Consider the following 55,555-nt stretch of genomic DNA (forward strand, 5'->3'; position numbering starts at 1 on the left):
GCCTCCTACGGGGAAGTGGTTGCAAGCATCGCCAGCCAACATTTTGAAGAGGCCACCAGCGCATTGTTCGGCACCCGTGACGAACGTGAGTTGGACTTTGCCGAACTACGCACCCTTACGCTGCGTTTCTTAGAAGTCTATCAACAAGCAACGGGGCGAGTATTTCCGCAAGACCCTAAACAGCAGCTTTCCGGCGCAATCAATGCTGTATTCGCTTCTTGGCAATCGAACAAAGCCGTTGAATATCGGCGCATGAACCATATTGCTGACAGCTTAGGCACAGCGGTAACGATACAAAGCATGGTGTTCGGCAATTCCGGTGGGCAGTCGGGTTCTGGCGTTGGCTTTACGCGCAATCCGGTCACGGGCGAAGCAGTGCCTTGGGTAGATTTTTTATTCAATGCCCAAGGCGAAGATGTGGTGTCAGGCCGCCGCAACGCCCACGGTCATGAAGAACTAGCGGCAATTCTTCCCACTGTCTGGCAAGCCTTGCTAAATGCTACCCAAGAATTGGAACAGCATTTTGCCGATATGCAAGACTTCGAGTTTACCGTGCAAGAAGGCCGTTTGTTCATGCTGCAAACCCGCGCCGGAAAACGTACACCTTACGCCACGGCCCGCATCGCCTTGGATATGCTGGACGAAGGTTTGATTGATCGTGGCGTAGCCCGCGAACGCACGGCTGGATTGACCCGCGAAGTGCTGGCACAACCGCGCATCGTTGCCGCCAGTGGCAAAACCTTAGTGCCGCTAGCAAGCGCCGCATCAGCAAGCAATGGCGTTGCCACAGGTGAAATCGCCCTAGACGAAGCCCGCGCCGCAGCACGTCATTCCGCCGGAGTAGCGGTTGTGCTGGTACGCCGTGATGCGGAAACCAGCGATATAGCTGCCTTGGAATTAGCGACCGGATTACTGACGCAACGCGAAGCGCGTACCTCCCACGCTGCCGTCGTCGCGCGACAATTGGGCAAAGTCTGTTTGGTCAGTTGTGCTGAGCTACAAATTGATGAGAACAGCCGTAGCATCAAAATTGGCGGTATGACTTTAAAGGAAGGTGATTTGGTGACCTTAGATGGTAACGAAGGCAAGCTTTATGCTGGAGCGGTGAAGATTGAAATTGATTATCCGGTTGAGTTATTGAAGCGTCTTAAAGCTTTAGTGCCATAAGTAGCCGCGCATATACTTCAAACAATCAAATTCTTGGTTTTATCCTTATCAGGCTAGAACTGTAGAGACGTTGCAATGCAACGTCTCTACCAATAAAAAACCGAAAACCTGACCGCTCAGAAATGTAGAAATGTAGGCTGGTTTCGCGAAGCAAACCGCCATGCCACAACCCTAAGGGGAAACCGATACACTGTTTATAGGATGTGCCGACGAAAGGAGGCGCATCATTCGCGTTTGCACACTCGACAGATGCACTTCGTACCTTTTATGCCCTTTGGGTACAGCACATCCTATGTGCTGTCATAGTCCAGTACAAGCAGCTTCAGGGTTGTTAGAAATAATACGCCAAGTATTTTCATCTATATCGAGATCAATCCTCTGTAGACAACTGTACATAAAACCAGGTCGTGAACGGTCGCAATAAATCAAAAGGTCTTTAGGTTTTGGCTTCATCTTAAAAGAGGCTTTAGTAGAACAGTCATAGCCTTTTTCATTCAAAAGAGTTATAGCATGAACCAACTCTGTTCCAGGAGGCACCAATTTTAAAGCAAACATTTTGTATTCATTGTGACTTAAAGGAATACACCCAGTTAACAAAATTACTAAAATTCCAAAAGCAAATAGGCGCATTATTGTCCTCTGATAGATTTAGTTTATAGGATGTGCCGACGATAGGAGGCGCATCATTCGCGTTTGTACACTCGAAAGATGCGCTTCGTACCTTTTATGCCCTTTGGGTACAGCACATCCTATGTGGCGCATCTTATCGAGTTGCTCGTCCTGCTTCCATCAGGTGGGATGTAAGCAAGAGTAGCGCTTCTTCATAGTTTTTCGCTCTGCTCCTGTGAGCCGAAATGCGGCAGAATATTCCTGTTGGCTTGTGCATCAACCTTACACAACTCGTTGTTGGCAAATACATCCGACCTCGCCTTGAGAACTCTTTCAGAAAATACTCAACCGCCAGCTCATGCAGGGGGATCGTCGCCGCTTTTTCCCAATTCGCGGCCTGTACCACATGAAAACTAATGTTTCTCGGAAGGTTACGCTGAAGGCTCTCTGATAAGGCCTTGTTAGCTTCTCTAGCAAGCGGGCAAGGCAGCTTCAGAACAGCAGATGAAATGTCACCGTTATCGTTGCGATATTCGTTATCCACAATTTGAACTGCATTTACATCAACCATTGCGGCGCTGCAGGCCTTAATGGCTTCACCAAGCCAATTCTCGCAATCGCTTAGCTCCCTCAGAACAACATAGCACTCTGGCGCCGTGATTTCTTTTTGCAAGGATTCAAATGGAATAGGCTCGCCAGCTATAGGATCTGCATAAATGACCTCATTCTGGAAACCAACGCCAACCCTGATTTGTCGATTGGCCTTTGCCGCTTCGGCTATTTGCTGTGACAACGGGTGTTCCGGATGTTGCAAAAGATAGGCATCAATGACCAACTTTGCTTCGTACAGACCTAGCCCGCTACTATTTTGAAGAGCGCGAATGCCTGACACAGCGCTGATCTCAAGGGCTTTAACAACTTCCGGATCAAGTTTCACCGTATCAGTCATCTTCGTTTGCTCGTCTGGTGTCTTTAAGAAAACCAACGTTAGTTTATAGGATGTGCCGATGATAGGAGGCGCATCATTCGCGTTTTGCACACTCGACTTCGCTTATACACCCTACGAGCTTATCGAATTCATGGACGTTCCGTCCATACCGTACGGAGTGCCTGTTTGCGAAGGGTATCACTAGTAACACTAATCCCTATATTTTTTCCCACAACTTTAGCAAAACCAAAAAGGCCATCAGGATGCTCTGGAAACATTTCCATATAGTCATAAACGCTTATTTGGCGAATCAAATTGGCATCTTCATCGTACCCTTGACCTGATGGCGCGCCATATTGCAATGCTGTAGCATTCTTCGTGAATAGATCATAACTACGAAAGACTGGTGGAAAAGCAATTCCTCTAATAAGGGTGTTTGAGATTGCGGCATCATAAATTTCCCCATCTACTTCAACCCACGAATGATCGAAGTAAATGTTTCCAGACGAAACCTCTCCAAGACAGAGAGTAGATTTTATCCCTTGACTTGATAATAGCACCGACAATACAGCAGATGAGCCATGACAAGCTCCTTGCCAATCCTTTGTATGAATGAATTCAAGAAGACCACGAAAGGCAGTAAGTACTTTAAATCCATTTGGATTTTTCACCATAAGCGCTTTAGCTGAAGAGTTCCATTTCACAATATTATTTGACGCCATAGAAGCCCCACATTAAGTAAACACAATTTCAGGTGCCATTGAAAACTCAAAAAACGGCTTATATTTTTCACCTACAATTTTTTGAAAAAAGAAAATAACACCTTAGTTTTCTGTTAACAACCTTTTTACCCAAAATGTTATACACCTAAAAAGTGCTGCGCTAACAATACGGTCATAATCTCCAAAAAATTCAATGCGCCTAATCCCAATTCCCACCAACATTCAACACCCAAATTAATCAATTCATCTACTCGCGTTAACAGGCGTGACTGGAGTAATCGGAAGAAAAAACCATTTCCATCATAAAGCCCACAAACTTGAGTGCGTTAACGTACGGTGTTTGGGCGGTATATCAGGCATGCTGCTGGCGAATACCTAAGGTGACTGAGGTTTTCTGCGAGATGAAATCCAGTACCGCCCACCCAAACGAGTACTTTATGGAAACCAAACGCATTGTTCTTATTCAAGGCCACCCCGATCCTTCAGGCGATCGATTTTGCCACGCCTTGGCAGCTGAGTATCTAAAAGGTGCGCAAGCGGCTGGGCATCATATTCAAGTCATCGACATTGCCAAAATCCAATTCCCAATACTACGCACCCAAGCTGATTTTTACGAAGGTGCAGCCACCGAAAGTCTGCAACAGGTCCAACAAACCATTCAAGCCGCACAGCATTTGGTGATTATCTACCCGTTGTGGTTAGGCTCTATGCCCGCGTATTTAAAAGCCTTTATCGAACAAGTGTTTTGCCCTAGTTTTGCCTTCGACAAAGGTGGCGACGGACACAGATGGATAAAATTGCTAGCCGGAAAAACCGCGCATATTGTGGTGACGATGGGAATGCCTGCATTTATTTTCCGTTGGTATTACTTGGCACATAGCCTGAAAAGTCTGGAGCGGAATATCCTGCATTTTTGCGGCATAAAGACGACGCATGAAACGTTGATAGGCAAGGTCGATACGATGGATGCCAGCAAAAGGCAACAATGGTTGGGAAAAATGGAATTGATGGGGCGTGACGGTAAATAGGTTTTTATCGTTATGTTTGGAGTCAATAGGCTCTCCAGAGCTATTTTGAAAACGCGATAAGCGGTGCTTTGACGAATTCACTTAAGTCTTTGCACCTGAATCGGCAAGGTTAAAAAATTGCCCCACCAAGCACTGGTTTCCTTGCTTTTAGCAGAAGCAAGCCATTTTTGCCCCAAGCATTCAGCTTTGGGATAAAAGCACTTTTAAAAGGATTGAGTAATGAAAATTTCCATAATCGCATCTGCCTTCTTTCTGATGGTGTTGAGTTCGCACAGCGGGGTCAGTTGGGCGCGCGGTAATGAAGGCGGCGGACATGGCGGAGGTGGTCAGGGCGGTGGACCGGTTGGCGGAGGGGATCATGGTGGTGGCAGATCAGGAGGAGATCGTGGTGGTGGTGATCATGGCGGCGGACCAGGAGGAGATCGCGGCGGCGGGGATCGTGGCGGCGGGCATGAAGGTAACTTTGGCGGCAGAGGCGATAACGGCGGTTGGCGTGGCGGTGATCGGGATGATGGTTACAGGGGCGGTGGCGGATACGGATATGGTGGCGGTGGTTACCGCAATCCCGGCGGCTATGGCGGAACCTCCCGATTTGGCATTTATTTCGGGTCACCTTATTACTCAACCCCCTATTACAATTATCGGTATCAAACACCGTATTACCCACCAACGGTCATCACCATCCCGTCTCCGCCCGTTTACATCCAACAACCGTACAATCAGCAGTTTCCGCCAGGCTACTGGTATTACTGCTATAACCCGCCTGGCTACCATCCTTACGTCAAACAATGTCGGAGTGCTTGGCAACAAGTTGAACCCAACCCCGCCCTCATCCGTTAAGGAACACAGCCATGCCTTCCCTTTTTAAAACATTGCCAAGCTTGGCAGCACTGGCATTGTCAGGCTGTGCAACCCTGCCCAACGGCCCTAGTGTGATGGTATTACCTGGCAACCACCAATCTTTTGCCCAATTCCGAAACGATGATTCAGTCTGCCAGCAATTTGCTGCTGCCCAAGTAGGCAATACAACGGCTAATGAAGCGGCGGTGAATAGCGGGGTTGGCAATGCAATCGTCGGCACCGCTGTTGGTGCGGCAGCCGGTGCTGCCATTGGCGGAGGTGGTGGTGCGGCGATAGGTGCAGGCACCGGTTTGGTGGCGGGTAGTTTAATCGGCTCCAGTACCGCCAATGGCTCTATGTATGAATTACAACAGCGTTTTGATGCCGCTTACATTCAATGTATGTATGCCAAGGGCCACCAAGTGCCTGTTTCCGGGCATTTTTCCGACAATACGCCCACGTTTGATGAAAGAAGTTATGCACCCAATAGCCTGGACAATCAGAATAACCCCAACCAATATCCCCTCCCCCCTACACCGCCCCCCGGCTTACCTCCCGAACCACCGCTAAATTGATTTTTCGGACAAGCCAGCAATCATGCGATGGCTTGGCCTCTGTCTCCGATCCATCCACTCTGATTATGTACGATAGCGTACAGACTGAATTCCTACCTTGCCGGTATGCTTTAACTGGGGTTCAAACCGCTGGGTTTGAACCGACGAATGGGATATGCACAGTCCTCTGACAACATCCCATCGTATCAACAACACATCACTTAGGGCTGTATTTTTCACATCAAAAACCCAACATCGCAAGGAACCACTCATGAACAGAATCAGTGACATTCAACGCAAGAGATTGACCGATAATTTTCTTATCATAGCCTCTATTTCTGCTGGTTTAGGATTGGCAGCTTGCCAACCCGAAGGTTCCGCCGAAAAAGCCGGACAAAAAATTGATAAGGCTGCCCATAAAATAGGTGAAGACATGGAAAACACCGCGGGAAAAGCTGCCAATACAATGGATAACGCGAAACAAGCCGTAAAAGATAAGGCCGATGTTGCCGAAGAATATATTGATGATGCAATGATTACGCTGAAAGTAAAAAATGCATTGGCAGGCGATCAAATCCTCAGCGCTTCCCATATTGAAACCACGACCATCAACGGTGTCGTCACGCTCTCCGGCACGGTGGATTCCGAGCAAAGCTTGGGCAGAGCGATGGAATTGGCAAATGGGCAAGAACATGTGAAATCCGTAATCACCCAACTGCTTGTCAAACCCACCACAGGGGTTCAGTAATGATAAACAAACGACCCTGTTTAACAATAATGGCTTTGGCATTATTGCCGGTGGCTTTGACGCAGGCTGACGAAACGGCAAGCTTATACCAAAAATCGGTTGATACCCGACCCGACATATCGGAAACAGCAATACTGCCGACGGGAATATTGCCTACCGGTCATTTGTTCAAACCATTACTTGCTGATCCGCGTTGGGCGCATTTTTCGGCTTCTTACCGCAGTTACCAGAACGATAATTTTGATGGCAAAAACGTGGCGTCTGTCAGCTTTGGCGAAACCATACCGTTTTACCGCAGCGCGTTCGGGCATTCTAACGTGCAATGGGAAACCGGGATTCAAGGTGGCGTGTTTAGTGATTTCAATCTGGATTCGGCATCGAAAGACTTGGTCAACACCGACTTTATCGCTTCCCTTTACTCCAGCATCCGGGCGGGCCGGTTTTCCGCCTTTACCCGTTTGTTTCACCAAAGCTCACACTTGGGTGACGAGTTTCTGCTCAGCAAAGTACACACAAAATTTCAACGGGTGAACTTAAGCTACGAGGGTGTGGATTCAAGGCTTTCTTATGATTTGCCGTTTGGTTTACGCATTTATGGCGGTGGAGGTGGGATGTTTGACCGCGAACCTTCAACACTGAAACCGTGGATGGCGCAATATGGCATGGAATTCCGCAGCCCTTGGCGGCTCGATTTTGCCGCCCTAAGACCCGTCGTTGCCGCCGACATCAAAAACTTCGAAGAAAATAATTGGAATACCGATTTGTCGGCACGCGCCGGCGTGGAGTTTGAAAATTTACAAGTGTTAGGCCGTAAATTACAAGTCCTAGCCGAATACTATAACGGCTACACACCGAGCGGACAGTTTTATAAAAACAAAATTGAATATTTCGGCGTAGGCTTGCATTATCATTTTTAGCAGCACCGCAGGCTACCCTGCGTCAGACTAATTGTCGTCTCAAATTTTAAAACTAAGATAATTTGAGATAAGAGATGAAACCATATACAAGGTTGGGGCGGACTTATAAACCCCAACATTGAATGTTTGGCGATCGGTTGGGGTTTGTTTCACGCCCAACCTAGCGCGCTAAGCGAATATCAATTTCACGTTCAACAAATTGCCATTCTTTTGTTGCCCGTAACTTCTCAAGTAAGTTATTAAATAGTTCCGTATGTTCTGGTGCAAATTCAAACCATGTTATGAAATCAAACGGTTCGCCAAGGTCACGCGAATGGTGAAGTTGACGGGCAATTTCGGGAAGATAACCTAAACCGATTTCAGTATGATGCGATTGTTCTTCAAAAATAGCCCTTCGTTCATCCTGAGACATAGACCACCATGCTGCATTTTTCTTGATGGGAATAAGAGCGGCGCACACAGATTCCTTTCTATTTAAACCCTCTTGTACTGATTGGAGCTTAATAATTTCATTTCGATTGGCATAACGCACATTACTTGTAAAACCTTGTAATGCCCAGATACCTCGCTCATCCAAATTATTAAGTGGCGCGTTAACTACTTCAATTCTTTGCACTCGTTCAAGAGGGGATCCAATCCTTGTATTTTGGTCGGTCACACTCCATGAGCCAACATCACCTCCAACAAATGAATAATAATTTTTCATCACTCCATTTCCATGTATGCCTAACTTAAATATAAAAGCCTAGTGTGACTTTACGTTGCTAGGACGGGTATCGTGTACCCAAGCTTTTGCTTGGCATTTGAGTTCGCTAAGCCCAGCCACAACCCGATAGGGCGCAATAACCAGCAGGCATTGCGCCACATGTTCGGGGTTTCTATGCGGAGGAATACGCTGCGCTATTTTGGCTCACTTCGCTACTTCGTTTATTTTTTCTCGCCGCCGCAGCTGCCTTCTTTCATTTTGTCCGCGCCTTTGCTGGCACCACAACTGGCTTCTTTCATTTTTTCTTCGCCTTTCGCGCCACATTTGCCTTCGGCTGCTTTTTCGGTGGCAGCTTTGGCTTTTTCTGCACCGCATTTGCCTTCACCACATTTGCCTTCTTTGGCTTTATCGGCTTCGGCAACCACAGTGGCTTGGCTGATTTCTTTCATGCCAAACGGATTGCTGTCGGAATGGGCAATACTGGCAGTGGTTAAAGCGGTTGCGAAAATGCTGCCGATAGTAAATGTCAAAGATTTTTTGTTCATGGTTTTGATCTCAAAATTTATATTAAAAAGAAGGTTTAGGAGCAGCGTTTTGGTTAAATCGCTTTCCTGAATAATGAGTCGCAGAAAAAAAGGATTTCTTACAGCGCGTATGAAGTTTTTTTTAACATTTTTCCGTTCAATCGAAATTTCATGGCAAGCTTATTCTGGCAATAGCTATCTGACTTATAATTTTAAGATGGGGTTCGCTAGCTTTTGAAGGCAGAGCCGTAGTTTGGGGTAAAGTTAGGAATCCCAACGATTGATGCGTCCGGATGTGTTGGGGTTCGTTCCTCACCCCAACCTACGATTTTTTGGGTGTTTTGCCGGATAAGATGTCTATCTGCTCAACTCGGTAAGGCGGATTCGCCAACAGGCAACCACCATAACTTTAAAAAGTCTCTGCTATAAATCGTACAGACCATTCCGCAAGGTTGCGGCAATTTCCTGTGCCAGTTTGCTTAAGCATAGGCTTTGCGCCTTGACCATTAGGTCATAATCGGTCGTTGAAGCGGGAGCTTGGTAGAGCGAATGTTTTTCGATAAGCGTCTGATCTTTGTGTTTGATGGTCCATTGGGCCATCAGGCGGCTTTGCCCGTTAGCATCGATATGAAATTCCAAAATATCGATACCGATTTGGTAGTCGGTGGTTTGCCCCTTAGGCCAAGGATGGCGGGCTATCCGCTGACTGCCTAAATAGCCTGACAAAGCCTTGAGCAAGGCATTGGTAATGTTTTGATCCAAATGCTCAGCCCAACGGTGCTGTTCGTCCAGCTTAAACTCATTGTCACCCACACCGATCATCATTTGCGGACGCTTTAAATACTCGGCTACGTGTACAGGCCCCAAGCCCACCCTACCATTAAAGGCGGGTGCAGAAAGCTGGCGTGGTGGGTTTACCGCATCGGCATTCAACCGATAAAAGTGGATGGGGCGGCTTTCGTTGTGCATACAGGCACTGAATAACAGTGGCAAAAGCAACGTTGGCAGACATTTCATGAGGGGTTATTCCTTGCCATACACGATCGAGTCGGGATGGCGCTGGAGGTAATCGGTCAGCTCTTGAGTCGATTGTGCTGCATCGCGAAGCGATTCCAGCGACTGCCACAGCGGAGCATCGGGGGCGGCGAGCGTTTCCACGGCACCGAGGGATTTTTTCGACTCCAGTAAGACATTATTGGCGGTGTCCAAGGTTGTTTGGGTGGCCGCCAACACCGGTTTCATATCACGGGTAAATTGCCGCACCAAGGTTTGTGTGTCGGTCATCGTGGTGTTCATATTATTGAGCAAGGGCGTAATATTGCGGTTCATCGTGGCGACGAGCTTTTCGGTTTCATTCAACGACCGGGTCAGTGCTTGCCGGTTTTGTTTCAATTCGTCCGAGGTGGCCATTTCACGTACTGCTTTTAAGGTCGATGACAAGTCGTTGACCATTGCTTCCAACGGCAATTTGCGGATTTTCGCCAATATTTCTTCGGCAGTATTTTTGATTTGGTCTTCCGTAGAAGGCACTGCCGGTAACTCCGCCAAGTTTTTGTAATGCAGACCGGTTAAATTTAATGGCGAGGACAGATGAAAATTAAATTCCACATACAGCAACCCGGTCAGTAAGCTTTGGGTTTGCAACTGGGCTTTGATGCCCGCATCAATCAGACGTTTAGCGTTTTCCTGACGTTCTTGCAGCGTCGTCGCCGCTTTAAATGGATGCCCTTCCGTATTCAAAACCATTTCCGAGTCCAATTGAATGACGACGGGTTTAATAATACGTGCGGAATGTTCGTCCAATTCCAACGATATTTCTTTTACCGTACCAATTTGTACGCCTTGTAAAGTGACGGGCGCACCGATGTTAAGGCCATTTAAGGCAGAATCGAAATAAATGACATATTCGGATTTTTTCTTGAGCAGTTGCCCGCCGCCAAAAATCATGAGGGCGGCAATCAGCAAAACCAACGCCCCGATCATAAACAAGCCGATGGCGTAAGGCGATACGGGCTTACTCATGCGTGCTCCGGTGGTTTTTCTGTTTGATGTTTATCAGTTTCGCCACGCGTTAAAAAGCGGATGATTTTCGGGTCTTCCGATTCGACTAACAATTGCTGTGGCGGGCCAGTGGCGATCATGGTTTTGGTTTCGGTGTCGAGAAAAACGGAATTGTTGCCGATGGCGAAAATGCTCGCCAATTCATGCGTGACCATGACAATGGTCGCCCCTAAGTGGTCACGTAGATTGCGGATCAAATCATCCATCAGTTTGGCGCTGACGGGATCCAATCCCGCTGAAGGTTCGTCAATAAACAAAATTTTAGGATCAAGCGCCATCGCCCGTGCCAATCCGGCCCGTTTTTGCATGCCGCCACTGAGTTCGGAAGGGTAAAAATCTTCAAATCCTGCCAATCCCACCAAGGCCAATTTGTAGGCGACCAGTTGGCGGATGCGGTCGATGCCTAAGCCTGTGTGTTCAGTTAATGGTAGGGCAACGTTTTCAAACAGCGTCATTGAACTCAACAACGCTCCGGTTTGGAAAAGCACACCGGAATACTGCAAAATTTTTTGCCGCGCTTCCGGGTCGGCTTGCCACAGGCTTTGTTCGCCAAACAGCACGTCACCTTGGCGGGGCTTCAGCAAACCGACCAAAGTCATCAACAACGTGCTTTTACCACAGCCACTGCTGCCCATGATGATGAAAATATCGCCTTCATTGATGGTGAAATTCAGGTTTTGCTGAATGATGAATTCGCCATAGGCCAAGGTTAAATCTTTAATCGTCAAGCAGGGCGTTGCCATCGTCAAATACCCAAGCGCTGGCAGATCATGGTCATAATGGCGTCGGCAACCACGATAAAGACAATGCCAGTGACGACAGCCGAGGTGGTGGCATCGCCTACCGCCGAGGCGCTCCGTCCGCATTGCATTCCGCGCAGACAACCCGCCAGAGCGATGAGTACGCCGTAAACCGCGCATTTGGTGATACCCATACCAATATCTTTCATATGAATGGCAGATGCCGTGCGCTCCAAATATTGGATCAGGGAAATATCGAAAAAATTGGTCGTCACCAACGCGCCACCCAAAATACCCATCAGATCGGCATACAGGCATAACATCGGCATGATGCAAATTAAGGCCAAAAGACGCGGTAACACTAAAAAGACCATGGGGTCAAACCCCATGGTTTTCAGTGCATCAATTTCGCTGTTGGCCTGCATGGTGCCCAGCTGGGCAGCAAACGTCGCGCCCGTGCGGCCTGTCATGATGACTGCCGCCATCAATCCGCCCATATCGCGGGTCATACCCAAACCCACCATGTCAGCAATGTAAACTTGCGCCCCAAACAAGGCCAATTGCACGGCGCCTACAAAGGCCAAAATCAAACCGACCAATACGCTAATCAAGGTGATAATAGGCAAAGCCGATGGCCCGCAATCTTGGATATTGCGCCAAAAATCCTCAGGACGCATCCTCGCCTTACCGCGTAGCGAAGTAACGGCACTCAACGCCAGTTCGCCGATAAAAACAATGACCGCTTGGCTATCTTTATAGAGCAACAAGCCGAAATTGCCGAACTTTGCCAACCAGCTGTCCAGCACTGCTGCGCGCCTTGCACCGCTAGGTTCTGGAACGGCATAAACCAAATTAAGCAAACCCTGGATGCCTTCAGGCAAGGTGCTGGTATCGACTTGTACGCCTTGCTTTTTGCCTTCATCAATCAACTGGATCAGCTCGATCATCAGCACGCTGTCCCACCGACCAAGTTCCTGCGTGGAAAACACCAATTGTTTAACAGCCTTGCTTTTGTCGAGTTGGCTGAGTATCGGCGTTAACGGAGGGATACTGGCAGTCAAAAGCCAGTCACCCAAAAACGCCGCTTCCAGGGTGGAATCGTGTTGGCTCGTCTGAATGGAGCAAGGCTTGGTGGCGACCATATCAGCTGTGCTGTGTTTAAATGGACTTTAAATCACCATTACTTATTATTCTTTCTGCATTAATTGATGGCGTATTTTCAGCAATTCCTGCTGGCGCGCCGAATCCGCCTCGGGATAATGCAAATCCATAGCCTTCAGCGTATCGACAATAATCTGGGCAATAATCAAGCGGGTGTTTTTTTTATCATCAGCCGGGACGATATACCAAGGTGCGTTGTCGCTGCTGGTTGCGCCCAAACACGCTTCATAAACTTCCATGTATTGATGCCAAAATTGCCGTTCCTGTAAATCGGCAAGACTGAATTTCCAGAATTTTTCCGGTTTGTCGATACGCGCCAGAAAACGTTCGCGCTGTTCTTCCTTGGATAAGTGCAAGAAAAATTTGATGATCCGCGTGCCATTGCGGTGGAGATGCCTTTCCAAATCATTAATGGATTGGTAACGTTCCTGCCAGATTGTCCTTTCATCCAGCAATTCATCCGGCAAGCCTTGGCTGCGCAAAATTTCAGGATGCACACGGGCTATCAGCACCTCTTCATAATAGGAACGGTTAAAGATGCCGATTCTTCCGCGTTCTGGCAGGCATTGGCTGGTACGCCAGAGAAAATCATGATCCAACTCCGCCGTACTAGGATGCCTAAAGCTAAATACTTGGCAACCTTGCGGATTGACACCCGACATAACATGTTTGATCGCACTGTCTTTGCCTGCCGCATCCATGGCTTGAAAGATCACCAACAAGGCATACCTGTTTGAAGCGTACTGCAGCTGTTGCAAGGCGCTCAAGGTATCCACCTGCCCATCAAGTTGTGTTTGATAATCTTTATTGGATTGATAAACAGGTTCAGTCCGCGTCGGCCAATGCTTAAGGTTGACAATAGCGCCTTCTGCAACGCGGAAATCTTTCGTCTTGATGTCCATTCCCTACCCTCGTCTATTTTGAAGCGTGCCTGCGGCAGCAACAGAGCCTTTGGATTAATCTGCCGAGGAAAGCCCGCAATCTTTAATCCATCGGCTGTGCAAAAAATTGCTTTTTAAATCGTCGTACAACCTCTAGCTATTAGGACTTGTTACGATAAAACTGCTCAATTTCTTCACGCCACTGATCCCATTTGTTGCTGCTGTCAGGCCAATGTTTTTTATCAAAACCGGGGGCTTTCTTTAAGACTTCATTATCGATATTCAACACATAATTTTTCTTATCACGCTCCCAATGCAATGCACTCCAAGGCAAGGCAAACAATTTATTGCCCAAGCCAAACATGCCGCCAAAGCTTACGACAACATACACAACTTGACCGCTATCAGGGTCAACAACCAATTCATTGATGCTACCCAAGCTTTCGCCTTTAGGATTGGTCACTTTGGTACCGATGATTTTGCTGACCCGGCTGATTTGCTGCATGGTTTTATTGGCTTCGTGAACGCGTTCTTCCGTTACCTTTTCGTTTTCTTTGTTGAGTTCCTGCTTGATTTCAACAACGTCCTGCTGTTTTTCAACCAACTCTTTTTCTTTGTCTTGAATATCGTCCGCATAAGCGGTGCCAGCCAGTACTGCGCTCAAAACGGAGACAGCAACCATAGGGATTGTTTTTTTCATAATTTTTTCCAATTTCAAAAAGGTCGGCATCTTGGACATCACCAAGATTGGCTCAGTAAAGGCTTGATGTCACACAAGCCTTTATTGAGCTTAGCTAACTGATTAACCGGTGTCGGTACGCTATCGTACATAAGCACCTTGAACCTGCAGGATGTTTGAAAAAACGCAATCTTTGTGTGTTGGCGAACCGATTGGCGTTTTTTTTCGCTGTAGTGTGCTTAACCAAGCGTTGGGAATAACCATTCCCCGCTTTGATCGTGGCTATTGGGCCATGACACTACCCAAACTGGAGAGACTCATGAACAAAGACCAACTAAAAGGCCATGCTGAAGAAGTGAAAGGCAAAATCAAAGAAGCAACGGGCGTCATTCTGGATGATGAATCTTTAAAGCTAGATGGCAACCTTGAAAAAAACATGGGTAAAGTCAAATCGGGCTTTGGCGATCTGAAAGAAGACCTTAAAAAACGCATCTGATACAGACGCCCTACCCATCATTAAACTCGCAGGAAATAACGATGAAAAAAAATACGACGAAAGCTAGCGCTTTCTGGATAGGCATTACCTTAGCTTGCGTTTCATCTTTTGGTTACGCCGAAGAATGCCATCTGGCTGAAGCACTCAAACATGCCGAAGCGGCTGTCAAAGCCACTGACAGCAAATCAGCCAGCGAACATGCAGAAGCGGCAAAAACCCATGCGACAACGGCTAATGAGCATTTGACAGCGGGTATCAAAAGCCTTAACGAAGTGGTTGACCACAACAAAATGGGGCATCCCGACTTAGCGAAGAAATCCGCAGAGGAAGCTGTCACCCATTTGAAAGCGGCGCAATAAGATTCCTCTGGATGAAAAGCACCCAACGCGGCTGGCGATTAACCTGCCGTTTGGGTGCCAATTTGTACAGGATGGCGAACGTTAAAACCACACTGCCCTGTACGGGTTCGTCTATGTACGTTGCCGCACCGAACACATTTCCTATTGCCTGTACTATTGATCCAGGCAACAAGAAATGTTTTTAAAGGTGGGTTTATAGCCTTCATAAAACAGCGAAATAAAAGGAACCATTGAAGCAGATACCTTTTAAATCCGTTTATTGAGTGGAAATCTAATAAAAACGACCCGCTTTCAGCCATATTTCGTCTTTGTCTGACGCTTTGGCGTCAGGAAGCAAACTCTTTTTCGGAAACACGCTCATGCTTGAAAGTATTGCATTCATATTAATCATCCTTTGGATACTGGGTCTCGTCTCATCTTACACATTAGGCGGCTTTATCCATATTCTTCTGGTGGTTGCCATCATCATGATCTTGCTGCGCCTTATTCAAGGGCGGCGTGTCCTTTAGTAAAAACGGGAATCCAAGCCTTGGTATTCGCGTATGACATTCATATTATTGGGGAGGTACAAAATGGGTTCTATCAAAATCATCGCCACCTTATTGATTGTGGCAGGCCTATTCGGGCTGGTATACGGTCAATTCAGCTATACCCAAGAAACTCAAGAAGCCAAAATTGGTGCGTTAGAGTTAACCGTTAAAGATACCAAAACGGTCAATATTCCGATTTGGGCAGGCGTAGCCGCCATAGCCTCTGGTTGTGGCTTGCTTATGTTCGCAGGCAAAAATAGCTGACAAGCAACGCTAAAGCACTTCCTTGCTTAGGGATGCACGAAAAACAGCGGGTCATCATCTGCTGATTTTAAAAGCCAGTAAAATTAACAATTTTGCTGGTGATGTCCGGTAGCTCATGTCGACTTGCCGGAATTTCTTACACTTTTGGAGAATCACCATGACAAAGAAAATGTTAACTTGGACAATAATGCTGGGCTTTATGACGGTGTTAGCGGCGTGCAACACCATAGAAGGAATGGGCAAAGACGTATCAAGCGGCGGCGAACATGTCGAAGGTGCCGCTAAAGATGTGAAAAAAGGTATGTGATAGGCAGTTGGCATATCTGCGGCAATTTCCTCTATTGCCGCAGATCCGCATCAACCCGATTGACCTAAGTTATGCCCCATCAATATCTCCGCTATGCTTAAAAAAAGCCTGGTCGCCTATTGGCGAAAATACCCCATCACTCCCATAACTGACTGTTTTTTTGCATATCAGCATGCAAAGGCTTTAAGGTATTGCCCACAAAAGCAGCCTAAAGCCGTTTAAAAGTTTGATAACAACTTTTGCCGGTTTTGAAAGCATTCTAGCGATTGTTCAAGTATGGAGACCACCGATTCCCCCGCAATAACGTGTTCGCGGCTGTCCATAATAAAATCCGCCAATCTGGAAATAGCCGCCCAACGGGCTTCGTTGCTTACAAAATGAAATGCAGAAGCAAACAATTCCGCCAATTTCTCAAGCCGTTGTTGCTGGTTAAAGGGAAAGCGCTGCAAATAGTCATGGATCAAATCAAGATCGTCACCGCCACCATAGTTTGCCAAGGCGTTTAGATTGACCAATCTGGCGTTGAATGGCTCATTATCATTTTCGGCGACATATTTTGCTTCCGCCAGGGCGCCCACCATCATATTCACCATATCGACATCAAATGCATGCTGGTGATACTTCAGCCATAGCCGATTGGCTTCTTCATGCTCGATCAATTCGCAATCCCAACTAATGATGGGCGGCATCTCGTTCACTAGGCGCCCGCCTTCTACCCGCGCTAGATAACCATCATTCTGGTTATTTTGATAGGCTGCTTCCGTTGCTTGGGCATCAACAGGCACGTCTAAGATAATTTTAAAATCCACGGAAGGAAACGGCTGGGTTGCATTGTTTAAATGAATACCCGCTGCATAACCCGCTTCATGATAGGCAATGCATTTTTTGTGGCGTTTTAGTGTTAAGCCATTTCTGACCATGGTTCTTTTGCTTTCCATACTGGTCTATCAGGCAAAATAAAGTGCGGTGCGTCTTACTGACAAGACCATTAATGGCTAGCCTTATCCACTGTTGATTTCGATGCCGCTGGCTTAGAATCAAGCGCCGTTATCGCCACCAATACCAATGGCAAAAATGCGTACACGGATTGAAGGGAAGCAAATAGATTCATAGCTGTTTTCAGTGGAGTAGCCGCCGCCGCGGCAGTGCCATTTTTGCTGGTCGCGATGGGGGCTTTTTGAGTTATTTCCCCTAGTATGAAACCTATGCCGCCCGCCAACAATAGATTGGGTGGCGTGGTCAATTGGCGTTCGACTTTTTCTGTGATCGCTGCGGCATGAATGCCAATTTGCCGCTGGCGATTAGATACACGCTGTTCGGCGGCGCGAATTTGCGCGGAGAGTGTCCGCGCTTTATGGCTTTTCGATGAAAAAATCATAGGCTTGTCGATGGGTTATTACGTTGTTTGTTCGGTTTCTGTCGCAAGCTGTGCAAGCAGGCGGGCCATTGTAAAAAACGGCTTTTGCGGCGCAGCACACCAGCAAGCAACAACACGAACAGTAAATTGACGGCAACCGCAGCCAGCACCGCGCTGCTGACCATTACCCCCTGCTCTATTAAAGCCAAGACGCCGACAGTAAGAATGCCCAGCCATGTGGCAACCAGCAAAACGGCAATCATCACCCCAACCATCAACATGGTGACGAAGCTTTCGCCCGCCCGCCGTGTTTCTAAGGCGGCGAGCTGGAAATGGTCATAGCCTAAGCCGCGTAACTCGACCCATAAAGCGTCAAATTCTTGCTTAAAATGGGCATCCTGATTTTCCCCTTCGCTTGGCATCATGTTTTACTTGGGTTCTTGTATTCAAAATACCCTCAGGCATTAGGCCGCTCGGGCTTGCCGGTCACGGCCCCCAAAATGAATTTAAATACATGCGACTAACGGCTACCCAACAAACGGCTCAACATAAAGCCCGCCGCGACGGCAATGCCTATCGACGCAATCGGATTGCTACGGATGTAGCCATTACAATTGTCGACCAGACGATGTTCGGCATTTTTCAATTGTTCGCCTTTTTCATCCAGCGCTTCTGCGGCATGACTGGCTGCACTCGCAATTTTATCGACCGCTTCATGCGCTGCGGTGAAGGCGTTATCCACTGATTCCATGATATTTTCCTTAAAGGGTTATGGCGGTTACGCCAAAATAAAAACACTGACTTTACGTGTTAAAACTGTTTTATGGCTCAGTAAGGACGTGCCTTTTTTAACCATAAAATCTAAAAGGTACTGTAATGGTAGTTCCCCTACAAAACAGTACGCTATCGAACATAAACCAAATGATTTAGCTATACCAAACTGCAAATGGCTCAATTTGTTAAAGGGGTATACGGCCTATTCTACCGTCACCGATTTTGCCAAATTCCTTGGCTGATCGACATCGGTGCCTTTGAGGACGGCAACGTGGTAGGCCAACAGCTGTAAAGGGATGGTGTACAAAATAGGAGCCAATTCATTGCTGATTTTGGGTACTTGTATGGTTTGGATATTATCGCCATTTTCAGGATTGAGACTTTCATCCATAAAGATAATGAGTTGCCCGCCACGGGCGCTGACTTCTTGTAGATTGGATTTCAGCTTTTCCAATAAATCGTTATTCGGGGCAACAGCAATCACGGGGATTTCGGCATCAATTAAAGCTAATGGGCCGTGTTTTAATTCTCCGGCGGGATAGGCTTCAGCATGGATATAGGAAATTTCCTTGAGTTTCAAAGCACCTTCCATCGCCACTGGATATTGGGTACCGCGGCCTAAGAATAAGGTGTGCTGTTTTTCGGCAAATTGCCCTGCCAATTTTTCAATGCTGGCATCCAGTCTTAGCACATCCTCAATCTTGTTAGGCAAGGCATACAAGTCTTTGGTGATACGCTGGGCAGTCACTTCATCAAGCGTGAACCGTTTGCCTAATGCCAACGTCAGCAACATCAAGGCAACCAACTGGGTGGTAAAGGCTTTGGTTGAAGCAACACCAATTTCGGTGCCGGCACAGGTTAGCATCACCAAATCCGATTCCCTGACTAAAGAGCTTTCGGGGACATTGCAAATTGCCAACGAATATTTAGCCCCTAAATTTTTGGCTTCCTGCAAGGCCGCTAACGTATCTGCGGTTTCACCGGATTGCGACAGAGTGACGACTAAGGTATCCGCGGAAATGATCGGTTTGCGGTAGCGAAACTCGCTGGCGACTTCGATATTGCAAGGGATGCCCGCCAATTCTTCCAACCAATAACGGGCGATAAGCCCTGCGTGGTAACTGGTGCCACAAGCGAGGATTTGTACACGTTTGATTTGGTCGAAAACGGCGGTTGCATTCATACCAAAAGCGTTTTCTTGAAAGCGTTGCCCAAGGAAACGTCCTTTTAATGTGGCGATAATGGCAGCGGGCTGTTCGTAAATCTCCTTGAGCATGAAATGGCGATAGCTGCCTTTGTCGTTTGCATCCGCCCTTAACGCGCTTTCCTTGACTGGGCGGCTGACAATCTCGTCATCGCCATTGAAAATCACCAAGCTGTCTTTTTTCAGTTCGGCAATATCGCCGTCTTCAAGAAAAATGAAGCGCTGGGTAACCGCTAACAAGGCAGAAACATCCGAAGCGATGAAATGCTCGCCAATGCCAATGCCGATCACCAACGGGCTACCTTTTCGGCACACCACCAAGGTATCGGGGTCATCTTGGCTCATAACACCTAAGGCATAAGTGCCTTGCAATTTTTTGACGGTATTTTTGACCGCCTGGAAGAGCGTTAACCCACTCTGCAATTCCCTGTAAACATGGTGGACAATCACTTCCGTGTCGGTTTCGGAGGTAAATTCATAACCCGCCGCCATCAATTCGGTACGTAAGGCTTGATGATTTTCGATGATGCCATTATGCACGACCGCGACAATATCGCGGCAGACATGCGGATGGGCATTACGGGTGGTGGGTTTTCCGTGTGTCGCCCAACGTGTATGAGCGATGCCCAGCTTGCCATGAATCGGTTTTTTTTGGATTGCCGCTTCGAGTCCTGAAACTTTACCAACCTGACGTTCGCGGTGAATTTGTGCTTTATGGATAACCGCCAAGCCCGACGAATCGTAGCCACGGTATTCAAGACGTTTCAAGCCTTCCAAAAGGAGGGGGACAACGTTACGCTGCGCGACTGCGCCAACAATTCCACACATAGTATTCTCCTGTTTGATTAGATGTAACCAGCCGTATCTGCACTGTTAAAAGCGAGGGGTTCGAATCATGATCGCTCCTGGCACAGAGGGCTTACCGCTTTGATGACATTAAGGAATGATGCTTGCCAGAATAGGGCGAAAAATAGATTTCTATTACCCGATTGCATATTAGGAAAAAGGCAACGTTGAGTCGGTGCGGTAGCGAACTTAGAGGAATAAAAGAGAAAAAGATGAAGAGGGCGTGACAAAAATTCGGGAACTTAAAAAATAATACAGACTCATCCATTAGCGTTTATCAATACACTAATAAATGCTAACGCCATCACAAAACTACATTTGAGTAGTCTTATCCATAGTAAGAATAAGCTATTTATCCTATGCTTCTTATGTCCGAATTCTTTATCAATAAAAACAAGCAATTGTTTTTAATAAAGTTATTTGGCATTTATTTCGAAAAGGTTCCAGCAGTTTTCCTGTTGCTTATTGGTGCCAGCACCTTTTTACCTATTGACGAATAAGAGTGATGAACCGGTGTAAATCCGATTTTTTGATTAAATATGTAGATTAGCTTTAACAAACCGTTGGCGAGCCAAGCTCTAACCAACGAAGTTTGTCAGTTTTCTTTTGCCCTTTTTTCAATTAATTATTTCCACCTAAGGCAACGGTAATAATAGGTTCAGTACTATTACCGTTTGTAAGCAAGACAAGCGCTTTTTCTTTTTCACAACCTATCAATACGACAAATGAGTATTAAAAAATTATGAAGTGACATTTTCATTCAAAGTTCTATGAGAGTCAGTGCGCTAGCGCACATGAAGCAGGCTATTTTAACGGTTTGGATAATTTTGGCTTTTGAAGCTTCATGACAATGAAGCAGAACAGAAGTAGCCGGATTTTCCTCGGCCAAAATTTCTGGCTACGCTCAAGGTGCAAAGGGAAAATATGCCCGTGTGGTACAGAACGATGGCAATAGCATAACTCAACTGAGTATTCCCAAATTTAAACTTTATGTATCCCAAAATTCCGCAATTTTTAGCGTTACTCACCATCTATGGACTCACCGCCACTTCAGCGGCTATAGGTGCCACCGACCGGTTCGGCATCAACCAAATTCACCCGACCCTTCTGGGGGGAAAAGAATGGGGTTCCTCATGGGATAACGGCTCCAAACGTTCTTTTACGGGTATCGACCCTCAGGATGCCTGGTTTGACGCCGACCATGGCGATGCTTCGTATACGGTTGACGGCAATGGTTTATTCACCATTTCGGGAGCAGTTCCGCGCATGTATATCCATGATCCAGCAAAACTCAACAGCTGGCACAACGTTGAAATGACCGTTTATGCCAAGCGCGTTGCCGATAGCGGTACGGCGTATGGCGGCATTGTCGGCTTGGCGCGCACCAACCACGGTACGACCGGTTCGGAAACCGCCAACCTTTGCGATACCCGTGGCATGTCGGCGCGGATTCGCTATGACGGTCATATCGACTTTGAAAAAGAAACCAGCCATCCCGATTCGACCGCAATCCAAAACAAAACCATTTGGGCGGGCGGCTTTCCAAAAAATGTCTGGATAGGCTACAAGTATGTGGTTTATGACTTAGCTGACGGCAACGTCAAGCTGGAGTTGTGGATGGACCAAACCGACGGTTTAAACGGCGGCAATTGGATTAAAGTCAATGAGCTTGTCGATACCGGCGCCAATTTCGGCGTGAATGGTACGCCGTGTAAAGCCGGTATGGATCCCGCCATGAAACTGACGGCATCGGATACCCGCACGGGCTCAGAATCCGGCAAACCCAATATCTCCGTTTACTGGCGCAGCGATAATGTCGGTGCTAACGGCTTGGTTTACAAAATGATGAGTGTCCGTGAAATATCGCCCGATACGGCAGTCACACCCGATACCACACCGCCTGTGCTAAGCGCGATTACGGCGCAAGCGGTCGGTATGGACAAGGCCACATTGACTTGGACAACCAACGAACCATCTGACAGCCAAGTGGAATATGGGACGACGACGGCTTACGGCAAAACCAGCCTGCTTGATACCGCGCTGGTGACTAACCACAGCGTTACCGTGACCGGATTAACGAAAGAAACGCTTTACCACTTTCTGGTTAAATCCGACGATGCCTCCAGCAATCTAGCTGTTTCGGCTGACAATAGCTTCAAGACAGCCAGTAACTGTTCAACCAGCAGCGGTACGTGGGTCAGCACCCCATTACCGACGGCAACCAGTACGATGACCGTTGAATTTAATGCCACACCATCGGGTTCAAGTATTGACGGAGTTTTTGGCCTATCGAGCGGGGCAGCTTCGAGTTATAGCAACCTCGCGGCTATCGTCCGCTTTAATACCAATGGCATGATTGATGCGAGAAACGGCGGTACTTATACAGCGCTGACGCCTATTCCGTATGTGGCGGGTAAATCGTATCGGTTTAGGTTGTACACGAACCTAAGCAATCACAAATACAACGCGTATGTCAGTTCTGACGCGGTGACCTATCAACCTATTGGTAAAGGTTATGCCTTCCGGACAGAACAGGTGGCTGTGAAGACCTTAAGCAATCTGGCAGCCATTGCAGGTGCAGGAAGTGCCACTGTTTGTAATCCTATGACGGTCATTCCATAACAGGTGTCCGATATTTTTTAAGCCATTAAAAAAGGAGGGTAAACGATAAAATCGTTTGCCCTCCTTCTGCCAAAAATTAGTTTTTCTTTGAATTTTCGACCGCTTCATAGGCATCAAAACTCACGTCCATGAAGTCGCTACGAATCCCCGCATAACCTTCCTCCATAATACATTCGCCATCTGCCCCGTTGTCTTCAACTTGCAGGATTTTAGTCCAGCCTGAACCGAGTTGCGGATCGTTGAGATAGAGCGTTATGTCTACCTCATTACTTGCGTTGCTCACCAATTCTGTTTTCATACCGATCCAGCGATGGAGCGGCAGCAAATTGGGCAGTGTTTCGCGATGGTATGGGCCTGGATAAACGACGACGGATTTCAACACAGCGTAACGTCCGGCAATTTTCTTTTTCACCACCGCAAAACCGTCCACCCTAATGCCGACATAATACAAATTATTGCCATCCTGATAGCGATGAAAGAAAAACACGCCGTTGGATGGGTTACGGTTTGGGCTGCTCGACAGATTGATTTGGGCAATATTGAAAAACACCTGTTGGCTAAAGTTGGTAAATTTAGCCTGTGTCACTAAGCGCAGGAGATTTTGTGGATAATAGCCATTGTCAGTATCAGTCGGATTTGAAGCGGCATACAACCACCGAAAACGGTCTGTACTGTCGAGTTTGCCTTGCACCGTCTGCAAATAACCGTTGGCGCGATGGACGTACGCCCCCGCATTTAACCACCAATTAGGGTCGACGCTGCCTTTCCTGTCACCAGTTTCGGTAATGACGGGCAAACTGGCATCGTCAAAACTATCAACCAACGCAGCCCCGAACGCCGTTGCCGAAAAGCCCAAAGCCAGCAGCAAACCCAGTGGTTTAGCCAGTCCAGCTATAGACGCCATACCGTCATTCCCGCTTGCTCAAATTCCGCCGCATGCAAATTCGACTTCACATCCATGATGCAACCGCCTTTAATCAGTTTTTTCTGGAAATCTTCAACCGACAAGGAGGCGAATTTGTCATGCGATACCGCCGCGACAATGGCATCGGCTCTGGGCATGTCATCCCAAGCCAACAGGTTTACACCGTATTCCTGTACCGCTTCTTCCGCACTGGCATACGGGTCATGGACAAACACGTCCACGCCATAGCGCCTTAATTCGTTAAAAACATCGATGACTTTTGAATTGCGCAAATCCGCACAATTTTCTTTAAACGTCAGCCCCAGCACGTTCACGCGCGCACCCTTCACATAACTGCCACAGGCAATCATCACTTTAATGGTTTGTTCAGCGATAAATTTGCCCATGCCATCGTTAATGCGTCGGCCTGCCAAAATGACTTGCGGGTGATAACCCATCGTCACGGCTTTATGGGTTAAATAATACGGATCGACACCAATACAATGCCCGCCGACCAAGCCCGGTTTGAACTTCAGGAAATTCCATTTCGTACCCGCAGCATCTAAGACTTCGTTAGTGTCAATTGCCAACATATCAAAAATAATCGCCAGCTCATTCATCAAGGCAATGTTCAAATCGCGTTGGGTGTTTTCGATGACTTTGCTGGCTTCAGCCACTTTAATGCTCGAGCAACGATGGACACCAGGAACCACTATCTTTTCATAGAGTTGCGCGACTTTATCAAGGGTTTCGGCAGTATCGCCAGACACTACCTTACAAATTTTGGTTAAGGTGTGTTCACGGTCGCCAGGGTTAATGCGTTCTGGCGAATAACCGACAAAAAAACCTTCTTTCCACGTCATTTTGGATTCGGTTGCCAACACCGGTATACACACTTCTTCGGTCGCCCCCGGATAAACCGTCGATTCGTAAATCACCACCGCACCGTGTTTCATATTTTGTCCGGCACAACGGCTGGCGCTAATCAGGCAGCCAAAATCGGGGATATGTGCCGAGTCGACCGGTGTCGGTACGGCGATGATAATAAAATCGGCTTCCGCCAAATACGTCGGGTCAGCGGTGTATTCGGCATGAACAGCCGCCAGCAAATCCTCTTCGAGCAATTCATGGGAAGGGTCAATGCCTTTTTTGCACGATTCGACTTTATCCACGGCAATATCGAAACCAATCGTACGGTAATGTTTGCCAAATTCGACAACGAGCGGCAAGCCCACGTAACCCAAACCTATCACAGCAACAATCGGCATAGTCTTTCCTTTAAATGTAAGTGTCGTTTTCTTAATGTAAGCAGGCGTTGACCGCTTTTCTGCCCACCGATTTTCCAAATTAGCCCCCTGCCCTACCCCGCTTACATCCAGCTGATGCGGATGCCATCCGTCCATTCTTCCAAATTGTATTTTTCTTTTAATTGGCGATCGGTACTGATCTCGGTTGTATCGTCATTGCCGCAAAGCACTTTGACGGTGTTTACAGGCAGTTGCCTACCCGTTTCCGTATTCGGATTTTCTTGCTCTTTGTAATGGTTCATGGCTGCGTTGTTACCATGTTTATTGTTGTTATGGCTGTTTAAGCCGGGTTAATCCGTCGCTCCTGCGGGTCATGTGACCCCGACGGATCTGTCTTGATGTGACCTAAAATTTGATAAACATCCCAAAAAACGCACTAAAGTTAGAGTACGTTGCCGCCTGATAGCGGTTTAATGACAAGCTCAAACTTAAATTGTCTTTGACATTCCACTTCACAATGCCCGCACCGTTAAATTGGAAATCAAAATTATTGCTGGCCTCTTTACCCATTCCAGGCGCGAGCGCCAGCTCGGTGACGAAATCCTTTCCCCATTTCTTTTGCAAATTGACTGGAATCGAAAAGGCCATGTAACTATTGGGTGTCCAAAACAACGGGCTGTTGGTTTGGGTATCGTCATGGATAAATTGTGCGCCGACGCTAACATCGGGGTTATTCAAAACCTTGCTATCCAGAGACACTTCCGTGCGGTTACGTTGGTTGTTGTCGGTATAGTCAAAATAGGCGTGATTAAAACCGACACTGAGCGGATCGTTGATTTTGTAGGTGGCTCCACCCTTCACCCGTGTGAACGCCAAGTCATCTAGTATTGCAGCGGCGGTATTGACGTAAGTGTGGTCGGCGGCAATTGACACATCGAGCTTATCTCCTAAACCTGAAGTCAACTCAACCGCGCCTAAGGGAAAGGTGATGCCGGATTTTGCCGGCGGTGATGCGGTGTTTTCAGAAAAATCAGCAACACCCGCTGATAGTGATAAGTGTGATCGGGCCGCCAGTTCATAATTGAATTGACCGCCGAATTGGTTGCCGGTGGTTTCAAACTGTTGCTCTGTAATAACGCCATCTCTTGCCGGATCGAGCGTTTGTTTAAAATCCAAGTATTTATAATAAGCCGCCACTGACAACCTATCGGAAACGCCGTATTGTAAGGATGGGCCGAGACTGTAAAAACGGCGGTCGGCATTGTCTTCAAAATACAAGCCACTCATTTGCACCGAGGCTCCCAGTCGGCTGTCTAGGTTGGCTATTTCTTTTTGTATCAGCGGATCGTTTGGACGCAGTGTTGAAGCTGAATTCAAGCTGGTTCTCGCCCCGGCATGATCGCCACTCCAATTTAAAATTTTGCCGGAAGTGGTGAGCAACTCGGCTTTATCAACCGCACCCTCTTTATCCAAGGTATTGATAATGTTCAACGCCTGACCATAACGGCCTGATTCCACATCCAAGTGTGCCAGCTTGTAAGAGGTTGACGTCACGGGGTCGATCGTCTTCAGTTGCTGGACAAGGTCTGCACCTGAATAGGAACGTGGCACCTCGAAACGCGGCAGGATGTATCGGGGCGTACCACTGGTTGCAAGGTAGGTATTGTCCACATTGAACGCCAGGCTAAATTGCTTTTTCACGGTGGCTTGGTTGATGCTAAAGGCTTCCGGTGTATTGGAAAGTGACCGATGGCCTTGGTCGCCGTAGGGAAATGCAAAAGCAATTACGTTTGTGCCAGGCAATTCACGGGCGATGGTTTGTTTGCAGGTGAGCATATCTTGCTCAATGCGGGCGGCAAACTCTGGGTCAGTTTCCAAGCGGTTGGTGTCTTTCAGCCACATTTTGTTAGCCAAAAAATGCCCTAAATGGCCTTCGGCATCGACGGGGATATAGTGTTGTGCGTCAGACCCGTGGCACTGCATATCCCAACGTTGAGTCGCGAGCATTTTTCTCACTATCGTCCAGACTGCGGCATACGGCTGATGGGTTGCCACGTCTTCCACCGGAACGAACATGGTTGCCCGAAAGCCTGTTTCTTCAAGTACCGGATCGGCATATTTGAAACTGTCGGCCCGCGCATCATCAAAGGTAATCAACAGCGGTTTACTCGGTAATGAACCCGTTCCGTCCATAGCCCCCTGCAACTGGCTCATGGTGATCGATTGATAGCCTTCTTTTTTAAGTGCCAATAATTGTTCACGAAATTTTTGCAGGGAGACCGTATCGCGATGATCCGATACGGTGATGCCGTGGTACAGCAAAATGGGGATCGTAGGACGTTGGGTTGTTTCGAGCGCGTCATTCAGCAGGGCAAAACCAGCTTCCTTATCACCCGCGTGATACGTCAAATCCGCCAGATTTTGTTGCAAGGCCGAACTGTTCGGTAAAAATGCGGTGTTTTTGGTGAGTGTTGCCTGAGCCTCTGAATACGCCTCTTGTTCTTGGTAAGTGACTGCCAGTTGTTTGTTGACATCGATTGAAGCCGGGTATTGGGCTTGCAATTGCTTGGCGTAAGCAATCGACTCTTCCGGCTGATCTTGTAACCTCAGGGTTTGGACAATATCAATCGGTGCGCCACTCTTTATCGGATCAAGCGCGGCGGCTCGGCGAAAATCTTGGGTTGCGGCACCGTACTGGATGAGCGCCGCATCGTGACGGTTTTCTTTATCGAGACGTTCCCCCAATTGCACGCGCATTCTGCCCAAGCGGGTGATTTTTTCAATGCTGGGCGAAAGGGTATTTTGGCGGTTTGTCCAATAAATGGCGGATTCCAAATTCCCAGAAAAAAGAGCATCGTCGGCTAGTAAACCCATCGCCATTTCATTATTCGGCTCTTTGGCGATCACGTTTTTGGCAATCGTGATGGCTTCGTCATGCTGTCCATTTCTGTGCAACAACATGGCAAGTTTCAGTTGCCACTTGGTTTGCTCTGGATGTTTGTCGGCAAGGTATCGCCATTCGCGTTCTGCCAATTCCCAATCGTCGGCAGCGGAAGCATGTTCGGCTAAGCGGGTACGGACATTTTCATTGTCAGGATGTTTTGCCAAATAACCTTGTAACAAGGCGATAGACGCGGTGTAGTCATGCTTTTCCCAATAGCTGTGCGCCAGGCCAAGTACCGCCGTGCTATCGTCAGGGTCTAATTGCAGGCTTTGTTGGAAATAGGCCGACGCTTCGTCATCATTGCCGGCATCGTTAAGAATCGTACCTAAACGGCTGAGTTTTTTTGCACTGGGATTGTTTTCGGCAATGGGTTTCAAAATGATTGCCGCTTCCTGCCCGCGTCCCATCGCAACCAAAGTTTCCGCAAGGGCTGTTCTTGCTTGTGTATCCGAGGGTGAATGCTGTAACAGCGCGGTTAATTCCAGCTCAGCGGCAGGATAATTTTGTTGCGCCGAAAAAATTCTTGCCCTGCCCAAGGCCGCATCATGATCGTTTGGTGATTTTTGTAAAACGCGCCCGTAGGCATCCAAACCTTGTTCCCATAATTGGTCCTGCTCACTGGCCCGGCCTATCGCCAATAGCGTCGGTAAATCCCTAGGCTGGCTTTGCAATAAACCCTCCCAAATGCGGTAAGCCGCTGCATTTTGTCCGGCTTTCCGAAGGCTTGCCCCTAAGCCCCGCCAAGCGGCGAGTGTTCCCGCATCGGTCTTGAGTTTTAAGCTTTTTTTATAGTTTTCTGCCGCTTGCGGGTATTTGCCCAATTCCGCTTGGACTTTTCCTAAACGGTTCAGATTGTTAGGCACCGGCTCGACAATGGCGACCGTCCTTAATAACAACTCGGCACTTTGATAATGGTGTTGCCCGATTAAGGTGTCGGCAAGCAGGGATTTCGCTTGTGCATTCGTTGGATCATCCGCTAACACCGCCCTGGCTTCCAATTCGGCAACGGGAAAATCATGCTGGGCAAGCAATATCCGTGCTTTCCCCAAATGGGCGGAAGGGTCATGCGCCTGCAAGAACAATAACTTGGTGTAATAGCCATCGGCGTCTTGCCAGCGTTGGTCTTGCTCACTGGCTTTAGCGAGCGCAGACAGTGTCTGCGCATCATCAGGAAAACCTTTCAGCACATCTGTCCATATCTGATACGCCCGTGGTTTTTGCCCCAATGCCCAATAGCTCCAGCCCAAGCCGCGCCACGCCGATAATGAACCTCGGTCTATGACCAATGCCTGTTCAAATGCCTGGCGGGCATCATCGAATTTCTTATCGGCATACAAACTATTGGCATGATCTAAAACGGGGCCAACGAGTAAAGCACTGCGTTCATTGGCATTCGGTGGGGAGGAAAGTAAAAGTAAGGCCGCTCCTAGCAACATGGGTTGGTTGGCCAGATTGCGTGGCAACCAGTGAACCCTAGGTTGAAACCGATTTACCATTGACGACCCCTTCTAATAATTGTGTTAATGAAACGACCTGTCATTCGCATGCTGCGATTGCTTCCCCGAAAAATTGCCATTTTCAAATTGAAAGCTAATTGCATTATTAAAAGGCCAATTGATTTTAGCGATTGACCAGAAAGCCTAATTTTTCATGCAGGCAAAAGATACTCAATTTAGATAACTTGATCTGTGCGCTAGCGAACATAAGGTCAGGCTTATAGCTTACAGATTACAAATAAAGCATTGATTTAAATAAATAAAACCCTTATTTTCCTACACTAAAATGCGCTTATTGAAATTATTTTGGTATGTGCGCTAACAAACAGAAGTCTTATCAACCCGCTGGTATATTTCCGCGTAACGTGGTTCAGACCCTGCCCTTTTTTTTTTAAAAAGGACAAGGTGGGATTCGTTCTAAGGGATCTTATTAAATGGTGTTTGCCTCCCTTCATGCCGTCCGCTGTGCATCACTGGAGGCCGTAAATTAGTAAACGCCGTTTCCCCATCACAGCCGACAACGGCCCCAACCTTAAAGTGAGGAGATAGCAAGATGTCATCAGTGGATGAAAATATTTTCGTGACCAAAAGTGGTATTAGCGTCGAAGCACCTTCGACGTTCTCGGCTTCTAATGTTATGAAACGGCTATTGATTGTGGTCGCAGCAATGGTGCTTATCGCGTTTGCGATGGCGACGGTCATTGGCCTGCGCATGAGCAATATTAATTTTTATTGGTATAGCCCCTTGGCGAATTTGTATTCCTTGGCAATTGCGGGGTTTATTTTTTCCCGCTTTGTGTTTTCGCTGATATACCGCACGCCTAAGGATGTCGGCATCACGCCTTCGGTAAGCATCATCATCACGGCGTTCAATGAAGAAGACGCCATTTACCGGACAGTTGAATGCTGTTACGCGATTGACTACCCGAAACGGCTGTATGACGTAATTGTTGTCGACGATGGCTCGACCGATGCGACAGTCGCCGAAGTCAGACGCGCCCAAGAACGCTGGCCTAATCTGAAGTTGCATGTATTTGAACGCAACAAAGGCAAGCGCGAGGCGATGGCGGCGGGTGCTTACGATTCAACGGGCGAAATTTTGGTGTATGTGGATTCGGACAGTTTTGTCAAAAAAGACGGCGTCCATAAAATCGTCCAAGGCTTTGCAGACCTGAGAGTGGCGGCAGTTGCTGGACATACCGAAGTTGCAAATGTGACTGAAAATAGCCTGACGAAAATGCAGCAAGCCCGTTATTACGTCGCTTTCCGGGTGATAAAAGCTGCTGAAAGCATTTTCGGTACGGTCACTTGTTGCCCGGGTTGCTTTTCGGCTTACCGCCGCAGTTGTGTGATGGAAGTTTTGGAGCCGTGGCTAGGTCAACATTTTTTGGGCATCCAAGCCACTTTTGGTGATGACCGGAGCTTGACTAATTATCTGTTACGCAAATATCGGGTCATTTATGCCGCCGATGCCGTTGCGACTACCATTGTGCCGGAACGTCACAAACAGTTTTTGAAACAACAATTGCGCTGGAAGAAATCGTGGTTTCGGGAAACTTTAATTGCCGCCACCTTCATGTGGAAAAAGCATCCGTTTGCCGCCATCGCCTTTTACGCGCAGCTACTGTTCCCCATCATCGCGCCGATTTTAATTTTGCGGATTTGCTTGTGGTTGCCTGTGGCTCACGGTGATTTCGTGTCGCCAGTCATTTATTTGCTGGGTACGGTCATGATTGGTCTGATGTTTTCCGGTTATTACTTATTTTGGAAAAATGACCGTTACTGGATTTACGGCCTGTATTTCACGCTGTATTACCTGATTTTTCTGGTCTGGCAAATGCCGTATGCCATCGCCACCCAACGTGACAATCGCTGGGGGACACGATGAACTCTTCACAAAAACCCGCACAAATGCAACCCGTTCATGTTTCCCACTGGGAAAATCTCGTGTGGTGGTTGTTTTTAATCTGTTTGATTTTAGCGGTGCATGAGTTGCCTAAATTTATGGTCAACCTGTCCTTGCCTGCGGCAACTTCAACTAACACATCAATAGAAACGGGCAAGGAAAAGGAAGATGAGGCGTTTTTGGCCTTAGTGTTTGGCAAAGTCAGTGCTTCCCATGCCTTGGCAATTCCCGCCACCGCTTTTGCAGCCCAGCTTAATGCCTTACAACAGTCGGGGTATTCTTCGGTGCGTTTGTCAGACATCCAACACTGGCGGGAGAACGATGCCGCCTCCTTATCAAGGAAACCCGTCTTACTGACGTTTGAAGAAGCCAACCGCGAAACCCTTGAAATTGCCGATAAGTTACTGCTTAGCTTAAGGATGACTGCACTGGTGTTTGTCGATACCGATTTGCTGGATCAAGCCAATATCAATTTGGTTTCTTGGCATCAGTTGGAATTGATGGCGAGAAGCGGTCGCTGGGAAGTCGGCATTTCCGGCTGCCCGAATAGCAATGGGGAGTATACCGATCCGGTGCTGCTTGCCGAACGGATCAATAGGCAACGCAAAAGCTTAGAACATCACCTGCAAATGCCTGTGCTGACCGCCGATTGTTCTCGGTCATGGCATCCTGAGCAGAATGACGGTGCTTCTGTTTGGTCGCAAGGCTTGCACCTAGCGGGATTGCAAACAGGTTTTGTCGCCGCGCCTTTTGGTGCCAATTACCGGACTGACCCCGAAACCAATTTAAGGCGCATAAGGGTTGCCAAATCCTGGAGCCAAGCGGATTTTCTTGCCCAATTGGCTAACCACGCGCCGCGTCGGGAAGCTTATAGCGATACTTTCCAATCGACCCAATCCGCCACAGCATGGGTGGTCGATACGGGCGATATTGCAGTCGATAACGGTCATCTTAGGCTATTGACGATGAACGGTGAAAAAGGCGCGTTAATGACTTTAAGTGGTACGGAAAAATGGCAAGATGCCGAGGTTGAAGTGCAGTTAAGCGGACAACCGGAAGGTCAATTTTGGCTGTCTTTGCGTTATGGGACAAAACAGCCGTCGGTGCGATTAGGTATCGCTGAAGGCCAAATCATTTTGCAAGAATACGATAGCAATGGGGTTTACCGTCAGCTTGCCAGTCAAGTCTCGCCAACAGCGGATAACACGTTGAAGCTGAAGATGGTGGGTGCGCGTGCCATTGCCTATTTGAATGGGCAAGCTTTATTAGCGCGGCCTATTGCGTTACCGGAAGGTGCCGATCATGGGGCATTCGCCCTCGCCGTTTGGAATAAAGACGGCGAAGCGGAAACGCTTGAGTCAGGTCAGGCATCCGCTGAAATCGTTAAAGTCAGTGCCACGCCGCTTTTCCCTAAAAGCGCGATTCTTGCCGCGTTACCCGGTGAGGAAGCATGGAATCAGTTGCGGCAACATTCGGAAGAACTGACCACCCTCAGCCCGCATTATTTTACTTGGCAAGACAGCAAAGCGCAGGCATCCGCCACCAACGATACTACCTTGGAAATATTTGCCCGTTTCCATCACTTACGGTTTTCTCCCGCGTTATTTATTGACAGCAATACGCCTTTAGCTGATCGAGCCGCGCTTAGCGAACAAGCGCTACTTTGGGTCAAAAACCCGGCTTTTGATGGCTTAAATATCGTCATCAACCATGCGATGGCAAAAGAAGGTTGGCGGACATTTTTAAATGAGCTAAACCAGCGCGTTAGCCAAACGGGCAAATCGTTGACAGTGACGCTGCTGGCAAATAGCACCCAAGCGTTTTCTTTATCGGAGAATGATCCATTATTGCTGATTACCGCTAATGGTGATTTTTTGCCCGGCGGCCCCCGCTTGTTGTATCCGCTCAATCTGGCGCAAAGCAGTAAATAGTGGAATTTTAAAACCTTTCAATACCTTACTGGCTTGCATTACTTCTCTATCCTAACCATCAATAAGCGATGTTTGGCAACCGTTAAAGTAGCCAAACAGCTAAGGACTCACACCATGAATAAAGTTAATTTTCCAAAAAAATCCGCATTGCATAGCGAGGAAAGCGAATGTGCAGATAGCGTAAACACCAAGTCCTTACGGTTTGCTTGGCGTTTACGCGCTTTGTCATTGGCAATCGTCATCGTGACGACAGGAATGATGGCTGGCGGTCCGCAAACTGCTTGGGCTGACACGCCCCCCTTAAGTCTTACCTTGAAGGGTCCGGAGATTGTCCAATCAGGAAAACCCATCGATACGGTTGAAGTGCGTCTGGTAAATCCTGGAAAGGAAACGGCAGATTCGCGCTTACGGCTGTTTATCCATGATAAGGATGACCGCGAAATACAGGCAAGCGACATCAATATCGACATTCGCGAAAAAAAAGGCTGGCGACAATTATCAGTTGAAATCATTGATGGTGGCGTCATGGCGGCAATTGGTGAAGAAGGCGATACAGATAACGAACACCATAAAAAAGGTGGTTTCCCTATCAATAAAAATGCCACTCAAGTTTGGCAAATCCGTCTGACTTTCCGCTTACCGGGTCAATATACGTTGGTTGTGGCGGTTTCCCCCAATAACGGTTCCACTCACTTGGCAAAACCTGCCAGCATGAAAATTGAGGCCTTATGAAAAAGCTAATACTCTTGGTTTGGCTGTCGATTTGCAGCCTGGTTTTAACCGCACCCGCACAAGCCACATCAGTACAGTGGCTGACGCTCGTTTCCTTAACCTTTGATGATGGCCTAACCCAATCGGCTGCACGCAACATTCTTGCCAAGCACGGTATGCAAGGCACGTTTTACATCAATTCCAATCTGATCGGCAGCGGCAGCACTTATCTGACCAAAGCCGAATTGGACGGCCTTTATGCCGACGGCAATGAAATCGGCGGACACACCATCAGCCATGTCGATTTGGCGACGCTGTCGGATGCCGCACAAAAGTCGGCAATCTGTAATGACCTGCAAAACTTGCTTGACTGGGGATACCCAGTACATTCGTTCGCTTATCCTTATGGTTCAACCGGCCCTACCACGCAGTCCATTATGGCGGCTGGCTGTCCGGGCATCGGTACTTATCAGTCCGCCCGGACGGTAGGCAATTTGGTGTCCGGGACCGAATGCCAAAATTGCCCGCGGGCCGAGTCGCTCCCACCTGCCAACCCCTATTACATTTCCACCAACAACTCCATCGCGTCAACCACCACGTTGGATGATTTGAAAGGCTATGTGATCCAAGCGGAAACAACCGGCGGTGGTTGGGTACCACTGGTTTTCCATCGGGTATGCGATGGCTGCAACACCCTATCGGTCAGCCCGGCTATTTTGGATGCGTTCTTAACTTGGCTGGAAACGCGGTCGACCCAATACACTTATGTTAGGACGGTGAATCAGGTGATGACTGGCGATTATCCGCCGCCACCGCCACCGCCGCAATTGGGCATCAACTTACTGACCAACCCATCCCTGGAAATTGACGCGAACGCCGATAATCAGGCCGATTGCTGGTCACGCAGCAAATATGGCACTAATACGGGCAGCTTTGCGCACATCAACGACCCCTTATTGGCGCACAGCGGAAATTTTAGCGATCAGATCACCATCACCAGTTACAGCAGCGGCGACAATAAATTGTTGCCCACTTTAGATGTTGGGCAAACAGCCGGAGGTTGTGCGCCAGCTGTAGTTGCAGGAGAGATATACCAAATCAGCGCTTGGTACAAATCCACAGTCCAATCGGCTCTCGTGCTATTTTATCTCGATGCCAATGGCGTATGGCGTTATTGGTTAGATGGCCCGCAACTGCCGGTATCAAGCACATGGACGCAAATGATTTACTACCAAAATGGTGTTCCCGCCGGAGCGAAGGCCATCAGTTTTGGCATTGCTTTAAATAGCGCCGGTACGCTGGTAACCGATGATTACTCAATGGCAGCCGTTATCGATACTACCGCCCCTGTGGACAGCATCCCCCCAACCATTGTTGCTTTTGCACCGGCAGATGGCACCGTTGTTACTGGGGCTGTGAATCTAACGGCCTCAGCCACCGATAATGTGGCTATCGATCATGTTGATTTCATCATCAATGGTGCTGTGTTTGCCAGTGATAAGACGAAGCCCTATTCAGCTACTTGGAATTCAGCAACAGTGGCCAATGGTTCGGTGGCTTACTCGGTTCGCGCCGTTGATATTGCAGGCAATCCAACCGTTTCTGACATGGCGTTCCTGACGACTATGAATGATCTGACATCGCCAATTATCGCGTTTGACCAACCACCGACACCCCTTGAAGGCGCTACCGTATCCGGTCAACAAGCCGTTGCGGCAACCGCCACTGATGATATAGGTGTGGTGAAGGTGGATTTTCTCGTCAACGATGTGGTGGTCGCTTCGGATAGTGTCGCCCCCTATGCCATCACGTGGAATTCCTTATTGAACGCCGATGGCGCGGCAACTTTAACGGCTAAAGCTTACGATGCGGCGGGCAACAGCACGCTAACTGACGTGATTAACCTGACCATCAGCAATCACCAAGGCAATTTGCTGAAGAACCCTTCGCTAGAAATTGATACCAACAACGACAATATTGCCGATAACTGGCAACGCAGTGGCTTTGGTACCAACAGCTTTATTTGGACACGCCTTAATGGCGCGGCCTTAGCACACAGTGGTAATTTTGCCGAATCCCTACAAATTACCAGCCGTACTAGCGGTGACCGTAAATTACTGCAACCACAGGATGCGGGAATATTAGCCCCAGCAGTGGTTGCCGGAAAACGTTACACCTTACGCAGCTTTTATAAATCGACCACTGCCACGGGTTTTGTCGTCTATTATCGGAGCAGTGCAGGTGTTTGGACGTACTGGGTAACAAGCAGCAGTTTTGCCGCCAGCAATGCTTGGGTTCAAGCCAGCTTTACCACGCCGCCAATTCCTGCCGGTGCAACGTCACTATCGTTTGGTTTATACCTGAATAATGTCGGCACCTTAATAACCGATGACTACGCCTTGGAATTGATCCCGTAAGCGGTTAGGGGATCGCCGAACCAACTGCCAAGTACCGGCTTTTTGTTTGGCCTCCCCGTTATTAAGAAATCGCTAAATAAAGCCTTCGACAAGCTCAGTACCCAAGAGCATAAAGCATAATTTAATCAATCACTTACCGTTAATACTGAGCTTATCGAAACATGATTGGGATCGATAAGTTCAGCACTTCCTTAAAAATCAACAGCCTTTACAAGGCTGCTTCCGAGCATGACTCTCGCATTTCGCCCGTTTGGACGGACTTCGCCATAGGCTTTGCAATCGACCGCTTTGGCCTATTTCGTCTGCTACACGCAACATCAGTCCGTTAAATCCAACAAAAACTTCCTCAAAGCCTGATCTATGTGTGCTAACGCACCGACTGATACCCCCTAAGAAAGTTACTCTGAACCTCAGATATTTAACAATTCCAAATACTTAAAACAGCTTTTTGATTTCGCCGTTATCTGCGCAATTTTCACCCACAGTATCGGCATTCAAAAGACCAATGGCGTTCTTGCCGAACGAATATCAGTCCGAATAAAAACAAACCCCAGTACGTTAAACCTGCATTCTCAATGGGCGGCATCATATAACTTGTTTTATGGGCTTCCTTTTTTTACTACGTCTAAGGAAATTATTATGTTGAAAAGAAGCTTGCTCACCGTTGCCACCCTCACCAGCGTAGGCCTTTTACCGCTTGCACACGCTGCCGACCAACCCGTCGATAACCGCTGGTACATTTCGCCATTCGGCACGTTTATCAAAACCGACAATGACCGCCAAGCCGATGATGGCTGGGGCGGTGGCTTGGGCGTGGGTAAAATGATTAACCGATACCTTAACCTTGAAGTCAGAGGCTTTTACAACAGCCTGGACGGTGACAATTCTGCAACCTCTGACAGGGAATGGACATTGGCGGGCGGTACGCTTGATTTGCAATACTACTTTTCCCGTCAAAAACTTGCGCCTTACGCCGTCGTCGCTGTCGGCGGGATGGATACGCGTCTTAACAAGATCAATAGCATCGGTTTTCTTGCCGAAGGCGGTTTAGGCCTGACCTACGAAGTGAGCAACAACTTCCTGCTCCGCAGTGATGTACGTTACCGCTACAACAACAATGAGGATCATGTGCAAAGCGGTACAACGGAGTTTGACGACATGGTCGTCAACGTGGGCTTTGTGATTCCCTTTGGTGCCAAACCGACCTATGTCGCGCAAACGGAAACACCTGTTGCAGCGGCTCCGGTTGCCGCAGCACCGGATTGCAGTACGCTCGATGATGACAATGACGGCGTCAATAATTGTGTCGACCAGTGTCCTGTCACGCCCGCAAACAGCACGGTCGACCGTTCAGGTTGCCCTGTTAAGCTGATACTGAAAGGCGAACACTTTAATTTTGACTCTGCCGAGCTGACCTTAAACGCCAAAGAATTGCTGGATGGTGTTGCCCAAAGTCTGGCGAATTACCCGCAGAAAAATGATATTGAAGTACAAGGCCATACCAGCAGTGAAGGTTCCAATGCTTACAACATGAAACTGTCACAACGCCGCGCGGCTTCGGTTGTTGAATACCTGAAAGCCAAAGGTGTCGAGAACCGCTTAACCGCAACAGGCTTCGGCGAAGACCATCCGATTGCCGACAACGATACCGAAGCAGGAAAGTCTGAAAACCGTCGCGTTGAATTGATCTGGATTGAAAATTAATTCACCCAGACCCACATCGCTTGCCAGAAGCCAAGGACGGCATCTCCACCCGCCAGACATCTTTCAATCTCTGGCAGAGCGATGATAATCATCTGATTTTGTGCTGATAAACCCTCATCCGAACTCAAGCCCTCCTCACTAAAGCCCGCTGTTATGGCGGTTTTTTTTGCCTTCAACATTGCATCCGCATCCCCTTTACAAAGCACTGACCCCATTGATTTCGTCAATCATTCATCAAGCTCAGTACAAACGTCATCAATGGGTTGCCGAAGGCTTTATCCAGCGATTCCTTAACGCTGCTGCCACCCAGAACCGGTGTTGACAAATTGTCCGGCAGGCGTCTTGGCGATGATTTTTTGTGCGGCAAGCTTGGCGACGGTGTCGGAAGTCACGCCATTTTTATTGGCGATGCGTTGATATTCCGCCAATCGTTGGGCATTGATACTGTCCACCATCGCCTTCACATCGGCAGGGGCATCCATTTTAACCAATCCCAGAAACCCACTGATTTGTTCGCCAACCAACCCCGCTGATTTGGCCTGATTCAGATCGGCGGCAGCAATGGGTAAAGCAACAAGCACTAAAGCCAATAGGAATGACCGTAAATTCAGGGTAAATATTTTTGATTTCATTGATGTTTCCTTTAGAACAAACCTTTCTGGTTGGACATGAGATCGTCCACATCCTTTTCAATTTTCAGGCGAATTTCATGTTCGATTTTTATGTTCATATTGATTTCAATGGGTTTGTCGGGGGCTTCAATTTTAACCGAAGGTGTACATCCGAACAGATAATAAGCACCCCACAAGAGTGCCACCCGTGTTGTAGCCGTCCTTTTCATTGTTACCTCTGTACCGCTGGCGGTTTAGTTTGATGATCCCCTGATCGGGGCCGTTGTTTTTTGGAAGCGGGAAGCGGCTGGCCTTGGGCTGCTTTTAAAATTGCTTGGTCAAAATCGCCCGCCATGATGCCTTTTTGTAAGAGTTCGGGCAATTGCCCGCTCAATTTCAAATTAAAGGCCAGCGCATGGCCTGACAACACGTCAGGATTACTGCCTTCCAAACGTAATGCCATCTGATAATCGCCATTGGGATGATAATTTACCGTGGCGTTCAAACTTCGGTAAGTCAAGTTGCGCAACGCTTTGAAAGCCATGTTTTCTTTATCGGCTATCGGGCCTTGGTAACGGAGAACACCCGGTTGTGTGCCTGTTAATGTGCCATCGAGCAATTCAACGGATTTTTCAGAAATGCTTAACGGCAATTCGCCGCTGACCCTACCGCTGCCGGATAAATTGGGATAATCCAGCGTAGCCAGTAATTGCGCCAGATCAACATAAGCCAATTGCAAGGTCAGCAAAAGCGGTCGGTGTTTTAGGTCAAACGTAGCAGGCACAATATGGAGTTGACCGCCAAACAGAGCGCCGCCACTGCGTTCAATCGACACTTGCCCATCATGAAAATGGGCTTTGACAGCAAAATCCTGCACCGCCAATTTTTTTCCTAAGCTGATGGCGGGTAACGTTGCCACTAGAATGGCTTCTGGGCGGTTTAAATCAGGCAGCTGCACATTCATCGACGCTTGTTTAATTTGCGTAGAACCAGCCAGCACCGACACATCATAAAGATTGACTAGCGCGGTGCCGACAATAGGCCGCTGAGGCTGCCAACGCAGCTGTAAAACGCCCTGCACCTGCCCGCTGGTTAGCTGCCATTCCCGCATTAATTCCGGTTGCCAAGGCTGAAGCAAGCCACGCATCTCCATCACCGTCATATCCAATTGGCCTTTGGCGTTGGCAACACCATTTGCCATCGCCAAATCGAGTCTTGCCAAATAACGGTTGTCGCGGGTCAGCAAGGCCTGGCTTTCCAGCGTTGCAAAATTGTCGGGGGTTTTTAGGTTAATATCCAGCTGACCTAATGCCAGTTCGGGCGTTATCCACGCCTTTGTTGATGTGTTGATATGTTCCCTTATTTGTTCAGGAATCAACGGATGGGTATTTAGCCATGCGCCCAATAAACCGACATTGGCACGCAAATGCGCTTGCTTATCGGCTTGGTCGAGGCGTTCGGCATCCAGCTCAAACACTTTATTACCGGTGGTTTGTTTGGCTATGACTTTTGCGGTACGAAAACCGGGGGATAAATCAACCGTCAGCAAGGTGTCTGCCGTTTGCAGATGCGCTTGCAGCAGATTGTTGCCGGCACTGACGATTTCAGCATTGCCAATAAAGTGGCTCAGACCCCATTGCGTGGTAACCGCCAAATCTAAATTGTCGATACTCAAGCGTTCTAGCGGATAGGTCAACGTACCCAAAGGCGTGCTGTTTTTAGCGGAAGATTTGCCGCCCGTGTTAAGAGCAAAACCCAGTTGGGCATGGCTTACCCTAATCGACGAAACTTTGGGAATGTGTAAATCATAGCTAATCGTGACATCTTGCAATTGCGCCGATAACAATCCTGAACCGGTTTCAATACTGCCCGACAGCTCCGCCACTTCCGCATGGTTTAAACCAAAATGCAGACCGGAAAGGTGCGGTGACAACAATGGGCTTTTTTGAAGAAAGCGCAGCAGTACCCATTCCATCATCAATGACCGGTTCCACCACAGGCTTACGCCAGCAATCACCAAAAACAGGCAACACCCTGCAACCATAAAGTTTCTGAAGCGTTGTGAGGGCTTATTGATTTTCAGTGGTTGAAAAATCTGCATAGACTGTCATTCGGTAGTGGTTGTCAATTAACTGCCGTTGCTATTAATTTAGCCAGACAACGATCGAATAAGTTTAGCCGTTCTCTGAACTTAGCCGAAGCGCAACCACAGGCTTCGGCTACACTCAACCAGCGGATCAAGCCATCGGAATGCGTCCTGTTTTAACGTTTTCTAATTTTTTATCCAGTGTATTCCCTTTCTGGCTTTATTTTTTTGCATAGGGCTTTAAGCTTATGGCGTGTTATACCACCGGTAAGTTGGCATCTGAAAGACCTTAATTTGTGGCGTGATATGTTTTGAAAATACCTTATCTTCTTCTGTATCTGGGTCTAGGTGCTGGCTGGGTGACAACATTACCGATCAGCCCGCCCACAGCTGCGCCGCCCAAGGTGCCTAATGCGCTACCGTTCGTCAGTGCCGCGCCGCCAATACCACCCACACCTGCCCCCAACAATGTACCTTGGCCTTGTCTGGACATACCTGCACACCCCGCCAAACTGATTAGCAAAGTAGCGATCGCGATGGTTTTTACCCGCTGTTGTAAGTTTTTCATAACATTGCCTCTTAAAGTTAGGTTTGCGGTAGCTTGTGTCCGGATGAGTCCTTCTAACGAACTAACGGCACACCCTATCTCTTGTTTTTAGCAACAGCACTACCGGCAACCGTAGTATATTGAACAGGCGATTTCCTCGTCTGTCCGCTGTCGCACATAAGGTATACAAGCGTATCAAGGCCTGGCGCTTGTATCACCCGAAATGGCAGTGTTCAGCGTTTACGGCGTTCGATCTTTAAGCAATAATTACATTACGCTATGTGCGGTAGCGCACCAATTGAAAACTTAGTTATCTGTTATCATATTTCCTTACATGACCATTCCAGTGCCGGCAATTGTCATACCTGGAAGAGGTAGGGGGAACGCCCCCAGCATCCAAAAACGATGACTTCACATCATCCCTATTTTGGATACCATGTTATAAAGGACTGGGTAAGAATAGACTTTGGTTATCGGTCAGTGAGGGATTCCATAAACTGCCAAACTCTATTTTCTTTATTTTGCCTTTACTCGGGTTTACCAGCTTTACTCTCCAGAGACAAAAGAATGGCCAACAAACCGTCAGTACCACAACAGCATAACCCTAGACAAAATCACCTGCTCGCTGCGCTGCCCGAAGCTATTTATGAACGCGTTTCCTTGAACTTAGAGCAAGTCGCAATGCCGCTGGGCAATGTCATTTACGAATCCGGCGGGCAATTGCAACATGTTTACTTCCCAACCACCGCCATTGTTTCCCTGAACTATGTCATGGAAAACGGCGCATCAGCGGAAATAGCCGGTGTGGGTAATGAAGGCATCGTGGGCATACCCCTGTTTATGGGCGGCAACACAACCCCTAATTTGGCAACCGTTTATACCGGAGGCTATGGTTACAGGCTCAAGGCCCGATTAATGATGGACGAATTCAACCTCGCCGGCCCGATGATGCGTTTGCTATTGCGCTACACCCAAGCCTTAATGACACAAATGTCGCAAACGGCAGTCTGCAACCGACACCATTCGGTGGAACAACAACTGTGCCGCTGGCTGTTATTGACATTGGATAGATTAACCACAAACGAACTGACCATCACCCAAGAATTGATCGCCAACATGCTCGGCGTTCGCCGGGAAGGCATTACCGAAGCCGCCGGAAATTTACAGAAAGCAGGCCTAATAAGTTATCGACGTGGACACATCACAGTACTGGACAGAAGCGGTTTGGAATTCCGCTCCTGCGAATGCTACGACGTGGTAAAAAAAGAATTCCACCGCTTATTGAACAATACGCCTCAGAAAATTGAGAATTAAAACGCTGAATAGCAGAAGAATTGGCTGATACGCCTAAGTGTAAAACTAGGGCTTGAGAACGCCATGATGGCTAAGAAGCTTGATGAGCAACTCAATACGTTTTTCAGACTTGTAAAGCCTAGCCGTCAATGCCGCCATTGGTGAAATAAGCCCAACAGAAACCAAAATTTGCTCATTTACGTTAAGTGAAATACTGGCAAACAATTGGTTAATAGCCCAAATGAACAAGAATAACGCTAACGATTCATACCACCCAGAACGTGGCTTGGCGGCAAGGCCATCAAGCTGTTCTTTAAGCTTGCGGGTACGCTCTGATTGGGCAAACAAATATTCTGGACTTTCATTAGCGTTATTAGGATCATTCATTTTGAATACCCAAACGTTACGGTAGATGGTTGTTGATAGCGAAAGGACGTATTGTAGTAGGTTGGGGTAAGGAACAAAACATCACAGTAGGGTGTATAAGCGAAGCGCCATACACCGAATTGTGAATAGACAAATATCCATATAGGGTCAATTCATTTAAGAAATGAATGACGGAGCGGTAAATCTGTTTGCAGTGATTGCAATCCCGACGCGGTGTATGACGCTTCGCTTATACACCCTACGCGCTTTGGGCATTGTATTGTTGTGTTCTTGCATCAATGTCAGCAGCTATAACTTTTTCAAGTTCAGGCCTGTCAAAAGCATCAGACAAAACGACAAGAGAACATGTAAAAGACATTGAAATTAAAGATAATTGAAAAACGCGTATTAAAATTCTATTCCAACCAAGTTCTACCCCTTTTTTTAATCTCAAATAATCAAATACAACTATTGTGCAAATTTTAGATACTTCAAGACAATAGGTTGCGACCCACGGAATAAGCGAATTATTTACAAGTTGCTTGATGATTTCATATTGAAGAATACAAGACGCTGTTCCAGCACATAACCCCGCACTTACATAGAATGTAACAAAGAAATACCAAAGGGCTTTATGTTGGTTCCAGTATGTAGAGACGTTCGGAATCATTCTTGTTCTCTTTAGGTATTCAAAGGTAATTCGCAAATGGCATGTGTTTTTTGCCCAACGTTACGGTAAGGGGCGCGCCGCTAACTGAGCTGAAACGAAGCCGCCGAACCTTGATTAAAAACTGATTTTCAAAACCGCCAACGGGCGGCTCGTCCCTTTGACTGGATTGTTAGAATTGAACATAACGCCTCATAAGATACTCACCTTCTATCTCAAGATTAAAACCATAGCTTTGATACCAAGAGACTAATTTTTCACGTGAAATTGAATTTTTAGTTTTTTTTTGAGGGATGGCATCTAATTCTAAAATTACATTATATTTATCGGCTAACTCACATAGCTTGCTTAAAATTAAACTTCCTGTACCAATATTCTGTTCATAAATAAACAAATATGTGATTCTAATTGCTGGAGAATCGGTATTATTGAAGCCTTGCAAAGCCATACAGCCAACATCATTGCAACCAATTTTTATAATATTCGGATGTTTACTATCAAAATGATATGAATGATTCTCGTCGATTTTTTCGGTATAAAATTCCTGCTTAAACTCATTAAAAAATTTATTTTCATTCATTGAATAACTAAATAATTTATTTACAAAATTCATTGTTTATCTCTTTGTGCTCAACAAACTTTTCAATAAGAACCTGTATAAAGATGGAATTTACAATACTATTGAAATCGTTTCATGTTTGTTTTTCATTTAGTGGTTCCAAAGAGATATGAGTGAGTCTAACGTTACGGTAAGGGGCGCGCCGCTAGCGAAAGCGAAACGAAGCCACTTACTTTTGATAAAAAAACAAACTGCAAAACCGCCAACGGGCGGCGCGTCCCTTTAACCGACTTGTTGGGCTTGACAATAACCTTGAAGGCTAAACTGCAAACAACCTATGTTTCGAAACCCCGTTTCGACTCTGAATAATTTTCTGATTGGATATCAGGCACTTCTAACTCTGTTAAAAACCTTTTTATATCCAGCGCTCTGTGAAAGAGGCCTAGCTCTATAATACGACTGACTATTTCAGAAAATTGAACCTCATTATCTAATACCTCAGTTTTTGAATACAGTTGAATGCTTTGTTCTAAATTCCCATAGACCATTCCAAAAACTGCACGAAACGTTCTATCTACAAGCGGTGCGCCAGAGAAGCCACTATGGGTTGGGAACGAAATTTCGCAGATAGAAGGTGATTTATTACTCTGCGTCTCCAAAATTCTGACTACATTTCCATAGAAAGTCCTCGAAGCGACTTGGAAGTTTTTACCACCACCTATCGTAGGAATTACACCATCGTCGTGAAAGCCTACGGCATAAACTCTTGCACCAGTTGGTAGTGGATGTTCGTAAAGCGGAAGTGAAGCAAACGGCGGCGGCTGAGGAGGCTGGAGTACTGCGAAATCATATTTGGGATGAACAATGGCACTTGTAAATATAGCCCACATTTCCTGATGATCCCATGCCGTAAGTATAACTTCTTTAGAGAAATCGACTGCTTCTACAACGTGTTTGCAAGTACAAACTCTCCCGTTAATAATTGTTGCTGAGCCTATAAAACCTGACAGTTCGGCTTGCCCAGTTTTGTTGCGTGTTCCTTTGAACAAGGCTACTGCAAATTGGTATGAATGGACATTGCTCAAATGATATACCTTTCTTAAGCCCAACGTTACGGTAAGGGGCGCGCCGCTAACGAAAGCGAAACGAAGCCACCAAACCTTGATAAAAAAACAAAACTTCAAAACCGCCAACGGGCGGCGCGTCCCTTTGACTGACTTGTTGGGCTAAGCTATTGCAACCCCTTGTATCTTTTCCTAAAAACGTCAATATCAAAAAAAAACCTTATGCTGCCACTGAAGTATTCCTTTGTAACGGAATCAGGCAATTTATCAATGGTTTCCGTTACCATTTTATAAGCTGTATTTTGACACCATAAACAAAATTCTTGTGTTTCAATGAGTTCTATCCAGCTAACAAAATGTTTTGGTTTTTCAAGAATTTTCTTTTGAAAAAAGTTGTTGAGAAACTTTGGGTATCCTTCTATGAAGTTTTCATCAGTGTACTTAATTAATTCTTCAGGTTTTAAATGAGCCAGTGAATTTCTAATGCAAATAAGTGTTTTAAAATCTTGGTATGGCTGTTCTGATGTTTTCCATTTTGTAAAATACTTAAATTTTTTTTCTAGTGACTCTCGTTCTTGTTCGGAGATTATAAGTTTCTCTAATAACTCAATCTCATTAGGCTTTAAGTAGTTATTTACTGGGCGATCACCTATTCCATAACATATAGGATTTGTTTTTACATACTTATACAGGCCTATAAAGTCATGTATAAATGCTTCCAAAGCAGTAGCACAAAGCAATGCACATACAACCCCTTGAGATTCCTTAGTAGCTTCGAATGTTCGATGAAAGATGGCGGGATAATGATAAGGTAAAAATTTTTGAGCTATTTTATTTTCCATAGTTAATTGTTTTAGCTATTTGAGAAATCCAATTCTTAGATTTTGATGCCCAACGTTTGAGCTAACCGGACCATTGTGGTGTGACGGTATTTGGCCCAGAATGAAATGGCGGGCCAAATACCGGCACGCCGCAATGTGTCAGGTTGAGCGAATGGTTAGGCGTCATTTATTTTGAAGGTGTTCTGCCAGAATCTCGACGAATGATTTCAGCTCATTCAGCTTTACAGTTGCTTTGAATCCGCTCTTGTCATGAAAGTGGAATGCGATCACTTCACCGTCTTCCGGTTCAGGACGGAACCGGAAGTGAGCCACCGAGTTTCGAAGTCTGCATACTAAGCCTCGCAGATTGTGTGGGTCTTCATCCGGCTTGGTGGCAGTGCCGAATTCAGTTATTGACGATGGATCAATTCCCCATTTGTGGAGTTGTTCGATTGGATCCTTGGGGATTGATGCAAGGCATGCCTCCTTTGGGACAATGAGCAATCCGAGTAGGCAATTGAGCAGCAGAGTTGCATCATATGGTCCTCCGTAGGTCTGGACTAACGCCAGACTTCGCTCAATGAACGCACGTTCAAAATCTGAGTTGTAGGACATGTGCCTCGACCTGTATTGGATGACGCCTAACGTTACGGTAAGGGGCGCACCGCTTGATGAACTTTAGCGAAGCCATTTACCTTGATTAAAAGATTGAATTTTAAAACCGCCAACGGGCGGTGCGTCCCTTTGACCGACTTGTTGGGCTGATAAGTACGACCAGCCACGCAAGATGCAAGAAACGATTTAAACCAGCAACCCCGACTGGACAAGCGGGGAAACAACTCAAAAGGTAATGCCAATGCAACAAGATACAGAGACAGAACAAAGTAACACTTCCACAAAAAAACGTGTTTTAACAATTGAGATAACTTCAAGTGGTGATGTTGAAGAGCCATACAACGCTCTACCATTACTTAATGAATTATTTTATTTTATGTTGGTTAAAAAAGAATTTTACCATTGCCCAACTGTTTTTCATGGAAAGAGTAGGATAGTAATACAAACTTCAACACCTTTTAAAATCGAATACTAACTCCATTCATGGATTGACACACATTCCGAAATAGACTCATTATCAATGAATTTAATATAAGTAATTGTTTTATCTTGACAAAAGTGCATATCATCAATTAAGGACTTTCTTTTTACTTCTGATTGGTCTTTTAAGATATTTTCTGATTTCCCGGAATCAACGGCAAAAGGCTTGTGATTTTGGCAAGTAAATATTTTAACCTTGCCATTGTTTACCAACTCGAAAGTGGCTTGAGAATGACAAAGAGGGCAAGGTTGTGTTTGAGGTTGCATGATTTATCTCAGTGTGATTATAGAAATTTGTTGCCCAACGTTACGGTAAGGGGCGCACCGCTTGATGAACTTTAGCGAAGCCACTTACCTTGATTAAAACCGATTTTCAAAACCGCCAACGGGCGGTGCGTCCCTTTGACCGACTTGTTGGGCTTTTTGATTACAACCGACAAAGGAAACTTAACCAAGCCGAACGCCATGACGCTGGCGCAAGGCTTAAATTAAAAATTAGGTACTGATATGGCATTATTTAAAGCGATTATTTTAAGCGGGAATTCAGAGGAGGCTGAAATGCCGAAATCAATTCTTGTTCGATTGCGTCACGCTCTTCTTGTTTTCCTATGTTTTTTGCGTGTATGTGAGCCATACCTAGAGACACAGCCTTATCCCACTGAACGTGGTTAGAAAACCTTTCACTAAATGATGATGCTTGGCCTATATACAAAGGAACCCATTTTCCAGTGGATTTATTTAGATAAGTAAAAATGTATATGCCCGAAGCATCATTCCACTTTGAATCTTTGGGATAAATATTAAATTCATGATTTAACCAATTTGCTTTTTTCTGACGTTCGGTTATTTGGTTCAATTGGGATTGAAGTTCGTTTAATTTATCTTGAATGGACATAGTTAAGTCATGTTTTATTGAAAAACCAAGCGCATGAGATAGTGCGCCCAACGTTTGAGCTAACCGGACCGCCGCAGCGTGACGACGGCTGGGCCAGAATGAAATGGAGGCCCGGACGGCGGCATGCTGTGGTGGGTCCGGTTGAGCGAAGTGTTAGGCCGCGGCCGGGCAGGGCTTACTGGCTGACCTGAGAGCAACTGACCGCAAGCCTGCCATAAAACGCGCCAATAAAGAACCAAAAACCTGCGGGCCTTGAGTAAGGCGAGCGAGCCAATGGCTTGACCAAACGTGTTGCTGGCAGATGAACTGATAGCGGAAACCGGCACGGCCAAAGACGCATGCGGAACGTTTGACCCGAAACCCGCCTGCGAGCAAAGCCTAGAAATGAAGTGCTGGGCTACGTGCCTGTTGGCAAGCGCTGAGCCAGGAGCGAGCCGAGCGAAAATAGAGCGCTGACCACGAACTGCAACGAACTGGCTCAAGCCGACGCGAGAGGCAGTTGCCGAAAAGGCCAAAACGCTGCGGTGAGCGACGCGCGGTATTCGCATGGTTTGTGACAGCTGCGGCCTAACGTTACGGTAAGGCGACCGCCGCTCACTGAGCTTAAGCGAAGCGACTTACCTTGATTAAAAACTGATTTTCAAAACCGCCACTGGGCGGTGGGTCGCTTTGACTGAATTGTTATAAATTGTGTCAATAGGCGGAATAAAACTACACTTTTTGATTAAATGATTTTGATATTTGATTATTTATTTCAATAAAATTTTGATTTAAAACATCTTCATAGACAGATTTTAATTTAGTTTTTATTTCATCACTTTGCTCAGTTAAAGCCTGTTGTATTTCCATTTCAAATTCTTGTCGATGAAAGTGTTCATCAACTTTGATACTAATTTCGTCAACTGCAACCCATGCAAATAATCCAGCGGCGGCACCACAAAGTAACGCCGCAGGCCCCGCTGGCGCACAAGCAAGAGTACCTGCCCCAGCAGCTACGAGGCCACCACCTCCTTTTTTGATAAGTAACTTAGCAAGCAAGGCCGCGGCTACTTGGAAAGTTTTTTTTGCAAGTAATTTTGTTGCTAAAACTTTAAGAGCAAATCCAGCAATTGCTATTCCGGCAAATTTTATTGCGGAATGTTGTGCAATAGATTCTGGCGTTATTGAAAATGCTTTTTTGAAAGATTCGCTTAAATCAATTTTTGATTTGATTGGTGTGTTTTTTTTGACTGTTACCTTATGATTTACAAGGAACTCACCTATTTGCTGTGCAGCATAGACTTTAGCTTGCTGAATTTGATCGCTTGAAATTTGATCCATTTCTTGCTGAAAAGCGTTCAATTTATAATCAAAGGCTGTTGGTTGATAAATTATTTCTTGCATTTTATCAATCAAAAATGCGTTCCCATCACCTTTTATTGACTCATAAGTTCTTGCGTAGTCTCCTGACAAAGAATAATACCAATCTGAATAATTTTTTATATTTTTGCTTGTTTCAAGAAAAATAGAGTCCACTCTCTGATTAATTGTGTTGTTTAGATTTGATATGGCATTTTGTTTTAGCTCGCTTAACTTTAAATTTGTTTTGTTTTGCAATTCTTTAACATCTTCTTCCCTTATAGTTACTGTCTCTTTCCCTATAAGTATCTCTACTACGGACTTAACCTCTGCTGGTTGGGGTTTCGGGGTATCATCCAACACCACCGAAGTTTGTGCTGTTTCCTCTGACGATTTCTGTTCCTTTATTTCTGAATAAACCACTACAAAAGCAAGAATTAATATTACTGAAAGAAAACCTTTCCAAAAATCACTCATAATAACTTTGCCCCGTGTCCAATTTAATGTGGTTTGTTAGTAAATGCCAAAATCTCGTATTTATAACGTAAAGTAGACATCCTAATTGACGCAAAACATTACGTCTTTTATTTGTCTATATTTTTTTAAAAAAGTAAAATATCTTCTATTTCAAAATTTTGTGAAAATTTAGCACATCCTAAAATAAATGCAATACCCTTCAAACGTTTTATTAGCGCAACCACCTAAACTACTAGACCAAGTGCGGGCAAAAATACGGCTTAAGCATTACAGCATCCGTACCGAGCAGGCTTATACGGATTGGATTAGACGGTTTATTCTGCATTTTGGCAAGCGGCATCCGCGTGAGATGGGCGCGGCGGAGGTGGAGCAATTTTTGTCGCATTTGGCGGTGGTGGGGCAGGTGTCGGCTTCTACGCAGAATCAGGCGCGTTCGGCGTTGTTGTTTTTGTATAAAGAGGTTTTGGGGATTGAATTGCCATGGCTGGAAAATGTTGAGCTGGCAAAAACAGGCAAGCGTTTACCTGTGGTGCTGACCCGAGAGGAGGTGCAGGCGATTTTGTCGCGGCTGACGGGTACGCATTGGTTGGTTGGCAGTTTGTTGTATGGCACAGGTATGCGGATTTTGGAATGCTTGCGGTTGCGGGTTCAGGATGTGGATATGGCGCGGCGGGAAATTTTGATCCGTGATGCCAAAGGCCATAAAGATCGGGTGACCATGTTGCCCAGTTCTTTGGTGAAGCCTTTGCAAGCGCATTTGGAAAAAGTGAAGGCGTTGCACGACAGTGATTTGGCGCAGGGCTTTGGCGCGGTGTATTTGCCGTTTGCTTTGGAACGCAAATACCCGAACGGTGCCAAGGAATGGCTGTGGCAATATGTGTTTCCATCAGCAAAATTATCTGCTGATCCGCGCTCTAATGCGGTTCGCCGCCATCATCTCCAAGAGCAAGGCATCCAGCGGGCGGTCAAACAAGCGGTGCGGGATGCGGGGTTGACCAAGCGGGCAAGCCCGCACACTTTTCGGCATTCGTTCGCCACGCATTTGTTGGAAGGCGGCTATGACATTCGCACGGTACAGGAGTTGTTGGGGCATTCTGATGTCCAGATAACGATGATTTACACGCATGTGCTGAACAAGGGTGGTAAGGGTGTGACCAGCCCGTTGGATTTGCTGGCTTAGGTAGTTTTTCAATCATCAAAAAAAACAATCAGTTAAGCCCCAATCGTTTAAGCTACTGATTGTTGCCAGCTAATTAACAGCTTAGCCGGTATTGTTAAAAAATATCTGTTTTCTTCCTACAAACTGTTGATATACTGCAATTAAGTCAGTTTAGCTGATGCCCGCCCCCTGTTCTTCCGAACCCCACATAACCAACGGATGATTATGAATAACAAAATCGCCAAACCATCAACTTATTTAAACGAGGTCAAAGCCCTTTCGGATAGGATTGTCAAAGCCCAGCAACCCATCCGCATTCTCGATTCCATAAAATGGGATGACAACATTAAGCAAACCTTTTTGGAAAACAAATGTAAAAAGCTGCCGGATGTGACGGCGGAATATTACACACAACGTCCGTTAGGGTTTGACCCTGCCGACAAAAAGCAAGAGTTCCACCAAATTGAGCGCGATTTGGCGCGCAAACTGGGGCAGTTAAATCCGCTGAGTGTGATTATGCGGCGCATTTGCCGTGAATATCAGGACGTGGTCGATATGTTGGTTGCCCGTGGCACACCGGAATTTTCCAATATCTCGCAAGCCTTGTATGGTTCGTCGCAAGACGTTTTCCACGTTGGCGACCCTTCCATTGCCGAATTGGGCAGCATGATGGAAGGCACGTTATCGCAATTGGTGCAATTGGATTTTTTAAGCGAAGAACCGAAAACCATCAATGCCAAAGATGCGGTCGCCATTTTGAATGAGCGTATCGAAAAGGTCTTCCCTGGCGGCGGCTTGCGGGCCATGATCTCCGACGGTATTGTCTCCGACGCCGCCGCCGGTACCGATTACGTTAAGCTGCGCGCCGATGCGATGTTTAACATGCGCGATATTCGCGTGCTGGAAGTGCATGAAATTTGGGTTCATTTAGGTACAACGCTGAACGGTATGTCGCAACCCTACTGCACGTTTCTGGGTAAAGGGCCGCCATCGTCCACCGTTACCCAAGAAGGTTTGGCGGTGCTGATGGAAATCTTAACTTTCAGCTCCACGCCCAACCGCTTGATGCGTCTGATTAACCGCGTACGCGCCATTACCCTCATCGAACAAGGTGCCGATTTTATGGACATTTTTGCCTTTTTTAGGGCAAAAGGCTTGGACGATGAAGAATGCTACACCTTAACCAGCCGCGTGTTCCGAGGCAGCAGCGCCAATGGCATGCCGTTTACGAAAGACCTGACCTATATCAAAGGTTTTGTGCTGACCTATAACTTCATGCGCCTTGCCGTACACAAAGGCCGTCCCGACCGCATCCCTTTGCTGTTCTGCGGCAAAACCATGATTGAAGACATGAAAGTCCTGTTCGACTTGGTGGAAGAAGGCACGGTGCAAGCACCGGTGTTTTTGCCGCCGCAGTTCTCGGACATGATGGGCTTGTCCGCCTGGATGAGCTTCAGCCGGTTTATGACCTCGCTCAACTTCCGTCAATTGGAACAAGATTACGCCAATATTTTGTAAGCACTCCAAGACCTTTCAGGCTTTATGCCCGAAAGGTCTTATCCGCCCTACCCTTTTCAACCCAACTGCCCGCCCCTCACTTCCTACCCCTAGGCACCAAACGCAATATCCGTTTCACATGCCGTTCGGTGATGAACGCCAAGAAAAACAGCTGGAGGAAGTTTTCGGCTTCGATAAAATCCAGGCCGATTTTTTCTGGCACCAATTCTTTGCGTGTACCTAGCAACCTATCCCAGAATGACAACACGATGCCGTAGTTGGAGTCGTGTTCGCTGCGTAGCGAGGAATGATGGACGCGGTGCAGCGCGGGGGTGATGAACACTTGCGAAACCAGGTCTTCATTTTTGACGTGCAGGTTGGCGTGGTGGAAAAAGATGAAGAACAGCTGCAAGGTTTCAATGGTCAGCACCACATTGGCTTCAACGCCGATGATGATGACGAACGCACATTTGTAGATAATTTCCAAACATAAGTCGAACACGTGAAAACGGAAACCGGTGGTGACGTTAAAGCTTTTGTCGCTGTGGTGGACTTTATGGAAGCGCCATAAAAAATAATTTTTGTGGCTGGCGTAATGCCAAACGTAAATGGCGAAATCAAACAGTAAAAACGATAGCAGCATTTTTAAAAAGCCGCTGTCCATGCCGCTTAAAATGCCGTGTGTGGAAAATTGTTGGGCAACAAAAAACAGCGACGATACCCGCAATAGGGTGAGTATGACGTTGTTGAACAAAAATGCGGTGGTATTGGTAAGGAATGATTCTTTGTTGATTTTTTGGTTAAAGCGGCGGTAAGGCTTTATTTTTTCCATCACCACCAACGCCAAGAAAGCCGTCATTGCCAAGCCGAACAAAATTTCGTTAAAAAGCAGGCTGTTAGTTTGTGCTTCCATGGTGTTTACCTTCTATGACGCAGGTGGTTTGAAAGTGGTTTAGCTAATCATCGCCGTTGGATAAGGCCAGTAGCATATTGTTGAGCGCTTCTATTTCGTCGTTGGCCTTCACTTTGTAGGTGATGTCGTATTGCACGCCCAAGTAATACATCACGTGGCCTTTGCGGTCCAACAAGGGTGTGATTTTTAAATGGTTGTAAAACAATTCGCCGTCTTTGCGGTAATTGCGCAGAGTGACTTCTACGGGCTGGTGGTTTTTGACGGCTTCGGCGATTTCATAGCGTTCTTTTTGCTCGCGGTCCGGGCCTTGTAAAAAACGGCAGTTTTTACCAATGATGTCGGCTTGCGAATAGCCCGTGAGTGTCTCGAAAGCTTTATTGGCGTAAACAATCGGCGCGTCTTCCAAATCGGGGTCAGCCAAGGTGACGCCGTTAACACATTCATCCAAAATGGCGGTTAAGATTTTGGGTATCAATCCCATATCCTTTTCTACAACAAAGCTCATGGTTTACTCCTTAAAGTGACGGCTGTTTGACTGGCAAGCAGTGTTAATGGGCTTGCACACAAGGTTCGGCAAGCAGTCTTTTGATATTTTCCACAGTGTTTTCCGCCCCCTCTTCAATAGCGGAACGGATCAGTTTTTCAAAGGGGCGCATAAACAGTTCCAATTCCAACAATTCAAAACAAAAGGTCAGCAAGGTTTGTTCGTCGCTGGGTTGGTTTTCTAGGCTGTAGATATTGCGGTAAGGTTCGTCCAGCCCTTTAAAAACAAGCTGCGTGGTGTTGAAATCGGTAATTTCAAAAACCGATGCTTGGGTTTGCCCTTGGTCAAGGCGGATTTGTTTGGCTTTGGCTCCTACAAACACGTGTTCGCCATCTAAGGGTTCAAACTCGACCACTTCCAAAGCCCACTTGGGGTAGTTGACAAAAAACTTTTCACCGACAAACTCAAAGACTTGTCGAGCCGGCTTGTTGATTTGCACGCTAGCTTGACCGATCACAGGTTTGCTAGGATCAAAAGGTAATTTCATCATTAAGCCCCCTCTCTAAATGAAGATTAGTCAATGCTTGCAACCAATCGTTAAATAGAGTGTATCCGGTCAGTATCAATTAGCAAGTTGGCTAACAAGCTTGTGATACGGAATTTTTTATAAATAAATCTTTTTGACTGTTTCTCTTAAAGAACTAGACTGAGTACCTAAACGACAAAAAAAGCGCAAAAAATTGCTGGCATGAAAGCCCAATTCCGACAACCCACAGCAGGTTTTTAAAATGCACAAATTATTATTGATGCTGTTATGGCTGGTTAGCCTTCCCCTTTGCGCCGAACCGCAGAATGCGCAAAGCCCGCCGCAGCGCGCCAAAGCCACTTTTTCTGGCGGTTGTTTTTGGTGTATGGAAAAGCCGTTCGACCCGCTGAAAGGCGTATTGGAAACGGTGTCAGGCTACACCGGCGGTTTTGTGGAAAACCCTAGCTACGAAGCGGTGTCCAGCGGTTCGACAGGCCATGTTGAAGCGCTGCAAATCACGTACGACCCCAATAAAATCAGCTACCAACAATTGCTGGACGTGTATTGGCGCAATATTGACCCCACCAACGACAAAGGCCAGTTTTGCGACAAAGGCGCACAATACCGCGCCAAAATCTTTTACCATGACGAAGGTCAAAAACGCTTGGCGGAACAATCCAAAGCGGGGCTAGAAAAGGACAAACCTTTCAGCGGCCCTGTCACCACGACGATTGAGGCGTTTAAAGTGTTTTATCCCGCCGAAGATTATCACCAAAATTACTACCAAAAAAATCCGTTAATGTATAAGTTCTATCGCTACACCTGTGGACGCGACCAGCGTTTGCACGAGCTTTGGGGCAAACCTTAAATTGG

General features: G+C 46.9%; 59 protein-coding genes (1 of these 59 running past the window's edge). 22 read left to right on the forward strand and 37 right to left on the reverse strand.

Features of this window, described 5'->3' with window-relative positions; translation table 11 throughout:
• Positions 1–1,167 carry the 3' portion of a PEP/pyruvate-binding domain-containing protein gene (locus ACYQ1O_RS11890; protein ID WP_459991938.1) on the forward strand. The gene continues 531 nt to the left of window position 1, outside the view, so 1,167 of the gene's 1,698 nt are visible here — the last part of the coding sequence; the start codon falls outside the window, past its left edge; its stop codon occupies positions 1,165–1,167.
• Between the two features lie 300 nt (positions 1,168–1,467).
• Here the strand turns inward: ACYQ1O_RS11890 and ACYQ1O_RS11895 are convergent, their stop codons facing one another.
• From ACYQ1O_RS11895 to ACYQ1O_RS11905, 3 genes are all read right to left on the reverse strand, one after another.
• Complete coding sequence (locus ACYQ1O_RS11895; RefSeq protein WP_459991939.1) at positions 1,468–1,797, reverse strand: hypothetical protein; 330 nt, start codon at positions 1,795–1,797, stop codon at positions 1,468–1,470.
• Positions 1,798–1,930: 133 nt separating this feature from the next.
• On the reverse strand, positions 1,931–2,725 hold the full coding sequence (locus tag ACYQ1O_RS11900; RefSeq protein WP_459991941.1) for a peptide chain release factor family protein: 795 nt from the start codon (positions 2,723–2,725) through the stop codon (positions 1,931–1,933).
• 128 nt (positions 2,726–2,853) lie between these two features.
• Positions 2,854–3,426 carry a lasso peptide biosynthesis protein gene (locus tag ACYQ1O_RS11905; RefSeq protein ID WP_459991942.1) on the reverse strand — a complete coding sequence of 191 codons (573 nt, stop codon included), beginning with the start codon at positions 3,424–3,426 and terminating at the stop codon, positions 2,854–2,856.
• 437 nt (positions 3,427–3,863) lie between these two features.
• Between ACYQ1O_RS11905 and ACYQ1O_RS11910 the strand changes: the two genes are divergently transcribed.
• The 5 genes from ACYQ1O_RS11910 (at position 3,864) to ACYQ1O_RS11930 (ending at position 7,513) form a co-directional block, all read left to right on the forward strand.
• Positions 3,864–4,454, forward strand: coding sequence for an NAD(P)H-dependent oxidoreductase (locus ACYQ1O_RS11910; protein ID WP_459991943.1), 591 nt, complete (start codon positions 3,864–3,866; stop codon positions 4,452–4,454).
• 219 nt (positions 4,455–4,673) lie between these two features.
• The gene (locus ACYQ1O_RS11915) at positions 4,674–5,294 is read left to right on the forward strand and encodes a hypothetical protein (protein WP_459991944.1); all 621 of its coding nucleotides are present in this window, start codon (positions 4,674–4,676) and stop codon (positions 5,292–5,294) included.
• Between the two features lie 11 nt (positions 5,295–5,305).
• Positions 5,306–5,869, forward strand: coding sequence for a hypothetical protein (locus ACYQ1O_RS11920; protein ID WP_459991945.1), 564 nt, complete (start codon positions 5,306–5,308; stop codon positions 5,867–5,869).
• Between the two features lie 250 nt (positions 5,870–6,119).
• Entirely contained in the window at positions 6,120–6,596 is a 477-nt protein-coding gene (locus ACYQ1O_RS11925) for a BON domain-containing protein (protein ID WP_459991946.1), read from the forward strand.
• Positions 6,596–7,513, forward strand: coding sequence for a DUF1207 domain-containing protein (locus ACYQ1O_RS11930; RefSeq protein WP_459991947.1), 918 nt, complete (start codon positions 6,596–6,598; stop codon positions 7,511–7,513). The genes ACYQ1O_RS11925 and ACYQ1O_RS11930 overlap by 1 nt, the downstream gene beginning before the upstream one ends.
• A gap of 160 nt (positions 7,514–7,673) precedes the next feature.
• Here the strand turns inward: ACYQ1O_RS11930 and ACYQ1O_RS11935 are convergent, their stop codons facing one another.
• The 8 genes from ACYQ1O_RS11935 to ACYQ1O_RS11970 form a co-directional block, all read right to left on the reverse strand.
• Positions 7,674–8,219 carry a chlorite dismutase family protein gene (locus ACYQ1O_RS11935; protein ID WP_459991948.1) on the reverse strand — a complete coding sequence of 182 codons (546 nt, stop codon included), beginning with the start codon at positions 8,217–8,219 and terminating at the stop codon, positions 7,674–7,676.
• Between the two features lie 221 nt (positions 8,220–8,440).
• The gene (locus ACYQ1O_RS11940) at positions 8,441–8,764 is read right to left on the reverse strand and encodes an HvfA family oxazolone/thioamide-modified RiPP metallophore (protein WP_459991950.1); all 324 of its coding nucleotides are present in this window, start codon (positions 8,762–8,764) and stop codon (positions 8,441–8,443) included.
• Positions 8,765–9,166: 402 nt separating this feature from the next.
• Positions 9,167–9,760, reverse strand: coding sequence for a PqiC family protein (locus tag ACYQ1O_RS11945; RefSeq protein ID WP_459991953.1), 594 nt, complete (start codon positions 9,758–9,760; stop codon positions 9,167–9,169).
• A 6-nt stretch (positions 9,761–9,766) separates the two neighbouring features.
• A complete protein-coding gene (locus tag ACYQ1O_RS11950) occupies positions 9,767–10,765 on the reverse strand; it encodes an MlaD family protein (protein ID WP_459991955.1) in 999 nt (332 codons plus the stop codon).
• Entirely contained in the window at positions 10,762–11,547 is a 786-nt protein-coding gene (locus tag ACYQ1O_RS11955; RefSeq protein ID WP_459991957.1) for an ABC transporter ATP-binding protein, read from the reverse strand. Before ACYQ1O_RS11955 ends, ACYQ1O_RS11950 begins: the two co-directional genes overlap by 4 nt.
• A gap of 2 nt (positions 11,548–11,549) precedes the next feature.
• A complete protein-coding gene (locus ACYQ1O_RS11960; protein ID WP_459991958.1) occupies positions 11,550–12,686 on the reverse strand; it encodes an MlaE family ABC transporter permease in 1,137 nt (378 codons plus the stop codon).
• A gap of 45 nt (positions 12,687–12,731) precedes the next feature.
• Complete coding sequence (locus ACYQ1O_RS11965; RefSeq protein ID WP_459991960.1) at positions 12,732–13,607, reverse strand: ADP-polyphosphate phosphotransferase; 876 nt, start codon at positions 13,605–13,607, stop codon at positions 12,732–12,734.
• A 139-nt stretch (positions 13,608–13,746) separates the two neighbouring features.
• Positions 13,747–14,286 carry a PRC-barrel domain-containing protein gene (locus ACYQ1O_RS11970; RefSeq protein WP_459991961.1) on the reverse strand — a complete coding sequence of 180 codons (540 nt, stop codon included), beginning with the start codon at positions 14,284–14,286 and terminating at the stop codon, positions 13,747–13,749.
• 298 nt (positions 14,287–14,584) lie between these two features.
• Between ACYQ1O_RS11970 and ACYQ1O_RS11975 the strand changes: the two genes are divergently transcribed.
• The 5 genes from ACYQ1O_RS11975 to ACYQ1O_RS11995 all read left to right on the forward strand — a co-directional run bounded on the left by ACYQ1O_RS11975 (position 14,585) and on the right by ACYQ1O_RS11995 (position 16,221).
• Positions 14,585–14,761: a CsbD family protein gene (locus ACYQ1O_RS11975; protein WP_459991962.1), complete on the forward strand. Its 177-nt coding sequence runs from the start codon at positions 14,585–14,587 to the stop codon at positions 14,759–14,761.
• A 41-nt stretch (positions 14,762–14,802) separates the two neighbouring features.
• Positions 14,803–15,120: a small metal-binding protein SmbP gene (gene smbP / locus ACYQ1O_RS11980; RefSeq protein WP_459991964.1), complete on the forward strand. Its 318-nt coding sequence runs from the start codon at positions 14,803–14,805 to the stop codon at positions 15,118–15,120.
• 359 nt (positions 15,121–15,479) lie between these two features.
• Positions 15,480–15,629 (forward strand): lmo0937 family membrane protein, encoded by a 150-nt coding sequence (locus ACYQ1O_RS11985; protein ID WP_459991965.1) that lies wholly within the window; start codon positions 15,480–15,482, stop codon positions 15,627–15,629.
• A gap of 63 nt (positions 15,630–15,692) precedes the next feature.
• Complete coding sequence (locus tag ACYQ1O_RS11990; protein WP_459991966.1) at positions 15,693–15,914, forward strand: hypothetical protein; 222 nt, start codon at positions 15,693–15,695, stop codon at positions 15,912–15,914.
• 157 nt (positions 15,915–16,071) lie between these two features.
• Positions 16,072–16,221: an entericidin A/B family lipoprotein gene (locus tag ACYQ1O_RS11995; RefSeq protein ID WP_459991968.1), complete on the forward strand. Its 150-nt coding sequence runs from the start codon at positions 16,072–16,074 to the stop codon at positions 16,219–16,221.
• A gap of 218 nt (positions 16,222–16,439) precedes the next feature.
• Here ACYQ1O_RS11995 and ACYQ1O_RS12000 read toward each other — a convergent pair whose 3' ends face one another.
• From ACYQ1O_RS12000 to glmS, 5 genes are all read right to left on the reverse strand, one after another.
• Positions 16,440–17,159, reverse strand: coding sequence for a hypothetical protein (locus tag ACYQ1O_RS12000; protein ID WP_459991969.1), 720 nt, complete (start codon positions 17,157–17,159; stop codon positions 16,440–16,442).
• A gap of 50 nt (positions 17,160–17,209) precedes the next feature.
• Complete coding sequence (locus tag ACYQ1O_RS12005) at positions 17,210–17,599, reverse strand: hypothetical protein (RefSeq protein ID WP_459991970.1); 390 nt, start codon at positions 17,597–17,599, stop codon at positions 17,210–17,212.
• Positions 17,596–18,003, reverse strand: a complete 408-nt coding sequence (locus ACYQ1O_RS12010) for a phage holin family protein (RefSeq protein ID WP_459991972.1) — start codon at positions 18,001–18,003, stop codon at positions 17,596–17,598. The genes ACYQ1O_RS12005 and ACYQ1O_RS12010 overlap by 4 nt, the downstream gene beginning before the upstream one ends.
• 95 nt (positions 18,004–18,098) lie before the next feature.
• The gene (locus tag ACYQ1O_RS12015) at positions 18,099–18,329 is read right to left on the reverse strand and encodes a DUF883 domain-containing protein (protein ID WP_459991973.1); all 231 of its coding nucleotides are present in this window, start codon (positions 18,327–18,329) and stop codon (positions 18,099–18,101) included.
• A 225-nt stretch (positions 18,330–18,554) separates the two neighbouring features.
• Complete coding sequence (gene glmS / locus ACYQ1O_RS12020; RefSeq protein ID WP_459991974.1) at positions 18,555–20,384, reverse strand: glutamine--fructose-6-phosphate transaminase (isomerizing); 1,830 nt, start codon at positions 20,382–20,384, stop codon at positions 18,555–18,557.
• 1,008 nt (positions 20,385–21,392) lie between these two features.
• Here glmS and ACYQ1O_RS12025 point away from each other — a divergent pair.
• On the forward strand, positions 21,393–23,024 hold the full coding sequence (locus ACYQ1O_RS12025) for a fibronectin type III domain-containing protein (RefSeq protein ID WP_459991976.1): 1,632 nt from the start codon (positions 21,393–21,395) through the stop codon (positions 23,022–23,024).
• 76 nt (positions 23,025–23,100) lie between these two features.
• Here the strand turns inward: ACYQ1O_RS12025 and ACYQ1O_RS12030 are convergent, their stop codons facing one another.
• The 4 genes from ACYQ1O_RS12030 to ACYQ1O_RS12045 form a co-directional block, all read right to left on the reverse strand.
• The gene (locus ACYQ1O_RS12030) at positions 23,101–23,928 is read right to left on the reverse strand and encodes a hypothetical protein (protein WP_459991977.1); all 828 of its coding nucleotides are present in this window, start codon (positions 23,926–23,928) and stop codon (positions 23,101–23,103) included.
• Positions 23,916–25,196 (reverse strand): nucleotide sugar dehydrogenase, encoded by a 1,281-nt coding sequence (locus tag ACYQ1O_RS12035; protein ID WP_459991979.1) that lies wholly within the window; start codon positions 25,194–25,196, stop codon positions 23,916–23,918. The genes ACYQ1O_RS12030 and ACYQ1O_RS12035 overlap by 13 nt, the downstream gene beginning before the upstream one ends.
• 101 nt (positions 25,197–25,297) lie before the next feature.
• Positions 25,298–25,477: a hypothetical protein gene (locus ACYQ1O_RS12040; RefSeq protein ID WP_459991980.1), complete on the reverse strand. Its 180-nt coding sequence runs from the start codon at positions 25,475–25,477 to the stop codon at positions 25,298–25,300.
• A 103-nt stretch (positions 25,478–25,580) separates the two neighbouring features.
• On the reverse strand, positions 25,581–29,615 hold the full coding sequence (locus ACYQ1O_RS12045) for a tetratricopeptide repeat protein (RefSeq protein ID WP_459991981.1): 4,035 nt from the start codon (positions 29,613–29,615) through the stop codon (positions 25,581–25,583).
• Positions 29,616–30,168: 553 nt separating this feature from the next.
• On the opposite strand from ACYQ1O_RS12045, the gene ACYQ1O_RS12050 reads away from it, so the two are divergent.
• The 5 genes from ACYQ1O_RS12050 to ACYQ1O_RS12070 all read left to right on the forward strand — a co-directional run bounded on the left by ACYQ1O_RS12050 (position 30,169) and on the right by ACYQ1O_RS12070 (position 38,284).
• Entirely contained in the window at positions 30,169–31,503 is a 1,335-nt protein-coding gene (locus ACYQ1O_RS12050) for a glycosyltransferase family 2 protein (RefSeq protein WP_459991983.1), read from the forward strand.
• A complete protein-coding gene (locus ACYQ1O_RS12055) occupies positions 31,500–33,452 on the forward strand; it encodes a polysaccharide deacetylase family protein (RefSeq protein WP_459991985.1) in 1,953 nt (650 codons plus the stop codon). Before ACYQ1O_RS12050 ends, ACYQ1O_RS12055 begins: the two co-directional genes overlap by 4 nt.
• 114 nt (positions 33,453–33,566) lie before the next feature.
• Positions 33,567–34,184, forward strand: coding sequence for a hypothetical protein (locus ACYQ1O_RS12060; protein ID WP_459991987.1), 618 nt, complete (start codon positions 33,567–33,569; stop codon positions 34,182–34,184).
• Positions 34,181–36,580 (forward strand): Ig-like domain-containing protein, encoded by a 2,400-nt coding sequence (locus tag ACYQ1O_RS12065; RefSeq protein ID WP_459991988.1) that lies wholly within the window; start codon positions 34,181–34,183, stop codon positions 36,578–36,580. The genes ACYQ1O_RS12060 and ACYQ1O_RS12065 overlap by 4 nt, the downstream gene beginning before the upstream one ends.
• A gap of 639 nt (positions 36,581–37,219) precedes the next feature.
• Positions 37,220–38,284 (forward strand): OmpA family protein, encoded by a 1,065-nt coding sequence (locus tag ACYQ1O_RS12070; protein ID WP_459991989.1) that lies wholly within the window; start codon positions 37,220–37,222, stop codon positions 38,282–38,284.
• Here the strand turns inward: ACYQ1O_RS12070 and ACYQ1O_RS12075 are convergent.
• The 5 genes from ACYQ1O_RS12075 to ACYQ1O_RS12095 all read right to left on the reverse strand — a co-directional run bounded on the left by ACYQ1O_RS12075 (position 38,281) and on the right by ACYQ1O_RS12095 (position 41,549).
• Positions 38,281–38,463, reverse strand: coding sequence for a hypothetical protein (locus ACYQ1O_RS12075; RefSeq protein ID WP_459991990.1), 183 nt, complete (start codon positions 38,461–38,463; stop codon positions 38,281–38,283). The genes ACYQ1O_RS12070 and ACYQ1O_RS12075 overlap by 4 nt on opposite strands.
• A 111-nt stretch (positions 38,464–38,574) precedes the next feature.
• The gene (locus ACYQ1O_RS12080; RefSeq protein ID WP_459991991.1) at positions 38,575–38,916 is read right to left on the reverse strand and encodes a YdbL family probable chaperone protein; all 342 of its coding nucleotides are present in this window, start codon (positions 38,914–38,916) and stop codon (positions 38,575–38,577) included.
• 11 nt (positions 38,917–38,927) lie between these two features.
• Positions 38,928–39,125, reverse strand: a complete 198-nt coding sequence (locus ACYQ1O_RS12085) for a YnbE family lipoprotein (protein ID WP_459991993.1) — start codon at positions 39,123–39,125, stop codon at positions 38,928–38,930.
• Positions 39,126–39,127: 2 nt separating this feature from the next.
• Positions 39,128–40,996: an intermembrane phospholipid transport protein YdbH family protein gene (locus ACYQ1O_RS12090; RefSeq protein WP_459991994.1), complete on the reverse strand. Its 1,869-nt coding sequence runs from the start codon at positions 40,994–40,996 to the stop codon at positions 39,128–39,130.
• 307 nt (positions 40,997–41,303) lie between these two features.
• Positions 41,304–41,549: a YMGG-like glycine zipper-containing protein gene (locus ACYQ1O_RS12095; protein ID WP_459991996.1), complete on the reverse strand. Its 246-nt coding sequence runs from the start codon at positions 41,547–41,549 to the stop codon at positions 41,304–41,306.
• A gap of 546 nt (positions 41,550–42,095) precedes the next feature.
• On the opposite strand from ACYQ1O_RS12095, the gene ACYQ1O_RS12100 reads away from it, so the two are divergent.
• Entirely contained in the window at positions 42,096–42,842 is a 747-nt protein-coding gene (locus tag ACYQ1O_RS12100; protein ID WP_459991997.1) for a Crp/Fnr family transcriptional regulator, read from the forward strand.
• Between the two features lie 45 nt (positions 42,843–42,887).
• On the opposite strand, the gene ACYQ1O_RS12105 is transcribed toward ACYQ1O_RS12100, so the two are convergent.
• The 6 genes from ACYQ1O_RS12105 to ACYQ1O_RS12130 form a co-directional block, all read right to left on the reverse strand.
• On the reverse strand, positions 42,888–43,208 hold the full coding sequence (locus ACYQ1O_RS12105; RefSeq protein ID WP_459991998.1) for a hypothetical protein: 321 nt from the start codon (positions 43,206–43,208) through the stop codon (positions 42,888–42,890).
• Between the two features lie 238 nt (positions 43,209–43,446).
• Complete coding sequence (locus ACYQ1O_RS12110) at positions 43,447–43,857, reverse strand: hypothetical protein (RefSeq protein ID WP_459991999.1); 411 nt, start codon at positions 43,855–43,857, stop codon at positions 43,447–43,449.
• 169 nt (positions 43,858–44,026) lie between these two features.
• Positions 44,027–44,467 carry a hypothetical protein gene (locus tag ACYQ1O_RS12115; RefSeq protein WP_459992000.1) on the reverse strand — a complete coding sequence of 147 codons (441 nt, stop codon included), beginning with the start codon at positions 44,465–44,467 and terminating at the stop codon, positions 44,027–44,029.
• Positions 44,468–44,748: 281 nt separating this feature from the next.
• Entirely contained in the window at positions 44,749–45,498 is a 750-nt protein-coding gene (locus ACYQ1O_RS12120; protein WP_459992001.1) for a S1 family peptidase, read from the reverse strand.
• Positions 45,499–45,644: 146 nt separating this feature from the next.
• Positions 45,645–46,319, reverse strand: coding sequence for a hypothetical protein (locus tag ACYQ1O_RS12125; protein WP_459992002.1), 675 nt, complete (start codon positions 46,317–46,319; stop codon positions 45,645–45,647).
• A 162-nt stretch (positions 46,320–46,481) separates the two neighbouring features.
• Positions 46,482–46,913: a HEPN family nuclease gene (locus tag ACYQ1O_RS12130; RefSeq protein ID WP_459992003.1), complete on the reverse strand. Its 432-nt coding sequence runs from the start codon at positions 46,911–46,913 to the stop codon at positions 46,482–46,484.
• Positions 46,914–47,154: 241 nt separating this feature from the next.
• Here ACYQ1O_RS12130 and ACYQ1O_RS12135 point away from each other — a divergent pair, with 241 nt between their 5' ends.
• Positions 47,155–47,388: a hypothetical protein gene (locus ACYQ1O_RS12135; protein WP_459992005.1), complete on the forward strand. Its 234-nt coding sequence runs from the start codon at positions 47,155–47,157 to the stop codon at positions 47,386–47,388.
• Here the strand turns inward: ACYQ1O_RS12135 and ACYQ1O_RS12140 are convergent.
• The 3 genes from ACYQ1O_RS12140 to ACYQ1O_RS12150 all read right to left on the reverse strand — a co-directional run bounded on the left by ACYQ1O_RS12140 (position 47,385) and on the right by ACYQ1O_RS12150 (position 50,103).
• Positions 47,385–47,660 carry a hypothetical protein gene (locus tag ACYQ1O_RS12140; RefSeq protein ID WP_459992006.1) on the reverse strand — a complete coding sequence of 92 codons (276 nt, stop codon included), beginning with the start codon at positions 47,658–47,660 and terminating at the stop codon, positions 47,385–47,387. The genes ACYQ1O_RS12135 and ACYQ1O_RS12140 overlap by 4 nt on opposite strands.
• A gap of 259 nt (positions 47,661–47,919) precedes the next feature.
• A complete protein-coding gene (locus tag ACYQ1O_RS12145; protein WP_459992008.1) occupies positions 47,920–48,288 on the reverse strand; it encodes a GIY-YIG nuclease family protein in 369 nt (122 codons plus the stop codon).
• Positions 48,289–48,999: 711 nt separating this feature from the next.
• Complete coding sequence (locus tag ACYQ1O_RS12150) at positions 49,000–50,103, reverse strand: hypothetical protein (protein ID WP_459992009.1); 1,104 nt, start codon at positions 50,101–50,103, stop codon at positions 49,000–49,002.
• Between the two features lie 187 nt (positions 50,104–50,290).
• Between ACYQ1O_RS12150 and ACYQ1O_RS12155 the strand changes: the two genes are divergently transcribed.
• Both ACYQ1O_RS12155 and ACYQ1O_RS12160 read left to right on the forward strand, forming a co-directional pair.
• Positions 50,291–51,283, forward strand: coding sequence for an integron integrase (locus tag ACYQ1O_RS12155; RefSeq protein WP_459992011.1), 993 nt, complete (start codon positions 50,291–50,293; stop codon positions 51,281–51,283).
• A 204-nt stretch (positions 51,284–51,487) separates the two neighbouring features.
• The gene (locus ACYQ1O_RS12160) at positions 51,488–52,780 is read left to right on the forward strand and encodes a flavohemoglobin expression-modulating QEGLA motif protein (protein WP_459992012.1); all 1,293 of its coding nucleotides are present in this window, start codon (positions 51,488–51,490) and stop codon (positions 52,778–52,780) included.
• Positions 52,781–52,856: 76 nt separating this feature from the next.
• Here ACYQ1O_RS12160 and ACYQ1O_RS12165 read toward each other — a convergent pair whose 3' ends face one another.
• From ACYQ1O_RS12165 to ACYQ1O_RS12175, 3 genes are read right to left on the reverse strand one after another with little or no spacing between them, the layout of a single operon-like run.
• Positions 52,857–53,672 (reverse strand): sterol desaturase family protein, encoded by an 816-nt coding sequence (locus tag ACYQ1O_RS12165; RefSeq protein WP_459992014.1) that lies wholly within the window; start codon positions 53,670–53,672, stop codon positions 52,857–52,859.
• Between the two features lie 43 nt (positions 53,673–53,715).
• On the reverse strand, positions 53,716–54,177 hold the full coding sequence (locus ACYQ1O_RS12170) for a PAS domain-containing protein (RefSeq protein WP_459992016.1): 462 nt from the start codon (positions 54,175–54,177) through the stop codon (positions 53,716–53,718).
• 43 nt (positions 54,178–54,220) lie between these two features.
• Positions 54,221–54,706, reverse strand: coding sequence for an SRPBCC family protein (locus ACYQ1O_RS12175; RefSeq protein ID WP_459992018.1), 486 nt, complete (start codon positions 54,704–54,706; stop codon positions 54,221–54,223).
• 238 nt (positions 54,707–54,944) lie between these two features.
• Here ACYQ1O_RS12175 and msrA point away from each other — a divergent pair, with 238 nt between their 5' ends.
• Positions 54,945–55,550: a peptide-methionine (S)-S-oxide reductase MsrA gene (gene msrA / locus ACYQ1O_RS12180; RefSeq protein WP_459992020.1), complete on the forward strand. Its 606-nt coding sequence runs from the start codon at positions 54,945–54,947 to the stop codon at positions 55,548–55,550.
• The last annotated feature ends 5 nt before the right edge of the window (positions 55,551–55,555 follow it).

This window comes from Methylosoma difficile (assembly GCF_054657615.1).

Excerpts from the sequence above, each read along its gene's own strand:
- ACYQ1O_RS11895 (WP_459991939.1), bottom strand. The coding sequence starts at position 1,797 with ATGCGCCTATTTGCTTTTGGAATTTTAGTAATTTTGTTAACTGGGTGT.
- ACYQ1O_RS11900 (WP_459991941.1), bottom strand. The coding sequence starts at position 2,725 with ATGACTGATACGGTGAAACTTGATCCGGAAGTTGTTAAAGCCCTTGAG.
- ACYQ1O_RS11905 (WP_459991942.1), bottom strand. The coding sequence starts at position 3,426 with ATGGCGTCAAATAATATTGTGAAATGGAACTCTTCAGCTAAAGCGCTT.
- ACYQ1O_RS11910 (WP_459991943.1), top strand. The coding sequence starts at position 3,864 with ATGGAAACCAAACGCATTGTTCTTATTCAAGGCCACCCCGATCCTTCA.
- ACYQ1O_RS11915 (WP_459991944.1), top strand. The coding sequence starts at position 4,674 with ATGAAAATTTCCATAATCGCATCTGCCTTCTTTCTGATGGTGTTGAGT.
- ACYQ1O_RS11920 (WP_459991945.1), top strand. The coding sequence starts at position 5,306 with ATGCCTTCCCTTTTTAAAACATTGCCAAGCTTGGCAGCACTGGCATTG.
- ACYQ1O_RS11925 (WP_459991946.1), top strand. The coding sequence starts at position 6,120 with ATGAACAGAATCAGTGACATTCAACGCAAGAGATTGACCGATAATTTT.
- ACYQ1O_RS11930 (WP_459991947.1), top strand. The coding sequence starts at position 6,596 with ATGATAAACAAACGACCCTGTTTAACAATAATGGCTTTGGCATTATTG.
- ACYQ1O_RS11935 (WP_459991948.1), bottom strand. The coding sequence starts at position 8,219 with ATGAAAAATTATTATTCATTTGTTGGAGGTGATGTTGGCTCATGGAGT.
- ACYQ1O_RS11940 (WP_459991950.1), bottom strand. The coding sequence starts at position 8,764 with ATGAACAAAAAATCTTTGACATTTACTATCGGCAGCATTTTCGCAACC.
- ACYQ1O_RS11945 (WP_459991953.1), bottom strand. The coding sequence starts at position 9,760 with ATGAAATGTCTGCCAACGTTGCTTTTGCCACTGTTATTCAGTGCCTGT.
- ACYQ1O_RS11950 (WP_459991955.1), bottom strand. The coding sequence starts at position 10,765 with ATGAGTAAGCCCGTATCGCCTTACGCCATCGGCTTGTTTATGATCGGG.
- ACYQ1O_RS11955 (WP_459991957.1), bottom strand. The coding sequence starts at position 11,547 with ATGGCAACGCCCTGCTTGACGATTAAAGATTTAACCTTGGCCTATGGC.
- ACYQ1O_RS11960 (WP_459991958.1), bottom strand. The coding sequence starts at position 12,686 with ATGGTCGCCACCAAGCCTTGCTCCATTCAGACGAGCCAACACGATTCC.
- ACYQ1O_RS11965 (WP_459991960.1), bottom strand. The coding sequence starts at position 13,607 with ATGGACATCAAGACGAAAGATTTCCGCGTTGCAGAAGGCGCTATTGTC.
- ACYQ1O_RS11970 (WP_459991961.1), bottom strand. The coding sequence starts at position 14,286 with ATGAAAAAAACAATCCCTATGGTTGCTGTCTCCGTTTTGAGCGCAGTA.
- ACYQ1O_RS11975 (WP_459991962.1), top strand. The coding sequence starts at position 14,585 with ATGAACAAAGACCAACTAAAAGGCCATGCTGAAGAAGTGAAAGGCAAA.
- smbP (WP_459991964.1), top strand. The coding sequence starts at position 14,803 with ATGAAAAAAAATACGACGAAAGCTAGCGCTTTCTGGATAGGCATTACC.
- ACYQ1O_RS11985 (WP_459991965.1), top strand. The coding sequence starts at position 15,480 with ATGCTTGAAAGTATTGCATTCATATTAATCATCCTTTGGATACTGGGT.
- ACYQ1O_RS11990 (WP_459991966.1), top strand. The coding sequence starts at position 15,693 with ATGGGTTCTATCAAAATCATCGCCACCTTATTGATTGTGGCAGGCCTA.
- ACYQ1O_RS11995 (WP_459991968.1), top strand. The coding sequence starts at position 16,072 with ATGACAAAGAAAATGTTAACTTGGACAATAATGCTGGGCTTTATGACG.
- ACYQ1O_RS12000 (WP_459991969.1), bottom strand. The coding sequence starts at position 17,159 with ATGGAAAGCAAAAGAACCATGGTCAGAAATGGCTTAACACTAAAACGC.
- ACYQ1O_RS12005 (WP_459991970.1), bottom strand. The coding sequence starts at position 17,599 with ATGATTTTTTCATCGAAAAGCCATAAAGCGCGGACACTCTCCGCGCAA.
- ACYQ1O_RS12010 (WP_459991972.1), bottom strand. The coding sequence starts at position 18,003 with ATGATGCCAAGCGAAGGGGAAAATCAGGATGCCCATTTTAAGCAAGAA.
- ACYQ1O_RS12015 (WP_459991973.1), bottom strand. The coding sequence starts at position 18,329 with ATGGAATCAGTGGATAACGCCTTCACCGCAGCGCATGAAGCGGTCGAT.
- glmS (WP_459991974.1), bottom strand. The coding sequence starts at position 20,384 with ATGTGTGGAATTGTTGGCGCAGTCGCGCAGCGTAACGTTGTCCCCCTC.
- ACYQ1O_RS12025 (WP_459991976.1), top strand. The coding sequence starts at position 21,393 with ATGTATCCCAAAATTCCGCAATTTTTAGCGTTACTCACCATCTATGGA.
- ACYQ1O_RS12030 (WP_459991977.1), bottom strand. The coding sequence starts at position 23,928 with ATGGCGTCTATAGCTGGACTGGCTAAACCACTGGGTTTGCTGCTGGCT.
- ACYQ1O_RS12035 (WP_459991979.1), bottom strand. The coding sequence starts at position 25,196 with ATGCCGATTGTTGCTGTGATAGGTTTGGGTTACGTGGGCTTGCCGCTC.
- ACYQ1O_RS12040 (WP_459991980.1), bottom strand. The coding sequence starts at position 25,477 with ATGAACCATTACAAAGAGCAAGAAAATCCGAATACGGAAACGGGTAGG.
- ACYQ1O_RS12045 (WP_459991981.1), bottom strand. The coding sequence starts at position 29,615 with ATGGTAAATCGGTTTCAACCTAGGGTTCACTGGTTGCCACGCAATCTG.
- ACYQ1O_RS12050 (WP_459991983.1), top strand. The coding sequence starts at position 30,169 with ATGTCATCAGTGGATGAAAATATTTTCGTGACCAAAAGTGGTATTAGC.
- ACYQ1O_RS12055 (WP_459991985.1), top strand. The coding sequence starts at position 31,500 with ATGAACTCTTCACAAAAACCCGCACAAATGCAACCCGTTCATGTTTCC.
- ACYQ1O_RS12060 (WP_459991987.1), top strand. The coding sequence starts at position 33,567 with ATGAATAAAGTTAATTTTCCAAAAAAATCCGCATTGCATAGCGAGGAA.
- ACYQ1O_RS12065 (WP_459991988.1), top strand. The coding sequence starts at position 34,181 with ATGAAAAAGCTAATACTCTTGGTTTGGCTGTCGATTTGCAGCCTGGTT.
- ACYQ1O_RS12070 (WP_459991989.1), top strand. The coding sequence starts at position 37,220 with ATGTTGAAAAGAAGCTTGCTCACCGTTGCCACCCTCACCAGCGTAGGC.
- ACYQ1O_RS12075 (WP_459991990.1), bottom strand. The coding sequence starts at position 38,463 with ATGTTGAAGGCAAAAAAAACCGCCATAACAGCGGGCTTTAGTGAGGAG.
- ACYQ1O_RS12080 (WP_459991991.1), bottom strand. The coding sequence starts at position 38,916 with ATGAAATCAAAAATATTTACCCTGAATTTACGGTCATTCCTATTGGCT.
- ACYQ1O_RS12085 (WP_459991993.1), bottom strand. The coding sequence starts at position 39,125 with ATGAAAAGGACGGCTACAACACGGGTGGCACTCTTGTGGGGTGCTTAT.
- ACYQ1O_RS12090 (WP_459991994.1), bottom strand. The coding sequence starts at position 40,996 with ATGCAGATTTTTCAACCACTGAAAATCAATAAGCCCTCACAACGCTTC.
- ACYQ1O_RS12095 (WP_459991996.1), bottom strand. The coding sequence starts at position 41,549 with ATGAAAAACTTACAACAGCGGGTAAAAACCATCGCGATCGCTACTTTG.
- ACYQ1O_RS12100 (WP_459991997.1), top strand. The coding sequence starts at position 42,096 with ATGGCCAACAAACCGTCAGTACCACAACAGCATAACCCTAGACAAAAT.
- ACYQ1O_RS12105 (WP_459991998.1), bottom strand. The coding sequence starts at position 43,208 with ATGAATGATCCTAATAACGCTAATGAAAGTCCAGAATATTTGTTTGCC.
- ACYQ1O_RS12110 (WP_459991999.1), bottom strand. The coding sequence starts at position 43,857 with ATGATTCCGAACGTCTCTACATACTGGAACCAACATAAAGCCCTTTGG.
- ACYQ1O_RS12115 (WP_459992000.1), bottom strand. The coding sequence starts at position 44,467 with ATGAATTTTGTAAATAAATTATTTAGTTATTCAATGAATGAAAATAAA.
- ACYQ1O_RS12125 (WP_459992002.1), bottom strand. The coding sequence starts at position 46,319 with ATGGAAAATAAAATAGCTCAAAAATTTTTACCTTATCATTATCCCGCC.
- ACYQ1O_RS12130 (WP_459992003.1), bottom strand. The coding sequence starts at position 46,913 with ATGTCCTACAACTCAGATTTTGAACGTGCGTTCATTGAGCGAAGTCTG.
- ACYQ1O_RS12135 (WP_459992005.1), top strand. The coding sequence starts at position 47,155 with ATGCAACAAGATACAGAGACAGAACAAAGTAACACTTCCACAAAAAAA.
- ACYQ1O_RS12140 (WP_459992006.1), bottom strand. The coding sequence starts at position 47,660 with ATGCAACCTCAAACACAACCTTGCCCTCTTTGTCATTCTCAAGCCACT.
- ACYQ1O_RS12145 (WP_459992008.1), bottom strand. The coding sequence starts at position 48,288 with ATGTCCATTCAAGATAAATTAAACGAACTTCAATCCCAATTGAACCAA.
- ACYQ1O_RS12150 (WP_459992009.1), bottom strand. The coding sequence starts at position 50,103 with ATGAGTGATTTTTGGAAAGGTTTTCTTTCAGTAATATTAATTCTTGCT.
- ACYQ1O_RS12155 (WP_459992011.1), top strand. The coding sequence starts at position 50,291 with ATGCAATACCCTTCAAACGTTTTATTAGCGCAACCACCTAAACTACTA.
- ACYQ1O_RS12160 (WP_459992012.1), top strand. The coding sequence starts at position 51,488 with ATGAATAACAAAATCGCCAAACCATCAACTTATTTAAACGAGGTCAAA.
- ACYQ1O_RS12165 (WP_459992014.1), bottom strand. The coding sequence starts at position 53,672 with ATGGAAGCACAAACTAACAGCCTGCTTTTTAACGAAATTTTGTTCGGC.
- ACYQ1O_RS12170 (WP_459992016.1), bottom strand. The coding sequence starts at position 54,177 with ATGAGCTTTGTTGTAGAAAAGGATATGGGATTGATACCCAAAATCTTA.
- ACYQ1O_RS12175 (WP_459992018.1), bottom strand. The coding sequence starts at position 54,706 with ATGATGAAATTACCTTTTGATCCTAGCAAACCTGTGATCGGTCAAGCT.
- msrA (WP_459992020.1), top strand. The coding sequence starts at position 54,945 with ATGCACAAATTATTATTGATGCTGTTATGGCTGGTTAGCCTTCCCCTT.